Source organism: Ralstonia psammae, from assembly GCF_958405935.1.
Classification (GTDB): domain Bacteria; phylum Pseudomonadota; class Gammaproteobacteria; order Burkholderiales; family Burkholderiaceae; genus Ralstonia; species Ralstonia psammae.
Genome location: NZ_CATZBU010000009.1, coordinates 53,743 through 110,347, shown reverse-complemented (window position 1 = coordinate 110,347; position 56,605 = coordinate 53,743). Strand labels below are relative to the sequence as shown.

Below are 56,605 nucleotides of genomic sequence, written 5' to 3'. Positions count from 1 at the left end.
TTGACGAGCGCAGAGGAGACTGCCTCGTCCACGTATTTGCGCAGCAGTTCGTCGGTGAAATAGCCATAGGCATAGCGGCCGCCGCCGCCAGAGCTGCCCATTTCGCGGCGCCCGTTCTGCTCGGCAATGACGGTGACGGAGATGCGCACCAGCGGGCGCACATCCGCGGCGATCACGCCGTCGCTGCGTGCGACCAGCATCACGTCGTATTCACCGGCCAGGCCGGCCATCACTTGCACCACGCGTGGGTCTTTGGCGCGGGCGAGCTTTTCGATCCGCTCAAGCAGGGCAACCTTTTCGGAGGCGGTCATCGAATCGAGCGGGTCGTTCGGCGCATAGAGCGAGTGGCTGCCCGGGGTGCTCGCCAGGCTGCTGGCGACCTTCACGCGGCCGGCACCGGCTTTGCCGATCGTGCGCGTGGCACCGGCGGCCTGCATCAGCGCGGGCAGGCTGATGTCGTCGGAGTAGGCAAACGCGGTGCGGTCGCCCGAGACGGCGCGCACGCCCACACCCTGGTCGATGCTGAAGCTGCCGGACTTGACGATGCCTTCTTCCAGGCTCCACGCCTCGTTGCGGGTGTACTGGAAGTAGAGGTCGGCATAGTTCACGCGGTGCGTGAAGATGTCGGCCAGCGCGCGCTGCAGGTGCGCTTCATCAAGGCCGTACGGATCGAGCAGCACGCGGCGCGCGATGGACAGATTCTGGATGGCGATGTCGCCTGCGTTCATGGTCGGTTCTCGCAAAAAAATTCGATTGGCTTACATCACGCGGTGCCTGAGCGCTGGCAGGTCCCGGCGCACTTGTGCGATGCGGACGGGGTCCATGTCGCCGATGGCAACGCCTTCGCCCTCGGGCACGGAGGCGATGACCTCGCCCCACGGGTCGACCAGCATGGAATGGCCCCATGTGCGGCGGCCGTTTTCATGGCGCCCGCCCTGAGCGGCGGCGAGCACGTAACACTGGTTCTCGATTGCGCGGGCGCGCAGCAGGATTTCCCAGTGCGCGGCGCCCGTCACGTAGGTGAAGGCCGCCGGCATCAGAATCAAGTTCAGGTTGCCCTGCGACGACAGCGCTCGGTACAGCTCCGGAAAGCGCAGGTCGTAACACACCGACATGCCCACGCGGCCGCACGGCGCATCGAAGGCGACCGGCGTGGCGCCGGGCTCGATGGTACGGGCTTCGTCGTAGCGCTCTTCGCCGCGTACGAAGTTGAACAGGTGGATCTTGTCGTAGCGCGCGACGCGCAACCCTGCCGGGTTGAATGCGAGCGACGTATTGCGCACGCGCTGTTCGTCTTCGGACCACATGGGCAACGTGCCGCCGACAAGCCACAGCTTATGGCGGCGCGCGGCATCGGCGAGGAAGGTCTGGATCGGGCCGTCTGGGTCGCTCTCGCGGATGGCGACTTTGTCGGTGTCCTTGCGGCCCATCATGCAGAAGTACTCAGGCAGCAGCGCGAGTTGCGCGCCTTGGGCGGCCGCTTCGGCAAGCAGGGCGTCGGCGCGCGCCAAGTTGGCGTCCACATCGATGGCCGTGACCGTCTGGATGGCAGCGACGCGAAAAGGTGCATCGAAAGGCGCATCCATGCCGGATGCGACGGGGGCTGGAGCAACGATGGTCGAAGTCATGGGGCCTATTTTGCCGAGGTTTGCGATTGGCTGCCCGAATTGCTGTTGGACGCGACTTTCTCGATCTTCGGATCGGCCCAGCTACCGGTTACGTGGTATTGCGTGACAAATGCCTTCGACAGCTGATCGCCCAGAACCAGCTGCGCGGCGAGCGTCCCCAGCCCGATGGCCGGATTGATGAACGCCGCTGCCAGCGAGGCCGACGTGGCATCCACCTTGGGCGTGACCTTTACGCGCAGGTCTTGCGTTTCATCGAGGATGTTGGCCGAGCCCTGCATGGCCACCTGGAACTGCGGGCCTTTGACGCTGAAATCGTCGGTGTGGGCAACGCCGCTGGCGATGGTGCCGGTGGCGGCCACGTTCTCGAACGGCGTGCCGCGCCCGGTGGCGCTGCGCAAGTCGGTGGCGAAATGCAGCAGCCCCTGCAGGCTCAGCACACCGGCCAGCTTGGCCAAGCCCGGATCGACCGGCAGGAACTGGCCGCGCTCCAGGTTCAGTGCCATGCGGCCGTTGAGCGTTGGGTAGTCGATCGACATGGGCGAGCCGCGCCAGACCACGCGGCCTTCGAGCTTGCCCTTGGCACCGTCGATCACCTTGGCGAAGCCCATCTTCTGCAGCAGGTCACCGGTGTCGCGCAGGTCGAGGTTGAAGTCGAGCAGCGTCCGGCGCTCGGGGTCATCGCCGCCGCCGCGCAGGCGCCGCGGGATGCGCCACGTACCGTGTGCGGTGAGCGTGGCGGCTGGCTGCTCGATCTTCAGCGTTTCGAGCGTCCACACGGGCGCTCCGTCGGTGATCTGGCTGCGCGCCTTGATCTCCAGCTTGCCGAGCGCCTTGCCGCGCAGGTCGAACTTGTCGGCGACGAGGTCGAGCGATGGAATTTCCTGCGAGCTGCTGGCCAGCGATTCGGTGAGTGCGGTCTCTTCCTTCGCGTCTGGGATGCTCATGCGCGACAGGCGCATGGTCAGTTCGCCGAAGGGCACGGCGGCGCTTTCGGCGTGCCAGCGCGCGCTGCCTGCAATTTCGCGCGAATCGATGGTCGATTGCCAGTTGGGGCCATCGCGCGTGGCATCGATGCGCACGGCGTTGAAATCGCGGCCCAGGATGCGCAGCGTTTGCGCACGGGCGCTCAGGCGGCTGGGCAGGTACGCGCTGTGGCTGTCGGAGGCGTTGGCGCCATTGGCCGTATGTTCGGCAGCGATCTGGCCGGCACTCATTTCGGCGGTGGGGGCGGCAAAGACATGGCGCCAGGCATCGATGTCCAACTGATCCAGCGCCAGGCTGGCCTGCACGCCTTCCTGCGGTTGCGGCACCGGCTGCCGAACGCCGATGCCGCCTCGCAGCACCTCGACGCCGTTGCCCGTGCTGCGTTGTTCGTAGCGTGCGCTGACGATATTGCCGATCTGCAAAACGATTTCGTCGATGGCGTTGTTGGAAGCCAGCGGCTGCATCTCGAAACGCACCGGCAACGGCTGCCCGGCGGCCTTGTTGAGCGGTGCCGGCAGACGCACCGTCATCGGCGTGAGGTCGGACTGCACCTGGATGAGGGGGCGATGTTGCTTGACGCTGATCGTTGCGCTGTACGGGGCGCTGCCATCCAGCGAGCGGGCGACCGCTGCCACAGGGCTGCCCTCCGGCGCCGTATCACGCAGCCCTTGCGCCGACGCGGTGCCCGCCACCTGGATGCGGATCGTGCCGTCCGGCGCGGTGCCGCCCGTGGGGCGAATTTCGCCGCCGGCAAAGCGCGCACGCAGGTTGTCGAAACCGATGCCTTTTTGCGTGAAAGTCAGCGCGCCGTTGACATCGGTGAGCGGCGGCGCCTGCGGAACGAGCGTGACGTCATTGCGCAGGAACGTGACGCTGCCCTGGGCGCGCGTCGAATGCATCTCATGTAGCGGCAGGTCCAGCTTGAGCGCCAGCGTGGCGTTGCCCTGGGCGCGCGCGTCCTTGGTGAAGTGCCCGATCCACTGGCCGATGGGGCTGGCCTCGACGTATTGCAGGAAGCTTTGCGTGGCCCCGTCGCCGCGGCCGTCGATGGTGAGCAGCGGGTTGTGATCGCCCATGTCGGGCAGGCTGCCGTTCACGTCTTGCAGATTCACGCCCATCACCTTGGCGTGCGCCACCTTGAACGCGAGGGAGGCCCGATCGAAGATCACCGTGCCGTCGATGTTGGTGAATGCCGGCCAGTCAGCCGGGTGCGTGGGCACTTGGCCCGGCGGGTTGTGTGCGGTTCCGGCCGGCGCCGATTGGTACGTGACGTCCTGGATCGGCACTTCCACGCGGAAGACGCCTTTGTGCGGCGGACGGAACGGGAAGTCGTGCAGATCGCCTGCCAGTGCGAAACCGACGTTATTGGCCGTGCCGGCTTGCAGCGCGCCGCCCAGATAGTCGCGCAGATGCTGCCCGATCGACAGCGGCAGGTAGCGCGGCACCCGCGGAACGTTGGCGCGGTCCAGCGTGCCCTTCAGGTCGATGGTGCCCAGATGGCTGGTGTCTGGCGCGTGACGATAGCTGCCCGTGATGCGCGCCGACAGGTCGTCGTTGGAGAACGCAAGGTTGTCACTTGTGACGACCAGTTCCTGCTTGCGATACGTCCAGTTGAGCGTGCCCTGTAGCCGGTCCAGCGGCACGCGGGCGTCGGCAAAGGTGCCGGGCAGCAGCAGGGCGGTGTCGTTGGACTCGATGCGCAGCGTGCCCTTGTCGTTGGAGAAGACGGCGTTGCCGGAAATGTTTTCAACGCCGGGCACGGCCGGCTCGGGGTGCTGGCCTGGCGGTACCGCGGGCAGCGGGCCGGGGCCGAACGACACCTGGCGCATCGTGGCGCGGCCCGTGAAGTGCACCGGCGCTGGCGTATTCGGTCGCCAGCGGGAGACATCGCGCTGCCAGTTGATGTCGAGATCGTCGATACGGCCGGACGGTTGCTTGGTACGCAGCGGCTCGAGCACACCGGTGGGCAGCGGCAGCGCGGTGGCGATGTTGCGCAGGTCCGCCAGATCCAGTGTCGTGGCTTTGACTTGCAGGCTGCGCAGGGCATCGCGCGCGTCGAGCGCCCACCCCACGGTGACATTGCGCAAGCCGCGGGGCGTGCCCGCGGGGTTGGCCGGCGTCTGAATGCCGGGGCCTGCCAGTTCGGGCACCGACGGCGGTTGGGCGGGCGGGTTCAGCGGTTGCCAGAGCAGCGTGTCGACGCGCAAGGTGTGCTCGCCGCGCGCATTGCGCTGATGCGAGGCCAGCGCCTGGAGGCTGCGCAGTTGCAGCGGGTCCAGATCCTTGCGGACCTGCAGATCAAGCTGCTGCCCCGTCAGCCGTGCCTGGCTGCGCGTGAACACACCGTCGGCAAACTCCACCGAGCCGTCGGACGTGAGCGTGCCGCTTTTGGCGGCGGCCAGCACGGGCACGTAGCGCTGCACAGAAGCCAACTGCAGCGTATCGACCTGCCAGGAGGCTTGGCCATGCCAATGGCGCCAGTCGCCGGGGCGGGCGAGCAGATCGTGACGGAAATCGGCGTGCAGTTTGATGGGGCCGTTGAACAGCGTGGCAGAGGTGCCGCTGGCCTCCAGCCGGTGGCGGGTCGGGCCGCTGCGGAGCTGCACGCGCACGTTGCCCAGCGCCACTTCAGGCAGCTTCTGCTGCTCATCGAGCCAGCGGACGGCGCCTTGCTGGAAATCGATATCGCCCTGGGAGAGCAACTGGTCGAGGAAATCGCTGTCGCCGCCGGTGTCTGGGCCGAGCGGCATGCCGGCGACGAGCAGGGCGCCCTGTGTATCGCGCCGTACCAGCACGTCGGCCTGGCTGGCGTGCAGTGCGGCAAAGGTGATCTGCATGCGCAGCAACGAGCGCCAGGACAGCCGCGCCTGCACGTCCTGTACCGCGAAGGTGCGGTGGCCGGTAGTGTCGTGCGCGTCGATGCGCTGGGCGCGGAAGGCCGGGTGCCAGCCCTCCCAGTAGGTCTCAAGCGAGCCGATGCCGACCGTGGCGTGCAGTGCGCTGGACGCCTCGCGTTCCATCCACGCGCGCGCCAGGCTCGCGCGCGGCCACAGGATGAAGCGCACCGCCAGCATGCCGACGACGGCCAGGACGACCAGCGCCGCCACTGTCTTCCAGAGCACGCGCCACAGCTTGCGCCAGATCGGGGCGCGGACAACTGCCCCGATGCCAGCGCCGACCCGGCTGACGAGTCGTCCCAACCACGCCCAGGCCGTGGGCCGGCCCACCCCGCGTGTGGACAGGGTGCTGGCGTGTCCACCATCGGACTTCGGCGATTCTGGGGGCTGGGACGGGCGAGGCATGATGCGGATTATCCGATATTCAGGAGGCGGCGCCACATTTGGGGGTGGGGCGTCGCACCTGCCCAGCGGCAAACACTGGCAAGCACGCCCAGTGCCCGTGACGTTGGTGATCACGGATTGCCCTGCGTGTGTCGGCACGCATTTCAGCGAGAATGGATGCTTCCGCCAATGCTCGATGGGTTCGCATGACTGATTCTGCCTTGTCCGCACAGCCATTTCTGCAAGCTCCGGCCCGCGCGCCGGAAGCTCCCGCTGCTGCGTTGCCCTTTGCGCTTGCGTATTCGCGCTACCTCCAGCGCCAGGCGCACGCGCGCGAAGGCTGGGCCGAGCGCGTGCAGGCCGGCGCAGGCTGTCCGATTGACGTGGCGTGGCTGTCGGAGCGCTTTACCGAGCTGTTCGACACCAAAGCCGTGGAGGTCGAGGCCGCGCTCAAGCGTGCCTTGCGTCTGCTGCGCAATGAAGTTTTCGGCGCGCTGGCTGAGCGCGACCTGTCTGGCGCCGCGACGCTCGATGAGGTGACGGGCACGATGACCGACCTGGCCGAGTTTGCCGTGCGCACGGCCATTTCCGTGATCGGCCGGGAACTGGGCGCGCTGCACGGCCAGCCGATCGGGCAATCCTCTGGCGAGGTGCAGGAACTGGTGGTGGTCGGCATGGGCAAGCTGGGTGGGCGCGAGCTGAACGTCTCGTCCGACATTGACCTGATCTTCCTTTACGACGATGACGGCGACACCCAGGGTGGCCCGCGACCGCTCTCCAATCATGAATATTTCACGAAGCTTGGCCGGCGGCTGATCAACGCGCTGGCCGATGTGACAGAGGACGGCTACGTCTTCCGCGTCGACATGCGCCTGCGCCCGAACGGTGACGCGGGGCCGCTGGCGTGCAGCCTGGGCATGCTGGAAGAGTACTTCGTTGTGCAGGGCCGCGAGTGGGAGCGCTACGCCTGGATCAAGGGCCGCGTGATCACCGACCCGACCAGCCCGCATGCGACCCGGGTGATTCAACAGTTGGATCGCGTGACGGGTCCGTTCGTCTTCCGGCGCTATCTCGATTACGGCGTGATCTCCGCCATTCGCGCGCTGCATGCGCAGATCCGCAACGAAGCAGCCAAGCGCAGCCACGGTGCCAACCAACAGCGCGACAGCGAGGGCCACGTGCAGGCGCGCTCGCCCAACATCAAGCTCGGGCGCGGCGGCATTCGCGAGATCGAATTCGTCGCGCAGGTGTTTCAACTCATCCGTGGCGGGCAAGATTTCGGGCTGCGCGTGCGGCCCACGCTGGAGGTGCTGCGCGCGGCGTCTGAGCGCGGCCTGATCGAGGCCGAAGCGGTGGCGCGCCTGACCGAGGCCTATCGCTTCCTGCGCCAGCTTGAACACCGCCTTCAGTACATCGAAGACGCGCAGACGCACAACCTGCCGGGCTCGCCGGAAGACCAGCTGCGCGTGGCACGCATGATGGGCTTTGACGATTATGCGGCGCTGGTCACGGCGCTTGAGGCGTATCAGGACGAAGTCGCACAGCATTTCGAGCAGACCTTCTCAGATAAGCAGGACACCCAGCCGCCGTGCGCGGCCGTCTGGCACGCAGACCTGCTCGACGACGAGCACACGGAAACCGCCCGCGTACAGCTCGCCGAACTTGGCTATGCCAACCCCGACAGCGTGCTGGAGCGCCTGCGTGCGACCCGCAATTCGCCGCGTTACCGCGCGTTGTCCGAAGTCAGCCGCCAGCGTTTCGACCTGCTGATCAACCGCGCGATTGACCAGGCATCGCGGCAGAGCGATGCCGATGTCACCATCGCGCGCTTTCTCGATTTCTTTGATGCGATCAGCCGGCGTTCGTCTTACCTGTCGCTGCTGAGCGAATACCCGCAGGCCATGGAGCGCGTGGCCCACACGCTGCATGCGTCGCGCTGGGCGGCGGACTACCTCACGCGCCATCCACAACTGCTCGATGAGCTGCTCGACGTGGAAGCGCTGTCGGCCGAGCCCGATTGGCCCGCGTTCAGGACGCGCGTGCGAGACCGCCTGCAGGCCGCGTCCGACCACGTCGAGATGCAGATGGACATCCTGCGCCAGGAGCACCATGCGGAAACCTTCCGCGTGTTGCTGCAGGACCTGCAGGGCATGCTGAGCGTCGAGCACATCAGTGATCGGCTTTCCGACCTGGCCGATGCCGTGCTGGACCTCACGCTCGAAACCGTCTGGCAGCAGGTCGCCACGCGCCACCGGGAGGTACCGCGCTTTGCCGTGGTTGCCTACGGGCGGCTCGGCGGCAAGGAACTCGGCTATGCGTCGGACCTCGACATCATCTTCCTGTACGACGACGATGACGAACGCGCGCCCGATGTCTACGCGGCATTCGCGCGCAAGCTCATCACGTGGCTGACGAGCCATACCGCAGCGGGCACGCTCTTCGACGTGGATACGCGTTTGCGCCCGAACGGCGCCGCGGGTTTGATGGTCACGCACTTCGAAGCCTTCCGTCGCTATCAGATGCGCGAGGGCGACAACGCTGCGTGGGTGTGGGAGCACCAGGCGCTCACGCGTGCACGCTTTTGCGCGGGCGATGCGGAAATCGGCGAGCGCTTCGAGGCGCTGCGCACCGCCGTGTTGCGCCAGGAGCGCGAACCCGGCCCGCTGCGCGACGAGATCGTGGCGATGCGTGAGCGTGTGGCGGAAGGCCACGCGAACCCGACCGGGCTGTTTGATCTCAAGCACGATCGCGGCGGCATGGTCGATATCGAATTTACCGTGCAGTTCCTGGTGCTCCTGCACAGCGCGGCGCATGCTGAACTGACCCGCAACAAGGGCAACATCGCACTGCTGCACATGGCCGGCGAACTGGGGTTGATTGATGCGACGGCGGCTGCGCAGGTGGCAGATGCCTACCGTGATTTCCGGGCCCGCCAGCACAAGTTGCGGCTCGATGGGCAATCCGCCGCGCGCGTACCGGTGGGCACCTGCGCGCACGAGGCCGCCCACGTGCGCGCGTTGTGGGAGCAGGTCTTCGGGCCCGCGCAATGAGGGCGCAGCGGCACGCGTTGCACACGTGGGGGGCATGCGCGGGTGTGGCGGCGCTGTCGGCGGCGTTTTCGTTCGTGCCGTGGCTATACGCGGTCGGGCTGTATCAACGCGACGCCGTGCGCGCAGGGCAGTGGTGGCGCATCGCTACCGCCATGTGGGTGCATCTGGACACGTGGCATTGGTTGGCGGATGCAATGGCGGCGGCAGGGCTGGTTCTGCTGCTGGCGCGCGTGTTGCGGCCGCAAGCCGTCGTTGGGGCGCTGGTGGTGTGCGGGGTGCTCGTGCAGATCGCCCTGCTCAGTCAGCCGACGGTGCAGTGGTATGGCGGGCTCTCTGGCGCGCTGCATGGCCTGGCGGCATGGGGCGGGCTGCGGCTGCTGAAACCGTCCACGGACGGGGCGGAGGAGCGCTTCTCACGCTGGATCGGCGTGGCGTTGTGCGTGGGCGTGCTGGTGAAGGTGTGGCTCGAACAATCGTGGCTGTCGCCCATCGCCTACGATCCGCACTGGGGGTTCGGCGTGGTACGCATCGCGCATGCTTTTGGCGCGGCGAGCGGATTGCTGATCTGGGTGCTGGGGGAATGGCGCGCCCAAGGCAGGAGACAGGCGCAGGGCTGATCGGCGGAGCAGTCACATGCCGATGCAGTGAAGAACGGACACGCTGGCGGGGCCAGGGTGTCCGTTTTGCGTTTACGTGATTGCGTGATTGCGCGATCAGGCCTTGCGACGGCCGAAGGTGAGCATGCCGCCGGCGAGTAGCAGGCCGGCCAGCCACAGGGGGAGAGCGCCGCCGCCGCCGCTCTGGTTCAGGGAACCCGTGCCGCTGGTGCCACCGCTGAAGGGCAGGGTGCCCGTGCCGGTGCCAGGGGTGGTCGTCGGCGGCGCCGTCACCGTGACGGAAGTCGAGGCCGAGGCCGTGCCGCCCAGATTATTCGTCACCGTGACCGTGAAGCTGTAGGTGCCTGCCGCGCTCGGCGTGAATGTGGCGGTGGTGTTGCCGTTGCTGTCCGGGCCGACCACCGTGGGAGTCACGCCCGGGCCGCTGGTCTGAGCCCACTGGACGCCCCCGCCGGACAGCGTATTGCCAAAGCCCGCGCCAACCACGGCCGTGAGCGTGACAGCGTTGTTGGCCACAATGGTGCTGGCCGAACTCGACACGCTGACCGTTGGCGTGCCGACCGACAGCGCGATGGCGGCTCCGGCATCCAGCATACCGGCCCCACAGATGCCGGGGTTCTGCGTGCAGAACGTACCGGCCGGGAATGCGCGCGCCGATTGGGTCAGGATCGCCTGAATATCGTCCACGCTCAGCGTGGGCTTGTGGGACAGCAACAGCGCAGCAACAGCAGCCACGTGCGGTGTGGCCATCGACGTGCCCATCTTGGTGGTGTAGTAGCTCGTGCCTGTGTCCGGTGTGGTGAGGCTCTGATTGGACAACGACACAATCTGCCTGCTGCTGACGGCACCACCGCTGCCCGTATTGATGATCGCACCCGGGCCGCCTCCGGGGGCGCTGAGCGTCGTACCGGTGCCCACGTTGGCGTAAACGGCGAGGTCGCCGTCGACCGTATGCGCTGTCACTGCAATGACGCCCTTGCAGTTTGCCGGCGAGCCGATCGTATTGAGACCGTCGTTGCCGGTCGCCACCACGATGGTGGCGCCACGGGCACGGGCCGCGCTGATGACGGATTGTTCTGCACTGGAGCATGCGCCTTGGCCGCCCAGACTCATGTTGACCACCTGCGCCATGGGCGAATTCGGCAGCAGGGCCGTGCCGCTCGCCCCAGGTACACCGCTCGCGCCGGTCACCCACGCCAGGGCATCCATGATGTCCGACGTGACACCGCCGCACTTGCCGAGGGCTCGGGCCATCTGAATCGTCACGTTGGGCGCAATGCCGGCAATGCCCACCGAGTTGTGTTGCGCGACGATCTGGCCTGTGACGAAGGTGCCGTGCCAGCTGCTGTCGGAAGCGCTGCCGCAATAGGTTGGATAGTCGGTGGCGTTTTGGCTGGTCACCCAGTCGCCTGGGTCGGTCGGGTTGGTGTCGCGGCCGGCCGGCGTGTCCAGCGGGTCGTTTTCAACAAAGCCCAGCGGCACCGTCTTGTGGCTGGCCGGGTCGGGCATCGCGTTGTAGACATCGTTGCTGATGAAGTCGTAGCCGGGGCGGATATTGGCACCCACGAAGTCCTCGTGATTGGCCAACAGACCCGTATCGATGACGGCGACATTGACCGTACTGGCGCCCTTGGTCGAATCCCACGCGGTTGTGATGTTGGCTCCGCCGACAGCCGGGGTAGCGGGGCCGTTGGCGACAACGGTGCTCGGCCACAGGCTCCACTGGTTCGCGAACATCGGATCATTGGGCACCGAGGTCGGGCGCATGATGCGGTCCGGCGACACGTACTCGAACTGGCCGCTGGCTTCCATCCGCTGGGCCACCGTCTGCGCGTCGGCAACCGACATCGTGCTCGGCAGCGTAACCACGTGTGCGCCGCCTGACATCGCGCGCTTGTAGGTCACCGGCAGTTGTGCGGCGACCGACCATCGTTGCACCGTCGCAACGTCCGCGCGCGCAACAGGCGCTCCGGCCGCAACCGATTGCGTCTTCAGCCCGCCATTTTTCTCTTTGACGATGAGCTGCGTCACCCATTGCAACTGCGGTGCTGGCGTGGCGGTTCTGCCCACCGCCAACGCCGGCACCGCGTGATACGACACCAGCCCGAGCGCTACCAGCGCGCGAGCCACACCCCCTGAGACTGCTGTCTTCATGCGAACTGCCCCGATTGTTTTTGTGATGAATTGAGAAATTTGCCAAGGCATTTTCCTGAAGGATTTCCATGCCGCGACTGTTCGTTGGTTTTAAGTAAAAACCCTAATATCGCTAGCCGAGGCAGGTATGGCGCTGGCAATTTCTGCCGGACGCGGGCGCACGTCGGCGTCGAGCCATAAAAAAACCGCCTCACACGGGAGGCGGTTTCGTGAAGCGCAGACCGGTATCAACGCGAAAGCGGACGCCGTTTCCAGCTGGCCAGCCCGGCAGCCATGAGCATGCCGGCCAGCCACAGCGGAAGCTCGCCGCCGCCGCCGCTGCTGCTATTAGTCGCAGTACTGCTACCCGTGGTCGTACTCGTACCCGAGCCCGATGTTGCGGCCGCCGTGGCAGTCACACTCGCCGTATCGGAGGCCGTAGCGCCCGAGCTGTTCGTCAACGTCACGCTGAAGCTGTACACGCCTGCAACGCCCGGCGTGAACGTGGCCGTGCTGACGCCGTTGGCGTCGGGGCCAGTCGTTGTCAAGGTGACGGGGGTTCCAGCGGTCTGGGCCCAGACGGTGCTGCTGGTCGTCTTGTTGTAGCCGGGGCCGCCTACGGACGTCAGCGTAACTGCCGTGTTGGCGGTCACGGTCGAGGCCGATGCTGCCGCGTGCACGGTCGGCGAACCTTGTGCCTGCGCGACGGCTGCACCGGCGTCCAGCGTCCCCGCTCCGCAAACGCCCGCGTGTGTTGCACAGTAAGTGCCAGCCACGAACGGTCGTGCCGATTGCCTGATGATCGCCGTGATGTTGTCTGGGGTGAGTGCAGGCTGAACCGACAGCATCAGCGCTGCGGTGGCAGCCACATGCGGCGTAGCCATCGACGTGCCGATGTCCTGGGCATAGGCGTCGCCCGTGGGCGAAGCCACCGGCGACATCGTCCCGGTGTTGGACAGCGACACAATTTTGCTGCCGGAGCCGGGAATGACCGTGCCCGAACCACCGCCAGGCGCACTGATCACCGTTTGCGTGCCGACATTGGCGTAGAACGCGTTATCGCCTTCCTGCGAATGGGCTGTCACGGCGATGGTGCCCGTACAGTTGGCGGGCGCATCCACGGGGCCCGCCTCGTTGCCGGTGGCCACCACAATCGTCACGCCCAACGCACGCGCTGCGGTAATGCTGTTCTGCTCCACCGTCGAGCAGCTCCCGGAGCCGCCCAGGCTCATGTTGATGACCTTGACCGGCGTCGGGTTGTTGGTGACGCCCGGCACCGAGCCGCCCGACAGCCACGTCACGGCATCCATGATGTCGGAGGTCGAGCCGCCGCACTTGCCCATCGCCCGCGCCATTTGCACGCGCACGCGCGGGGCAATGCCCGCGATGCCGATGCCGTTGTTGCGCTGCGCCCCGATCTGGCCGGCGACGAAAGTGCCATGCCAGCTGCTGTTTGCCGTGCTGCCGCAGAACGTCGGGTAGGAGGCGGCGTCGCTGCTGGTTACCCAATCGCCCGGGTCGGACGGGTCGGTATTCGTGAGCGTGTTGTTGGCGCCGTTGTTGACGAATCCGGAAGGGATCGTGTTGCCCGTTTTCGGGTCCGAGCTGCCGGTCATGGCGGTGCTGCTGACGAAGTTGCGGCCCGTGCCGAAGTTCAGCCCGGCAAAGTCGGCATGGTCTGCGCGGATGCCGGTATCGACAATGCCAATGCCTACGGTATTGACGCCGGTGGTGGTATCCCACGCGGCCGTCACGTTGGCGCCGCCGGGCGCACTGGCGCTCGGCGGCAGCAGGTTCCATTGCTGACCGAACAGCGGATCGGTGGCCAGCGCCATCGGCCGCATGATGCGGTCGGGCGACACATATTCGAACTCGCCGCTGGCTTCCATGCGCTGCGCGACGGTCTGGGCGTCTTCCAGCGTCATGACGTTGGGCAGCGTCAGTACGTGTGCCCCGCCCGACATCGGGCGCTTGTATATCATCGGCAACTGTGCTGCCGCCGACCAGCGTTGCACGGTTGCCACGTCTGCGCGTGTGGCCGCGCCGTCTGTTGCAACCGTTTGCGTCTTCAATGCCGTGCTTTTCTCTTTCACGACCAGCTGCGTCACCCATTGCAGCTGCGTATTGAACGTGGTGGATTTCTCCACGGCCAGTGCTGGCGCAACGTGATATGACACCAGCCCAAGCGCCACCAGCGCCTGCACTACACCCCCGGGAACCATCGTCTTCATCAGAGCAGTCCTATTTTTTGTAAGGAATTGCAAAGCTTGCGTTTGCATTGTCCAAAAGGATTGAGACAGCGTGGCGTAGATCGTATTAGGTATAAACCCTAGTACCTGCGGCCGGAAGGGGTATGCAAAGGAGCTGGCGCAAATGAAAACCGCCTCCACATGGGAGGCGGTCTTGTTCAAGCCAAAGGCAACTCAATGCGGCAATGCGCGCTTGCGTCGGCATGCGAGCCCCAGCGCCAGCAGCACGGCTGCGCCGGCCAGCGGCACGGCACCACCGCCCCCGCCACCACCGCCGCTGCTGGTACTGCCCGTCGATCCGCCAGACCCCGTCGTGCCACTGCCCGTGCCGGCCGGGGCCGTGTTCTGGGCATAACTGACGGCACCGGCGGTATCCAGCAGGCCCGCGCCGCAGATACCGGTGTTCACGGCGCAAAACGTGCCGCTCGGATGCGGGCGCGCGGTCTGCTTCAGGCCAGCCAATACCTGCGCGTTCGACAACTGTGGTTGCACGCTCAGCATCAGCGCGATGGTGCCGGCTGTTTCCGGCGTCGAGAAGCTCGTACCTGCCACCGACTTGACCGTGGGGTTGCCGACGCTCTGCGTGCCGTCGTTGGAGTCGGCCCGGATAACGGAAACGGGTTCAGCACAAGTCGCCGGACTTGTACTCGTAACGACCTTCGAGTTGCCGCAGCCACCCCCGGGCGCGGACAGCGCCACCTGCGGCCCCACGTTCGCGTAGCTGGCATTCTCGCCGCTGTCGACGTGTGCGGTGACGGCGATGGCGCCTGTGCAATTGGCCGGCGCGTCAACGGTCTGCGCGGCTTCATTGCCGGCGGCCGCCACCACGATGGCGCCGCGTGCGGCCAGTTGGTTCACCGCATCCTGTTCTGCCGCAGAGCACTGCGTTGTGCTGCCCAGGCTCACGTTCACCACACGCGCCGGGTTGGCGTTGGTCGGCACGCCGGATACATTGATGCCGCCCGCCCACAACATGCCGTCTACCGTGTCGGACAGCAACGCGCCGCATTTGCCCGACACGCGTACCGGCACGATGGGCGTGTTCCAGCCGACCCCTGCGATATCGACCGCATTGTTTGTCTGGGCGGCGAGCACGCTGCTGACCTCGGTGCCATGCCAGCTGCTATTGGCGATGTCGCTGCTGGTGCAGCCCGAAATGTTTGCTACATCCGTGCTCGTTACGCCATCGCCCAGGTCATGCGCGTCCGTTCCACGGCCGAAGGAGTTACCCGCACGCGCCGGGTCCGAGATGAAGTTGTATCCCGGCAGGATCTTGCCCGACAGATCGGGGTGATCGGTGTAGCCGGTATCGACCACCGCCACCACGATGTTCGCCGAGCCCTGCGTGATGCTCCACGCCGAGGCCGCGTTGATGCCGCCCGGCACCAGCGCCGGCGCGGCCAGGTTGTTCTGCGTGGCGAACAGCGGATCGTTCGGAATGGTGTTGGGCCGCAGGATGCGATCAGGCACCACATAGGCGACGCGGGCGTCCTGCGCGATCTTGTCCACGGTAGCCTGGATGCTGGCGGCATCGGTCAGGCCGGTGTGCATGAGTTGCGCGTTGGTGCCCAGCGTGCGCTTGACCTGCAGCGTGCTGCCCGCCGCTTGCGCCACCGACAGCAAGCGGTTGCTTGCCTCGCTGGCCGAGAGCGTCTTGCGTGTGCCGCTCGTGTCGTCGCGCCATTTGATGATCAGGTCACCAGTGTATTGCGGCTGCGGCGTGGCAGCTGCGGCGGCTTGGCTGCCCATCACCCAGGCAAGGCAGGCAAGGCCGGCGCCTGCGCGGAGCCAAGACTTCAACCGGAAGAGGGAGGGGGTCATCAGCGCGTGCTCCGTGGTGTCTTGTTGTAATGAGAAACGTCGTCAGGATGTGATCGTTGACAGACCGTTACACAGAACCAAAGGTAGCACGCGACTCGCCCGCCTGATGTGGTGGTGCAGGAAGATCACGTTTGCGAACGGAAAAGCCGCTCTGTGCGCTGCAGCCGAAGCAGCATACGGGCTTGGCGAGGGTAGGTGGCGCCCGAAACCGGACGCCAGACGGCACCCCATCCTTCACAGTGTGGAGTGGTGTTGCGGTCTTTCAGCGTTGGATCTTCATGACGCGATCCGGATCGGCCGAAGCGATGCCCGGGGTGCCGCGCAACGCTGCCACCGCGCCTTCCAGCGTGGCCGATGCATCGCCCGAGCTGGCGCGCACCACCCAGAATCCACCCGACATCGGCCGAACCACCGCGAAGGCCAGGCGCGGCGTCGCGCGGGCGCCTGCAGCATCCAGCACGCCTTGCACGGTGGCGGATGACGTGGTCGGCGTGCTCAGGCCGATGATGACGTCGCCCAGACTGTGCGCAGCCGACACGGACGCCGGCGGCTGGGTGTTGGACGAGGCTGGGTCCATGGCAGGCGGCTTGCCCGGATCAATGGCCGGCACGGACTTGCACGCGGCCAGCAGGCACAGGCCGAGGGCCACCGCCAGCGAAGGCTTGGCGGACGACAGCAGGGATCGGGGGCGGGCAGCCGATTGCGCAATGCGGGCCATGCGGGCCATGAGGTTCTCCTTGGATTCGGTAGGGGGTGTCTGTGGCGCGTGCAGCCGGAACCTTCGTGCCAACCATGGCAGCAATGGTTCCGGTATAGGCGATCACTGTGCCACGCGGCGGGATTTCCGCGCCGAGGATTCCGGTGCCGATTGCGCGCGGCCCGCGGCGAGCATCTCGTCCGCATGGCGGCGCGTGGTGTCGGTGAGCGACGCGCCGCCCAGCATGCGGGCAATCTCATCAACGCGGCCCGTGGCGTCCAGCACCACGAGGTCGGACCGCGTGCTGCCGGCCACCGTCTGCTTGGCGACCTGAATGTGGTGATTGGCGAGCGCGGCCACTTGCGGCAGGTGAGTGACGCACAACACCTGGCGGCGCATGCCGAGTTCTCGCAGGCGTCGGCCCACGACTTCTGCCACCGCACCGCCGATGCCGGAGTCCACTTCGTCGAAGATGAGCGTGGGGGTCGGGCTCGCCTCGCTGGCAATCACCGAGATGGCCAGGCTGATCCGCGCCAGCTCGCCGCCCGAGGCGACTTTCGCCAAAGGCCGCGGCGATACCCCCGCATGCCCGGCGACGAGGAATTCGACTTGCTCCAGCCCCGCTGCGCTGCCGTGTTCCAACGCGTGCAGCGCGATGTCGAAGCGCCCGCCGGCCATCGAGAGGCCTTGCATGGCACCGGTCACAGCGTCGGCCAGCTCGCGCGCGGCCTTGGCGCGGGCGCGCGACAGCGCTTGCGCGACCGTCATGTAGGCGGCGTGGGTTTGCGCTTCCTGCGCCTGCAGCGCATCAAGGTCGGATGCGGCTTGCAGTGCCGCCAATTGCGCCTGGCGTTCAGCCAGTTCGGCAGGCAGCGTTTCGGGGGCCACGCGGTATTTGCGCGCCATGGTGTGCAGCGCCTGCATGCGCGCGTCGACTTCTGCCAGCCGGTCCGGGTCCAGCTCTGCGCGATCGGCGTAGCGGGCGAGCGTGTGCACGGCTTCCTGGATCTGCACCTCGGCCGGCTCCAGCGCGGCCAGCACATCGGCCAGCGCGGGGTCGATCTCGGCCAGTTCACGCAGCGTATGGAGCGTCGCGCCCAGTTGCGTGAGCACCGCGCCTTCCGACTCGGACAGGCCATCCAGCGCCGCGCGCGTGCCCTCGATCAGGCTGGCCGCGTGCGACAGCCGGTGGTGCTCGGCCTGTACCTCTTCCCACTCGCCAGGCTGCGGGCCAAGCTTCTGCAATTCGTTGACCTGCCATTCGATGCGCTCGCGTTCGAGCTGGGCTTCGCGCGATTGCTGCTCGGCGGCTTCGCGCAGCCGCACCACGGCGTGCCATTCCCGGTAGTGTTCGCCGACCACGCGCACGGCACCTTCCAGGCCGGCGTGGGCGTCGAGCAGGCTGCGCTGCGCATCCGTCTTGAGCAGCAATTGATGTGCGTGCTGGCCGTGGATGTCGACCAGCTGCTCGCCCACTTCGCGCAGTTGCGCCAGCGTGACGGCCGCGCCGTTGATGAAGGCTTTGCTGCGGCCGGCCGCATCGACGGTGCGGCGCAGCAGGATCACGCCCTCGTCGTCGTGCAGCTCGTGCGCCTCGAGCCATGCGGACACATGCGGATGCACGTCGAACTCGGCGGTGATGTCGGCGCGCGGCGCGCCTTCACGGACGACGGCGGCATCGGCGCGCTCGCCCAGCGTGAGTGCGAGTGCATCGATCAGGATGGATTTGCCCGCGCCGGTCTCGCCCGTGAACACGGTAAAACCGTCGGCCAGATCGAGATCCAGCGCATGAACGATGACGAAATCGCGGATGGTGAGGCTGCGCAGCATGGAAGAGGTGTTAGAGCCGGTTATCTTCGGTCGGGTACTCGTGCCAGTGCAGCTTCTTGCGCAGCGTGGCGTAGTAGTTGTAGCCGATCGGGTGCAGCAGCTGCACCGTGCGCTCCGAGCGGCGCACCACGATGCGGTCGCCGGGGAGCAAGGACGTGAGCGACTGCATATCGAAGTTGACGCTGGCATCGCGCCCGCTGGTGACCTGGATGACCACCTCCGCGTCTTGCGGAATGACGATCGGCCGGTTCGACAGCGCGTGCGGCGCGATGGGCACCAGCACCAGACCCGAAAGCGCCGGATGCAGGATCGGCCCGCCGGCGGACAGCGCATACGCCGTCGAGCCCGTGGGCGTGGAAACGATCAGGCCGTCCGAACGCTGGTTGTACATGAAGAAGCCGTCGACCGACACGGCCAGTTCCACCATGCCCGAGGTGCCCGAGCGGTTGACCACCACGTCGTTGAAGGCGAGGGCTGAGAAGATGACCTCGTCGTCGCGCACGACCTGGGCCTGCAGCAGCGTGCGGATTTCGGCTTCGTAGCGGCCCGACAACATGTCGGGCAGCACGGTGTGCACGTCGTCGAACGGGATGTCGGTCATGAAGCCGAGCCGCCCGTGGTTGACGCCGATCACAGGGACGCCGGCGCCTGCCAGGTGGCGCCCGATGCCGAGCAGCGTGCCGTCGCCGCCGAGCACGACGGCCACATCGGCGTGGCGCGCCATCTCTTCGGGCGGCAAGGCAGGGTAATCCTGTACGCCGATGTTGAGCGCCGTTTCGCGCTCGAACACAATGTCATGCCCGCGCGCGGCAATGCACGACGCCAGTTCCATGAGCGGGCCGGCGATGTTGGCGGCCGAATACCGGCCGACCAGCGCAACGGTCTTGAAAGGCGAGACAGGCGAGGCGGCGGGAGCTTGCGGGGCCACGGCGGACGGGGGAGTCGACATGCGCGCATTACACCATATCGATATGACCGTCGCCACGTCAGCGCATGTTTAGTGGAGAAACGCCGACATCACCCGTAGATTGGCGCCGATTTTGCGTAAAATTGAAGAATCATGGACAAGCGCGCCACCATCCTCCTCAAGACCTTGATCGAACGGTATATCGCCGAGGGGCAGCCCGTGGGCTCACGCACCTTGTCGAAGTATTCGGGGCTCGATCTGTCGCCGGCCACCATCCGCAATGTGATGTCCGACCTGGAGGAGATGGGCTTCATCGCCAGCCCGCACACCTCAGCCGGGCGCGTGCCGACGCCGCGCGGCTACCGTCTCTTTGTCGATACGATGCTGACGGCCAGCCCGCTGGATGTGCTGAGCACGCAGGACCGCATGGCGCAGCAGATGGTGGGCGCGATTGCCGAGCAGGTGCGCTCGCAACTGGCGTCGCATGGTTCGGAATCGTCGCAGCGGGTGATTGCCGCGGCGGCACAAACCTTGTCCAACCTCTCGCAGTTTGCCGGCATCGTGATGACGCCGCGTCGCACGCATGCGTTCCGGCAGATCGAATTCTTGCGGCTGTCGGAGTCCCGCATCCTGCTGATCGTCGTCACGCCCGAGGGCGACGTGCAGAACCGCATCATCCATACCGATACGCCTTACAGCCCGTCGCAACTGGTGGAAGCGGCCAACTACATCAACGCGCACTACGGCGGTCAGACGTTCGACGCCGTGCGTGAAAGCCTGCGCGGCGAGTTGTCTGCGCTGCAGGCCGACATGACCGCGCTGATGCAGGCGGCCGTGGAGGCGGGCAGCAGTGCTGCGTCGGAAGAAGAACCGGTCGTCATCTCGGGCGAGCGCAAGTTGCTGGATGTGGAGGATCTCTCGTCGTCCATGGATAAGCTGCGCCGGCTCTTTGCCGTGTTCGAGCAGAAGACCGGCCTGCTGCAACTGCTTGACGTATCGAGCCGTGCCGAGGGCGTGCAGATTTTCATCGGCGGCGAAAGCAGCCTCGTGCCACACGAAGACATGGCGGTCATCACCGCGCCGTACGAGGTGGACGGCAAGATCGTCGGCACGCTGGGCGTGATCGGGCCGATGCGCATGGCGTATGAGCGCGTGATTCCGATTGTGGATATCACGGCCAAGCTGCTGTCCAGCACGCTCAGCCAGTATTGAGGCAACGCGGCTGCAGCGGGCAGAGCGGCCCGCCAATATCTCAGGCTGAAAATTCCTCAAATGCCGCGAGCGCATGCGTGGCGTACATCATCGAAGGTCCGCCTCCCATATAGACGGCTGTTCCCAACACGTCTTCCAGTTCGGCACGGGTTGTGCCGAGTTTGACCAGCGCCTGGACATGGAAGCCGATGCAGTCGTCGCAGCGGCTGGCGATGGCGATCCCCAGCGCCACCAGTTCTCGTGTCTTCTTGCTCAGCGCACTGTCTTTTGTGCCGGCTGTCGCAAGTTGGCTGAATGCGGTCATCAATTCCGGTTGCGAAGCGCGCAGGCTGCGCATTTGCGCAGACACATCTTTGACCACGATTTTGAATTCGGGCATGCCGCTCATGACAGTGCTCTCCTGGGCTGGGCGTCGAGTGTGGGAGTGCAGGTCGGGCGTATCAGCGCAAGCGGCCGCGTGCATCCCTTGGAGCATTTTCGTCCGCACGCAGGAGCGAGGTCATGATGTAGCGCAACGACGCGCTTAGAAACTGCCCGTGAACTGATACCGCCCGCCCGGGTGCCACATGGTCGCCACCGAGGCGACCTGGCCCTGCGATAGCGTCTTTCGGCGCAGCATCAGGCAGGGCTCGCGCACGTCCATGTGCAGCATCTCTGCGATCTCGCGCGGCGGCAGGCGCGCCTCGATGCCGTAATCCACGCCCTGCAACGGAGCGGCACGCATGAGGTACGCGTTTGGGGTGGTCTGCGTGAAATCCTGTTCCATGTAGTCGGGCGCCAGCGCGGCATTCACCCAACGGTCTTCCACCTGGATCGGCAGGTCGTTTTCGAAATGCACGATCAGTGAATGGAAGAGCACGCGGCCCGCCGGCACGCCAAACGAAGCCGCCATCGCTTCGTTGGCGCGGGCGCGTTCCAGCTTGTGCAGCTCGGCACGATGCTGATGGCCGCGCGCAGCAATTTCTTCGGCGATGTTGCGGATCGCCACCAGCGTTGCCTGGTACTTCTGCTGCGCGACGAACGTCCCCAGCCCCTGCACGCGCGTGAGGATCTGCTCGGCGGTCAGCTCGCGCAGCGCGCGGTTGACCGTCATGCGCGACACGCCAAAGGTCTGCGCGAGCGTCGTCTCCCCCGGAATCATTTCACCCTCCTGCCATTCGCCGCTGCGGATGCGCGCGAGGATGTCTTCCTTGATGCGCTGGAAAGCGGGGGTGCTTGGGGAGGAGTCGTGTGACATGAGCGTGGCTTGCGGTGCGGTTTTGGTAGCCGATGTGATGCGCGGATGGCGGTCATCATCAGGGTTTGTTCTTAGCTTGTAAAGTTTTCTTGCCTAAGTTGTATATACAACATAAGATGCGCTCCAGGACAAAGGAGTTCGCAGGAGACCTCACATGAATGCCCCGACCAACGCCGCCCACCTGACCAACGATCCGCGCTATGACGCCTCGCGCGAAATCCGCGCCCCGCGCGGTACCGAGCTGCACTGCAAGAGCTGGCTGACCGAAGCGGCTTACCGCATGCTGCAGAACAACCTCGACCCGGATGTGGCCGAGAACCCCAAGCACCTCGTCGTCTACGGCGGCATTGGCCGGGCCGCACGCGACTGGGCCTGCTTCGACAAGATCCTGGAAACGCTGCGCGAGCTGAACGATGACGAATCGCTGCTGGTGCAGTCGGGCAAGCCGGTCGGCGTGTTCAAGACGCACCCGGATGCGCCGCGTGTGCTGATCGCCAACTCGAACCTCGTGCCCAAGTGGGCGAACTGGGAACACTTCAACGAGCTGGATCGCAAGGGCCTGTTCATGTACGGCCAGATGACTGCGGGCAGCTGGATCTACATCGGTAGCCAGGGCATCGTTCAGGGCACCTACGAGACGTTTGCCGAAGCCGGCCGCCAGCATTACGACGGCAAGCTGGCCGGTCGCTGGATCCTGACGGCGGGCCTGGGCGGTATGGGCGGCGCACAGCCGCTGGCCGCCACGCTGGCCGGCGCCGTGTCGCTGAACATCGAGTGCCAGCAATCGAGCATCGACTTCCGCCTGCGTACGCGGTACCTCGACAAGCAGGCCAAGGACATCGACGATGCATTCAACCTGATTCGCCACCATTGCGAGCGCGGCGAGGCAGTGTCCATCGGCCTGCTCGGCAATGCGGCGGAAATCTTGCCGGAGCTGGTCAAGCGTGCCCGCGCCGGTGGCCTGAAGCCGGATCTGGTGACCGACCAGACCTCGGCGCATGATCTGGTCAACGGCTACCTGCCGGTCGGCTGGACGGTCGAGCAATGGCGTGCTGCGCAACGCGATCCGTCGCAGCACGCCCGCCTGACCGACGAGGCTGCCAAGTCGTGCGCCGTGCACGTGCAAGCGATGCTCGACTTCCAAGCCATGGGCATCCCGACCGTCGACTACGGCAACAACATCCGTCAGGTGGCGTTCGACCAGGGCGTGAAGAATGCCTTCGACTTCCCGGGCTTCGTGCCGGCCTACATCCGTCCGCTGTTCTGCGAGGGCAAGGGCCCATTCCGCTGGGTGGCGCTGTCCGGCGATCCGGAAGACATCTACAAGACCGACGCCAAGATCAAGGAACTCTTTCCGCACAACACGCATGTGCATCGCTGGCTCGACATGGCGCGTGAGCGCATCGCATTCCAGGGGCTGCCCGCGCGTATCTGCTGGCTGGGCCTGGGCGAGCGTCACCTGGCTGGGCTGGCCTTCAACGAGATGGTCAAGAACGGCGAACTGAAGGCGCCGATCGTGATCGGCCGCGATCACCTCGACACGGGCTCCGTCGCGAGCCCCAACCGCGAAACCGAAGCCATGCGCGATGGCACCGACGCCGTGTCGGACTGGCCGCTGCTCAACGCGCTGCTGAACACTGCCGGTGGCGCGACGTGGGTGTCGCTGCACCATGGCGGCGGCGTCGGTATGGGCTATTCGCAGCACTCGGGCGTGGTGATCGTCGCTGACGGCACGGACGCCGCGGCCAAGCGTCTTGGTCGTGTGCTGGTCAACGATTCGGGCTCCGGCGTCATGCGCCACGCCGATGCCGGCTACGAGACTGCCATCGCCTGCGCCAAGCGCAATGGCCTGAAGCTGCCGATGATCGGCTAAGTTAAAGACTCAGACGTACGGATTCCTATGAACACCATGACCACGCCCCCCATCCTCACGCTGCAACCCGGCGAGATGACCTTTGACGACCTGCGCCGCGTGTGGCTCGCCCCCACGCCTGTCGCACTGTCCGGTGACTGCGCGGCCGCGATCGAAGCTTCTGCGGCCACCGTGCAGGCGATCGTCGCCAAGGGCGCGCCGGCCTACGGCATCAACACCGGGTTCGGCCTGCTGGCCAAAACGCAAATCGCCACGCACGAGCTGGAGCGCCTGCAACGCAATCTGATCCTGTCGCACGCCGTCGGCACGGGCGAAGACCTGAACGACAGCGTGGCGCGCCTCGTGTTGCTGATGAAAGCGGCCAGCCTCGCACGCGGATACTCGGGCGTGCGCCGGGTCGTGATCGACACGCTACTGGCGCTGCTGAACGCCGGCATCGTGCCGTGCATTCCATCGAAGGGTTCGGTGGGCGCATCGGGCGATCTGGCACCGCTGGCGCACATGACGCTGGCCCTGCTGGGCGAGGGCGATGTGCGGGTGAATGGCGTACGCACTCCGGCACGTGCAGCACTGGCTGCCGCCGGTATCGAGCCGATTGCGCTGGCGGCCAAGGAAGGCCTGGCGCTCATCAACGGCACGCAGGTGTCGACCGCGCTGGCGCTCAACGGCCTGTTCCTGGCCGAGCGCTTGCTGCAAGCCGCCACCGTTGCCGGAGCGTTGTCGGTGGATGCCGCCAAGGGCAGCGATGCGCCGTTCGACCCGCGCGTGCACACCGTGCGTGGCCAGCCAGGGCAGATCGCCACCGCTGCGGTGTACCGCAACCTGCTGGCGGGCAGCGCCATCCGCCAGTCGCACCTCGTGGGCGACAAGCGCGTGCAAGACCCGTACAGCCTGCGCTGCCAGCCGCAAGTCATGGGCGCGTGCTTCGACCTGATCCGTCAGGCCGGCGCCACGTTGCTCACCGAAGCCAACGCGGTGACCGACAACCCGCTGGTCTACGCCGACGCCGGTGAAGTGATCTCGGGCGGTAACTTCCACGCCGAGCCGGTGGCGTTTGCCGCCGACATGCTCGCGTTGGCGATTGCCGAGATCGGCGCGCTGTCCGAGCGCCGCATCGCGCTGCTGATCGACTCCACGCTGTCGGGCCTGCCGCCGTTCCTGGTCGAGCAGCCGGGGCTGAACTCCGGCTTCATGATCGCGCACGTCACTGCCGCCGCGCTGGCCTCGGAAAACAAGACGTTCGCCCACCCGGCCAGCGTCGACAGCCTGCCGACCTCCGCCAACCAGGAAGACCACGTCAGCATGGCGACCTTCGCGGGTCGCCGTCTGCAGGACATGGCAGAGAACACCGCCACCATCGTCGGCATTGAAGCACTGGCGGCAGCGCAGGGCATCGACTTCCACAAGCCGCTGGCGACGTCCGACACGCTGCAGCATGCACATGGTTGCATCCGCACGCGCGTGGCGTACTACGGTGAAGACCGCCTGTTCGCCCCCGACATCGAAGCCGCCCGCCGCCTTGTGCTCGACGGCAGCCTCGGCGATTCGTGCCGCGCCCATGTCAGCGCACTCTCGCTCGGTTGACCATGCTCGCCCAAGCTGAACCGAACGTCTGGCAAGGCCGCGTCGACGCGGAAGAGGGCCCGCTGGGCTTGCGTTGGCACCAGACCGTGCGCCGCATCGATGCATCGACGCCGTTGGCCAACACCGTCGCGTTGGCGGGTTTCGCGTGCGATGCAGGTGTCGCGCGCAACCATGGGCGAACCGGTGCGCAGGCGGGGCCGGCCGCCATCCGCAAGATGCTCGCCAACTTGCCGGCGCGTGCCGGCCGGGTGGTCGTTGACGCGGGCGATGTGACCTGCCATGGCGACGCGCTGGAAGATGCGCAGGGCGCGTTGTCTGGTGTGCTGCACGATCTGCTCGACCGCGGTGCGTTTCCGATCGCGCTCGGCGGCGGGCATGAGATCGCATGGGCATCGTTCGGTGGCTTGGCGCGGCATCTGGCGGCGAAATCCGATCAGCCGCCGCGTATCGGCATTCTCAACCTGGATGCGCATTTCGATTTGCGCGCGGGCGAACGCGGCAGCTCCGGCACACCCTTTCGCCAGATCGCCGAAGAGTGCGCGCGGCGCGGCTGGCCGTTCCACTACGCGTGCCTGGGCGTGAGCACCTACGCCAATACCGAAGCGCTGTTCGCGCGTGCGCGTCAGCTCGGCGTGCGCTGGATGCACGACGATGAAATGGACGTCACGCAGCTCGCCCACGTCCTGAAGGTGGTTGAGGTGTTCTTGAGCCAGGTGGACCACGTCTATTTGACAATGTGCCTGGACGTGCTCCCGGCCGGCGTTGCCCCGGGCGTGAGTGCACCGTCCGCGCGCGGCGTGGCAATGGACGTGATCGAGCCCATCGTCGATCACGTGGTCAGTTCGGGCAAGCTGCGGCTGGCGGATGTGGCGGAGTTGAACCCGTCGCTCGACATTGATCATCACACGGCCCGTGTCGCGGCCCGCCTGGTGGCACGGGTGGCAGACGGCATTGGCCTGCAAGGAACCGCACATGGCTGATCCGGCCAACCCGCACTGGGATGCGCTCTGGACCAACGTCCACCTCGCTACCCTCACCGCCGATGCCGACGGCTACGGCGAGATCCGCGACGGTGCCATCGCCGTCAAGGACGGCCGCATTGCATGGCTTGGCTACCGTGCCGATCTGCCCGCCAATGCCCGCGCCACACGCGAGCACGATGGCGGCGGCACGTGGCTCACACCCGGCCTGATCGATTGCCATACGCACCTCGTCTACGCAGGCAACCGCAGCAATGAATTCGAAGCGCGCCTGAACGGCGTGCCTTATGAAGAGATCGCGCGCGCGGGCGGCGGCATCCTGTCCACCGTGCGCGCCACGCGGGCGGCCAGCGAAGGCGCTTTGGCCGAAGCCAGCCTGCCACGCCTGAACGCGCTGCGCGCCGAAGGCGTCACCACCGTCGAAATCAAATCCGGCTACGGCCTCGATCTGGAAACCGAGCGCCGCATGCTGCGTGTCGCACGCCGCTTGGGCCAGTCGTTGCCGGTGCGGGTGCGCACAACGTTCCTCGGCGCGCACGCCGTGCCGCCAGAATTCGCCAGCCGCGCCGATGACTACATCGATTACCTCTGCGTCGACGTGCTGCCCGCACTGGCTGCAGAAGGTCTGGTCGATGCTGTTGACGCCTTCTGCGAAACCATCGGCTTCACGCCCGCACAAACGGCGCGCATGTTCGACGCCGCGCAGCGCCTGGGGCTGCCGGTCAAGCTGCATGCCGAGCAGCTCTCCGATCAAGGCGGCGCGGCATTGGTCGCGCGCTACGGCGGCCTTTCTGCCGATCACCTCGAATGCCTGACCGAGGCTGGCATTGCAGCCATGGCTCAGGCTGGCACGGTGGCCGTGCTGCTGCCTGGCGCGTTCTACTGCCTGCGCGAAACACGCCTGCCGCCGATGGCCGCCCTGCGTGCCGCCGGTGTGCCGATGGCCGTATCGACCGACTGCAACCCCGGCACGTCGCCCTTGTCGTCGATGCTGCTGGCGATGAACATGGCATGCACGCTGTTCCGCTTGACGCCGCTGGAAGCGCTGACCGGCGCTACGCGTCACGCCGCCGCTGCGCTGGGTCTGTCGGGCACGTGCGGTGTGCTTGCCCCGGGTTGCGCGGCCGACTTCGCGCTCTGGCGCATCGATCGGCCGGCCGATCTGGCTTATGCGATGGGGCTCAACCCGTGTGCTGGTGTGGTTAAGGATGGCACCGTGGTGGCGTAAGGAACGCGCGATGACTCGGCTCGTATAATCGGCCGGGTCTATCGCGAACCTGCGCCCATGTCCTTCTTGCCCGAACCCCTGTTCCAGCACGGCCAGCCCGATCGCACAGCGATCCTGCTCGTCAATCTCGGCACACCCGACGGCACATCGCCGCGCGAGGTGGGCCGCTACCTGCGTCAGTTTCTGTCTGACCCACGCGTGGTGGAGATTCCGCGCGCCGCGTGGTGGTTCATCCTCAACGTGCTGATCCTGCCGCTGCGCTCGCGGGCGTCGGCGCACAAGTACGAAAGCATCTGGCTACGCGAGGCCAACATGACGGGTTCGCCGCTGCTCGTCTACAGCGAGCGCCAGGCGCATGCGCTGCAGCAGTTGCTGAACGCTCAGGGCCACGACGTGGTGGTCGCCTGCGCGATGCGTTATGGCAATCCGTCGATCCCGTCGGTCATGCAGGCGCTGCGCAAGCAGAGCGTCGAGCGCATTCTCGTGTTGCCGATGTATCCGCAGTATTCCGGCACCACCACCGCGACGGCCTTCGATGAGGTCTTCCGCGTGCTGGGCGAAATGCGCAATCAGCCGGAGTTGCGACTGGTCAAGCATTTCCACGATGACCCCGCTTACATCAATGCGCTGCACCAGCAGGTGGGCGCGTATTGGGCGCAGCACGGTGCGCCCGACTTTGCGCATGGCGACAAACTGCTGCTGTCGTTCCATGGCGTGCCGCGACGTACGCTGGAGTTGGGCGATCCGTATCACTGCGAATGCCTGAAGACAGGCCGCTTGCTGGGCGAAGCGCTCGGCCTGCAGCCGGGGCAGTACCTGGTCACGTTCCAGTCGCGCTTTGGCCGCGCCGAATGGCTGCAGCCATATACCGCGCCCACCCTGGAAGAGCTTGGCCGGGTCGGCACCAATCGCGTCGACGTGTTCTGCCCGGGCTTCCCGGCCGATTGCCTGGAGACGCTGGAAGAGATCGCCATGGAAGGGCAGTCCACCTTCCGTGTCGCCGGCGGCAAGGACTTTCATTACATCCCGTGCCTGAACGACAGCGAAGCGTGGATCGCCGGCATTGCCGACATTGCGCTGGCGCATCTGCAGGGCTGGCCGCTTACGCTCGCGCATCCGCATGTGCTGGAAGCCAGCCGCACACGAGCGCAGAGCAAGGGTGCCGCCGCATGAAAGTGAGCACCGACGCCGCCGAGCGCGTGCGCATCGACAAATGGCTGTGGGCGGCGCGCTTCTTCAAGACGCGTTCGCAGGCCACCGATGCGGTGGAGCGCGGTCGCGTGCAGATCAACGATCAGCCGGTTCGCCCCGCGAAGGACGTCAAAATTGGCGACCACGTGCGAGTGCACGCGCATGAACAACAGTGGGAAGTGGAAGTATTGGCGCTCGCAGAAGTGCGCGGCCCCGCCTCGATCGCGCAAACACTCTACGCCGAGACGGACACCAGTCGCTTAAAACGCGAAGAGAGCGCAGACAGACGCCGGCTGTATCGAGAACCCGCCACACAGATTGCGGGCCGGCCGACCAAGCGAGACCGGCGACGCATCGACAAACTCGGCGGAGAATGAAGCATGCCGCGCGAGTGTGTGCTAACTTGATACGCTCAAGCCGCGCGCCATCTGCTGCATCTGCGCAGGCTTGATGATGTAGTGCTTGAAGAAGGCCTTGCCGCTACCGTACTCCGTATAACGCGGCGTGACGGCGCCAGACAGGCAAATGAACGTTGTGGCTGCGGTCAGGGTCAACAGCAGCAGCACGGTCAGAACGGGCAGCTTGTTATGCATGGTACGAACCCTCAAAGAAGCTCGCGCCCCCCAGTATTTTCTTGCATCATAGGCGGCCAATTGGGGCGCCGCAATTGCTGTGCCGTTGCAGTCTGATGAAAGTTGTAACCCCATATTTCGTGATGCACGGCGCACAGTTGCTGCGCATCCGGCGCCCTTGAAAAGCGCGCCAACTGCCCCATAACGGGGACAAATCGTTTGTAAACATCCAGCGGATCGTCTTCAGGCATATGCCGTGCGTCGATCCTCTTTATCCAGCGCTATGAAACACACTCCGGACACCCCCTCGAACTCGGACATGCCAGCGGACACCCAAGCCACCCAGCCGAACCCATCGGCGACGGGCCAGGCGGCCCACGCCTATTCGAGCCAGGCGCAGCGCGCGAGCGCCGACGCCCAGGCTGTCGCCGGTGACGAAGCCGCTGTGGCAGAAGCCGTGGCCGACATGGATGTCGCTGAACTGCGCCGTCAACTGGAAGCCGCTGAAGAAAAGGCACGCCAGAATTACGAAAACTGGGCGCGCGCCACGGCCGAAGGCGAGAACATCCGCCGCCGTGGTCAGGACGATGTGGCTAAGGCCCACAAGTTCGCCATCGAAGGCTTTGCCGAATACCTGCTGCCTGTGATGGACAGCCTGCAGGCCGCCTTGGCTGACACGTCGGGCGACGCCACCAAGCTGCGTGAGGGCGTTGAACTCACGCTCAAGCAGCTCTACGCCGCGTTCGAAAAGGGCCGTGTGACCGAGCTGAACCCGGTGGGTGAAAAGTTCGATCCGCATCGCCATCAAGCCATCTCGATGGTGCCCGCTGATCAAGAAGCCAACACCGTGGTGACAGTGCTCCAGCGCGGCTACACGCTGGCCGATCGCGTGCTGCGCCCGGCCCTCGTGACGGTGGCGGCGCCCAAGTAAGCCCCGCGCCCCATGATCCGGAACACAGCGACTTCGCACGACGCCCAAGGCACGATCCCGGTCGACAAGACCGCGTTCGCGGCGTTCGGCATGCGCGAGGTGAACACCGAGACCTTCGACGCGGCCATTGCGGCAGCGGGCGATGTACTGGTGTGTGTGTTCTTCTGGGGCGTCGATTGCTTCAACTGCGAGATGGCCAAAAAGGCCATGCTCGCGCAACCGGCTGCCGTGCGTGAGCTTGAGCTGAAGTGGCTACATGCCGACGTCTATGCGCACCCGGCGCTGGGCCAGCGCTTTGGTCTGCACGGTATTCCGGTATTCATGTTCTTCCATCGTGGCAAGAAGCTCGGCCGGGCAACCGGCTGGCATGGCCACGCGCAGTTTGCCGCCGCCGTTGCCAATGCGCGCAACAAGCTGGCCGGCAAGCCGCTCGTCTGAAGCGGCATCCATCATGACGTCAATGTCGATGGCCGCGGCCTTCCATCTCGTTTCGCCTTCCCGCGCCGTGCGCTCCAAGCGTGTGGCGCGCCCCGTGCCGCGCGCCGCCCAGGCGATGACCGCGGCCCTTGCGGCCGCCCGGCGGTTGTCCTAGTGCCCTTGCGGCACGTTGCCGCCGGGCTCTCTCTACTCCCACCAGAAGTTTCAGTTTCGTATCACCGCCGGCCGGCCTGTGCGCCCGCTGGTTTTCTTGCCGCTGCGTTGCATTGGCCCGAGAGGCTATCGGCAGCGGCTTTGCGTAATGTTGAACATAGACCTGTAGGAGATTGTCATGTCCAAAGCAGCCGCCATCTATTTGACCGAGCTGGACCTCACCCGCCTGGAAAACGCCGCCGCCCGCGCTGGCAGCAATTCACCGCTGGCCGATCTGGTCGACGACCTCATTGCCCGTGCCAACGTGGTGCCGGGCAACAAGATTCCCGCCGACGTGGTGACCATGAACTCGGTCGTGTGCGTGGTGGATGACGCCGGTGCCGAGCAGGAGTGGACGCTCGTCTACCCGGACGAGGCCAACGTGACGTCGGCCAAGCTGTCGGTGCTCTCACCGATGGGCGCTGCGCTGCTGGGTGCGCGGGCGGGCAAATCGGTCAAATACTCGGCGCCCAATGGTACCGAGCGTTCCTTGCGCATCGATCGCGTTGCTTTCCAGCCCGAGGCCAGCGGCCAGCACACCCTTTAAGCCGGCTGCGTCCTATCGCGAGAGGCTGTACCCGACGCGCAATTGCGAGCCCAGCTTGTGGTTGTAGTCGAGCAGGCTCTCGCCGTAGCCGGTGAAATACTGGATGAACAGGTAGCCGGCCGTGCCGGTGAAGATCCTGCTCATTGGATACGTCAGTTGCGCGTCGACGCTGCCGTAGGCCTTGCGCGTGCCTTTGCGCAGCGTGGCGGCCAATTCCCAGCCGTTGGGCGCGCCGTACGACACGCGAAAATCCCCAAAACCACGGTAGTGCGCGATGTCGGTGTTGCCGGTGCGCGTGAGGTACGCGTACAGCTTGGGCTCGAACTTCCAGTGGTAGTCGCTCAGGTCACCGAAGTGGAACGTTGGGCGGACGAACACGGTGTTGATGGCGCGTGAGGCGTCGCCGTCGCGGCCGTTCGATTCGTGCTCGATGCCGCCAGCGAACGATAGCCGCGTGAGGGCGCCGCCATGTATGCCCGTATCGGGGCGGTAATAGAACACGCTCGGCCGGTAGTTCGTATCGCGGAACGGCGCCGATTCCTTGCCCACATCCCACAGCGAGAACTGCGTATAGCCGAAGTACACGTTATCCAGCGGCGCTGCCGATGCCGGGTTCTCCGGCTGAAAGATCCGAAATTTGAAGCTCAACTGGAACTTGGCGTTCAGGCCCCCGTGTGCGCCCACGGCGGCGAACATGGGTTCGTGGAACGTCAGGCGCGCGGTTTCTTCGGGCGGGCGGGATGCCTCGCCGCTGCCCGCCACTGCCACGGGAATGGGCGGTGTCGTGGTTGCGTCGGCGGCGGGGGCACTCGGGTTGGCGCCCAGCGCGCCTCCGGGGCGGGTGGCTTCGGCGGCGGCGTTGCGGGCGGCCCCGGTGGGAGCGCCGTCCGCGGCAATCTGCGGGGCGTCCGCGCCGCGCACGAGCGTCACCAGAACCGGCGCCGCATCCAGATCCGGCACATCGATCCGGACCGTACCGCGCAGCACCTCGGGCAGCGTGCCAGTGTAGGCGACAGTGCGGACCTGGCCTGGGCGCAAGTGCAGGGTTTCGGCGCCGGCGCTATGTCGATCGAGCATCACTTCCACCGAGCCCTGCAGATCCGCGCTGGCTGTGACGCGCAGTCTGGCGGGCACGGCATAGCTGCGCTGGGCGGCATCGCCCGAAATGACGAGGGTCAGCGTGAAGGGCTCGTTGGCATTGACGCGGCGGGCGGGCTGGAGGAGCGCAACGGCGGCGTCGGCGGAGGGCACGGCGCATGCGGCAAGGAGGGCCGCGCCAAGAATGGATCGAAGAGGGTGCAAACGCATGGGCGCAAAAGCCGGGTTGGCGTCCGGCGAGTGGCAATGCGCGCAAGGGTACCACCCACACCTTTTGTGCCCGATTTGCGGCTCCGGGCGTGCAAAGCGCGCGTTTTTGCCCGGGAGCGCACGTTTTCGGGTGCTTTCCCAAGAAAAACCGGCCAAAATGCTCAACTTTTCAAAATTCGGCCTTGAAAAGCCGGACGGCACTCCCACATCCGATCCAAGTTTGTATTCAGTGCAGTCCTGACACCAGATTCGAGGAGCAAGAACATGGGCAAAATCATCGGTATCGACCTTGGTACCACCAACAGCTGCGTCTCCATCATGGAGGGCAACACCCCCAAGGTGATCGAGAACGCAGAAGGCGCTCGCACCACCCCGTCGATCATCGCCTACATGGAAGACGGCGAAATCCTGGTCGGTGCCCCGGCCAAGCGCCAGGCCGTGACCAACCCCAAGAACACGCTGTACGCCGTCAAGCGCCTGATCGGCCGCAAGTTTGAAGAGAAAGAAGTCCAGAAGGACATCGGGCTGATGCCGTATTCCATCGTCAAGGCCGACAATGGCGACGCCTGGGTGGAAGTGCGCGGCCAGAAGCTGGCACCGCCGCAAATTTCGGCTGAAACCCTGCGCAAGATGAAGAAAACCGCCGAGGACTACCTGGGCGAGGAAGTGACCGAAGCCGTGATCACGGTGCCGGCGTACTTCAACGATTCGCAGCGCCAAGCCACCAAGGATGCCGGCCGCATTGCCGGTCTGGACGTCAAGCGCATCATCAACGAGCCGACTGCGGCTGCGCTGGCATTCGGCCTGGACAAGAACGAGAAGGGCGACCGAAAGATCGCCGTGTATGACCTGGGCGGCGGTACGTTCGACATCTCGATCATCGAGATTGCCGACGTGGACGGCGAGAAGCAGTTCGAAGTGCTGTCGACCAACGGCGATACGTTCCTGGGCGGTGAAGACTTCGACCAGCGCATCATCGATTACATCATCGGCGAGTTCAAGAAGGAGCAGGGCGTTGACCTCTCCAAGGACGTGCTCGCGCTGCAACGCCTGAAGGAAGCCGCTGAAAAGGCCAAGATCGAGCTGTCGAGCACGCAACAGACCGAAATCAACCTGCCGTACATCACGGCCGATGCCTCGGGCCCGAAGCACTTGAACCTGAAGATCACGCGCGCCAAGCTCGAAGCGCTGGTCGAAGACCTGATTGCCCGTACGATCGATCCGTGCCGCACGGCCATCAAGGATGCAGGCGTGAAGGTGTCGGACATCCATGACGTGATCCTGGTCGGCGGCATGACGCGTATGCCGAAGGTGCAGGAGAAGGTGAAGGAGTTCTTCGGCAAGGAAGCGCGCAAGGACGTGAACCCGGACGAGGCCGTTGCCGTGGGCGCCGCCATCCAGGGTCAGGTGCTCGGCGGTGACCGTACCGACGTGCTGCTGCTGGACGTGACGCCGCTGTCGCTGGGCATCGAAACGCTGGGTGGCGTGATGACCAAGATGATTGGCAAGAACACGACCATCCCGACCAAGTTCTCGCAGACCTTCTCGACCGCCGACGACAACCAGCCGGCCGTGACGATCAAGGTTTACCAGGGCGAGCGCGAGATGGCCTCCGGCAACAAGATGCTGGGCGAATTCAACCTCGAGGGCATTCCGCCGGCACCGCGCGGCACGCCGCAGATTGAAGTGTCGTTCGACATCGACGCCAACGGCATCCTGCACGTGGGCGCCAAGGACAAGGCGACCGGCAAGGAAAACAAGATCACGATCAAGGCAAGCTCCGGCCTGTCGGAAGCCGAGATCGAGCGCATGGTGAAGGACGCCGAGGCCAACGCCGAGGAAGACAAGAAGCTGCGCGAACTGGTCGACTCCCGTAACCAGGGTGAAGCGCTGGTGCACTCGACCAAGAAGGCCCTGGGCGAGTACGGCGACAAGCTGGAAGCTGGCGAGAAGGACAAGATCGAAGCCGCGATCAAGGAACTTGAAGAGACCCTGAAGGGGACCGACAAGGCCGCGATCGACGCCAAGACCGAAGCGCTGGCAACCGCCTCGCAGAAGCTGGGCGAGAAGGTCTATGCCGACATGCAAGCCAAGGGTGAGGCCGGTGGTGCTGAACAAGCCGCCGGTGCCCAGGCAGGCGCGCAAGCCGGACAAGGTGCCCCGCACGACGATAACGTCGTCGACGCCGAGTTCAAGGAAGTGAACGACAAGAAGTAAGCCAGATCGTCCGCCAGGCGGACGTGAGGGTACGCCGGGCAGTGGTCATCGGGTTGTGCGGGACGCACCTGATGTCACGCTCGGCTTTTTTGCTATTCGATACGCAGTAAAAACAGGCGACGACTGAAGCCACCATGGCAAAACGTGATTACTACGAAGTGCTCGGGGTGGGTAAGAACGCGAGCGACGACGAGATCAAGAAGGCTTATCGCAAGCTCGCGATGAAGTACCACCCGGATCGCAATCCGGACAGCAAGGAAGCGGAAGACAAGTTCAAGGAGGCCAAAGAGGCCTACGAGATGCTCTCCGATGCTGAGAAGAAGGCGGCCTACGACCAGTACGGCCACGCCGGCGTCGACCCGAATATGGCGGGCGGCTTTGGCGCGGGCGGTGCGGGCTTTGGCGGCGGCTTTGCCGAAGCCTTTGGCGACATCTTTGGCGACATCTTTGGTCAGGCTCAGGGCCAGGGCGGACGTCGCGGGGGTGGCCCGCAGATGTATCGCGGCGCCGACCTGCGCTACAGCATGGAGATCACGCTGGAGCAGGCCGCGCATGGCTACGATACGCAGATTCGCGTGCCGCACTGGGACGAGTGCGACCACTGTCACGGCAAGGGCGCTGAGCCCGGCTCCAGCGTGGAGACTTGCCCAACCTGCCACGGCGCCGGTCAGGTGCGTGTGTCGCAGGGCTTCTTCACGATGCAGCAGACTTGCCCCAAGTGCCACGGCAGCGGCAAGTACATCCCCAAGCCGTGTACCAAGTGCCACGGCCAGGGCAAGCTGAAGAGCCAGAAGACGCTGGAAGTGAAGATTCCGGCCGGCATCGACGAAGGCATGCGCATCCGTTCGTCGGGCAACGGCGAGCCGGGTATCAACGGCGGACCGCCGGGCGACCTGTATGTGGAAATCCACATCAAGCAGCACGCGGTGTTCGAGCGCGACGGCGATGATCTGCATTGCCAGATGCCGATCTCGTTTGCGACGGCAGCCATTGGCGGTGACATCGAAGTGCCGACGCTCGGTGGTCGTGCCTCCTTCACGGTGCCCGAAGGCACGCAGGCAGGCAAGACGTTCCGCCTGCGCGGCAAGGGCATCAAGGGCGTGCGTTCGGGCTATGCGGGCGACCTCTACGTGCATATCAACATCGAGACACCTGTCAAGCTGACGGAGCACCAGAAGGATCTGCTCAAGCAGTTCGACAAGTCCGTGCACGAAGGCGGCTCGCGGCACAGCCCGCAAGAGCAGTCGTGGCTGGACAAGGTGAAGAACTTCTTCTCCTCGTAAGAAGCCGCGTAAAGCTACTGCGCGGCCAGATCTTGGTCCTGCGATACTTGCCGTACTCATGCACGGCTGCGTTTCTCGGGCCAACCTCTGGCCGCTCGCTACGCTTTTCGAGGCTTCTTAAAACACCACTTCTCGACTGAGGAATTCGCCATGCAGCCGCTCCAAGCGCCAGAAACCGGCGCGCCGTTCGCGCTGCTGGACGATGCCACCTCGGGTGGCGCGCCGTGCTCGCGCTGGTACACCGGTTATGCCGGCGAGTTCTTCCGGCCGGCCGGCGTGCTGGATGGGCTGGACGATGATCTTCGCGCCGCTTGGCGCGAGGGTTTGCATGCCTTGCTCGTTGCGCCGTATGAGTTTGGTGGGCCGCTGGTGGGTCTGCCGGCCTCGACTGAAACCTCCGCTTTATTGCCCGGCCACGATGGCCGCCTGCGCGTGCTGCTGTTTCGCACGATGCAGGTGCTGTCGCCGGCCGAGGTCGATACGCTGTTCGATGCGTGGCCCGAAGCGACGGGCGCAGCCGGCCTGTTCGACTGTGCTGCCAGCGTCGATCACGCCACCTATACCGACGCCATCGCGCGCATCCACGACTGGATTGCGGCGGGCGACACCTACGAAGTCAACTACACGTACCGCCTGCGCATGACTGCGTTTGGCGCGCCGGCGGCGTTGTATCGGCGCCTGCGTGCGCGCCAGCCTGTGCCCTACGGCGCATTCATCGGGCTGCCGGAGGGTGGCGCGATTCTGTCGTGCTCGCCGGAGCTGTTCTTCTCGCATCGCGCGGGCCAGCTTGTTGCGCGGCCGATGAAGGGCACCGCGCCTGCCACCGGCGACGTTGAAGTCGACGAAGCCCGCGCCATCGCGCTGGCCGCCGACGAGAAGAACCGCGCCGAGAACCTGATGATCGTCGACCTGCTGCGCAACGATCTGGGCCGTCTCGCCCGTGCGGGCTCGGTGCGCGTGCCGGCGCTGTTTGAGGTGACGCCGTTTGGCAGCGTGCTCCAGATGACCTCGACCGTAGAGGCCGAGATTCCGCCTGCCACAGGCCTTGCCGATTGCCTGCGTGCGTTGTTCCCCTGTGGCTCCATCACCGGCGCGCCCAAGCGGCGGACGATGGAGATCATCGAGGCGCTGGAGCCCGAGCCGCGTGGCCTGTACACCGGCGCCATCGGCTGGATCGATGCGCCTGCCGACGATCGTGCGATGGGCGACGCATGCTTCTCGGTGGCGATCCGCACGCTGGTCCTCGGCGCGCCCCGCACCGATGGCCTGCGCAGCGGTGAACTTGGCATCGGCTCAGGCATCGTGCACGACAGCATCGCAGATGACGAGTATGCAGAGTGCCAATTGAAGGCGCGGTTCGTGACGGCGCTCGATCCAGGGTTGTCGTTGTTCGAGACGATGCGCGCAACGCGCGACGGCGTGGCACTGCTGGATTGGCATCTGGCGCGCCTGGAGCGCTCTGCGGCTGCATTCGGTTTCCCGTTCGACCGCACGACGCTGGCGGATGATGTGGCGCGAGCGTGCGCATCGCTGGAAGGCGAGGGCGCTTATCGCATGCGCCTGTTGCTCACCCCGAACGGTACGGCGAACGTATCGGCCGTGCCCCTGTCGCCGCTGCATGCGACCTGGGATGCACCGGTACGGCTGCTCGTGGCCGCGCAACCGCGCGAGGTCACGCACAGTCTGCCGACGCACAAGACCACCTTGCGTGCAGGCTACGACGCTGCCTGGCAGGCGGCCGAGCGCGAAGGTGCATTCGATACCGTGTTCTTCAACGCCGATGGCACGTTGGCCGAAGGCGGGCGCAGCACGTTGCTGGTCAAGCTCGATGGTGCGTGGTGGACGCCGCCGCTGTCCGCAGGCGTCTTGCCGGGGGTGATGCGTGCCGTGCTGTTGAAAGACGCCTCGCCCTGGCTTGGCGGGCCGCTGCAGGAGCGCTCACTGACGCGCGCCGATGTTGCCCGCGCCGAGGCCATCGCCGTATGCAATGCCCTGCGCGGCGTGGTGCCCGCGCATTTCGAGCCGGCCCTGACCGTCGACGTGCTCTAGCTTCCAGCGGGCCACGCCGGGCAGGTTGATGAGCTCGCGGTCGTGGCAGACCATCAGCAGCGTGCGGCCTTCGGCTGCCAGTTCTCCCACAAGTGCAATGACTTGCTCGCGTGCGGCGCCGTCAAGGTTCGAAGTCGGTTCGTCGAGCAGCAGCACATCCGTGTGCAGCGCGCGAGCACGCGCCAATGCAAGGCGTTGCGTTTCGCCCCCGGACAGGCGTTCGGGCGGCACATCCACCACGTGCTGCAGGCCCGCCCAGCGGAGCGCATCGTCGACACGCTCAGCCAACGCCGCATGTGCCACGCGGTGTGCGCCGGTGGTCAGCCCATAGGCAAGATTCGCGCGCACCGACGTGCGGAACAGATACGGATGCTGGTGCACGTAGGTCAGCCGCGCGCGCAGCTCGGCCGGGTAGGGCGACAGCGGCTGACGCCCCCGGCCCATGTCGACGGTCGCACCATCGGCGGGTGCAAGCCCAGCCAGCATGCGCAGCAGCGTCGTCTTGCCGACGCCGTTTGCACCTGTGATGACAATCGCATGTCCTGCCGATAGCGCCAGGCGCGGAATCTCGAAGAGCGCGCGCGCGCCGTGCTGGCAGCGCAGGCCTTCAAATACCATCGTCGGTTGCGATGTCGTGCTCATGCGGCCACCTCCCGACCCATGTCGATGATTCGGCCTGGATGGGGGCGGTGGCGGGCGACATTCGCGGCCGTTCGCATCCCGGCTACGCGGGGCACCTGCTTACGGCTCATACCGACCCCCGCCGATAGTTGCCGGCCCCTTGCAACCACGCCAGCACAAGGTTGACGAGCAGCGCCAGCGCGATCAGTACGATACCCAGCGCAATGCCCTGGGCGAATTCGCCTTTGCTGGTTTCCAGTGCGATCGCCGTGGTCATGGTGCGCGTGACGCCTTCGATGTTGCCGCCGACCATCAGCGCCGAGCCCACTTCCGCAATGACGCGCCCGAAGCCCGCCACCACCGCTGCCATCAGACCGAAGCGCAGTTCACGGAAGACCGTCAGCAGCAACCGTACGCGTCCGGCGCCGAGCACGCGTGCTGTTTCAGCAAGACGCGGATCTGCGCGCTCGAGCGTCGTCAGTGCAAACGCGACGATCACTGGCAGGCCAAGCACCGCTTGCCCGAGGATCATCCCACCCTGCGTGAACAGCAGCCCGAAGCCGCCCAGCGGCCCCTGCCGCGAAAGCAGCAGATACAGCAGCAGCCCGATCAGCACGGTCGGAAACGACAGCGACGCCTGCGCCAGCACCACGAGCGCACGGCGCCCGATAAAGTGGTGCATGGCGATGACGTACGCGATGAGTAGACCTGGCGGCGCCGCTAGCAGCAGCCCCGCAATCGCCACCTTCAACGACACCCAGACGATCAGCCACAACGCCGCATCGCCGCGGGCAAGCAGGGCGAAGGCGTCGACGGTGGCCGACCAGATTTCCATGCGGGTGCCGCTCAGGCGAAGGTGTGTTCCGGGCCGGGGAACGAGCCGTCCTTGACGGCGGCCACATAGGCGGCGACGGCGCCATCGATGGTGGTCTGCCCATCCATGAAGTTACGTACGAACTTGGGACGATGGCCGGGAAACACGCCCAGCATGTCGTGCATCACGAGCACCTGGCCCGAGCACTCCAACCCCGCGCCGATGCCGATGGTCGGAATAGCCAGCAGACGCGTGACTTCGCCGGCCAGCTCAGCCGGGATGGCTTCCATGACGACGAGCTGCGCGCCGGCATCCTGCACGGCCAGCGCGTCGGCCTTCAGTTGCGCGGCCGCTTCGTCGCCGCGCCCCTGCACTTTGAAGCCGCCAAACGCATGCACCGATTGCGGTGTCAGGCCGATGTGCGCGCACACCGGAATGCTGCGTTCAACGAGGAACTTGATCGTAGGCGCGAGCCACACGCCGCCTTCGAGCTTGACCATCTGCGCGCCGGCCTGCATTAGGCGCACGGCGCTGTGGAAGGCTTGTTCGGGCGTGCCATAGGTGCCAAACGGCAGGTCCGATACGAGCAGCGCTTTGTCGATGCCGCGCGACACGCATTCGGTGTGATAGACGATGTGTTCGAGCGTGACCGGGAGCGTGGTCTTCTGGCCCTGCATCACGTTGCCGAGCGAATCGCCGACGAGCAAGACGTCGGTGCCGTTGCGATCCATCAGGGCGGCGAAGCTGGAGTCGTAGGCTGTCAGCATGGCGATGCGCTCGCCGGCGGCACGCATGGCCTGCAGCGAAGTCACGGTGACGGCCTTGCGGTTCGATTCCTGGAGGTAGCTCATGGACTGAGACTCGTTGGGGCATCGCGAGCGCCCACGCAGACCATGCGGTGCGTTGACTAGCGCGTTGCCAGCTTGATGAATTCCTTGGGCCCGCGCATCGCGTCGATGCGGGCGAGCAAGGTGCGGAAATCGTCGTCGTTGCCTGCGGGGTCGAAGGCGGCGGTGTCGACGATCAGCGTCGGTGCGGCATCGTAATACAGAAACAGCTCGCCGTATGCGGCGCAGATGCGTTCGAGGTATTCGGCGTCGATGCCTGTTTCGTAAGGAACGGCGCGGCGGGTGATGCGCGGCAGCAGGTCTTCGGCGCGTGCTTGCAGGCAGATCACAAGGTCGATGCGCTGTTGCGGCAGGGCCAGCGCATTGGCCATCGCGTCGTACAGCGCGAGTTCATCGACGGGTAGCGTGAGTTGGGCGAACAGGCGGTCGCGCGGCAGGAAGCTGTCAGCGACGATACGTTCACCGGCAAGCGTCGCCTTATGCCACGCCTTCTGGCGCTCGGCGCGCTGCAGCAGGAAGCGCAACTGCACCGGTAGCGCATAGCGCGCGGGGTCTTCGTAGAAGCGGGCGATGAAGGTGTTTTCGCCAGGCGTTTCGAACAGCGTCGACGCCCGCAGATGATCGGCCAGACGCTGGGCCAGTGCAGTCTTGCCCACGCCAATGGGCCCTTCAACAACGATGCGGCGCAGGTGATCCAGTGCCATCGGCTAGTGGTTGTGCGTGTGGGGCGGGGTGATCAGGCGGCAGGCTGCTTGGCGCGCATGCACTGGCACATCGTGGTCTTTTCGATGCGCTGGTCGGCCACGCCGGGCAGCAGTGCTGCCACGGCGCCAATGCCCGGAATCACGAGATCGGGCGCCAGTTCATGCAACGGAAGCAGGGTAAAGGCGCGTTGGCCCACGCGCGGGTGCGGCACTGTCAGCTCGGGTGAGGTGAGGACGTGGTCGCCGTAGAGCAGCAGGTCCAGATCAAGCGTGCGCGGCGCGTTGTGGAACGGGCGCTCGCGGCCGAACTGGTCTTCAATGTGGTGACAGATGCGGAGCAGCTGGTCGGCAGTGAAATGCGTGTCGATGCGCACCACGGCGTTGATGTAGTCGTCGCCGCTGGATTGCACCGGCGCGCTGCGATACAGGCTCGATTTGCCGGTGATGGTGATGCCGACCTGCTGTGCGAGGCAGACCACGGCGTCTTTCACTGCCTGGCGGGCGTCGCCCAGGTTGGCGCCGATGCCGATGTACGCCACTGTCTTCACGTTTCCTCCGAACTTCCCGGATTGACGTCAACGACTGTATCCGATTTTGCCGGACCACGTCGGCGGCGACGGCGCTTGCCCGGGCTGGTCTGGCTGGTCTGGCTGGTCGAACCGGTATTTCCGGAGGAACTCGGGGCGCGCTTGGCTTGTGCCATGAGGGCTTCGCGGGCTTCGCCGTCACCGTTCTGGAAATCGGTCCACCAGTCGGCGAGTTCTTGCGGCAATTCGCCCGAGGCACAGCGCAGTGCGAGGAAGTCGTAACCGGCGCGGAAGCGCGGCGACTCCAGCAGGCGATACGGCATGCGGCCCGAGCGCTTCTCAAAGCGCGGCTGCATGCTCCAGATTTCCTTCATGTCGGAGGTGAAGCGGCGCTGGATGGCAAGTTGCTCGGTCTGGCGGTCGAGCACTTCATCCATGGCGGTGTGCAGAGCAGGGATCAGCGGCTCGCCGGCAGCGCGGCGGCGGTTCCAGTGCTCGACCACGTGATGCCACAGCAGCGAGGCAAATAGGAAGCCCGGCGAGACCGGCTTGCCAGCCTTGACGCGATCGTCGGTGTTGTCGAGCGCGAGCTGCACGAAGCGTTGGCCCATCGGCTGCTCCAGCGCGACGTCCAGCAGCGGCAGCAGGCCGCGGTGCAGGCCGGCCTTGCGCAGTTCCTGCAGCGATGCCCAGGCGTGGCCCGACATCAGCAGCTTCAACATTTCGTCGAACAGGCGGGCGGCCGGCACGTTGTGGATCAGCGGGCCCAGCTCCGCGATCGGAGCGCGCGTGTCGGGGTCGATGTCGAAGCCGGTCTTGGCCGCGAAGCGCACCACGCGCAGCATGCGGACCGGGTCTTCGCGGTAGCGGGTGAGCGGATCGCCGATCATGCGCAGCGTGCGGGCGCGCATGTCTTCCATGCCGTGATGGTAGTCATGCACGGTTTCGTCGGCGGGGTTGTAGTACATCGCGTTGACGGTGAAGTCGCGGCGGGTGGCGTCTTCGGCCTGGGTGCCCCAGACGTTGTCGCGCAGCACACGGCCGCTGGCGTCGACGGCATGCGTGTGGTGGTCCAGCTCGGTGCGCTTGACGCGCTTGCCGGCGGGCACCTGCTCGGCGTCGATCGCGTCGACGAGAGCGCGGAAGGTCGAGACTTCGATGATTTCCTGATCGCGTCCGCCGTAGAACGTGACGTGCACGATCTGAAAACGGCGTCCGATGATGCGCGAGCGGCGGAACAGCGCCTGCACCTGGTCGGGCGTGGCGTTGGTCGCCACATCAAAGTCTTTCGGTTTGATGCCGAGCAGCAGGTCACGCACGGCCCCGCCCACGACGAAGGCGCTATAGCCGGCTTCCTGCAGCGTGGAGGTGACCTTGACCGCGTTGCGCGAGAGCAGCTTGGGATCGATCCCGTGCTCGTCCACGCTCCACACGCGCGCCTGACGCGGCACGCCGCCGGCGGATTTGGTGCGCGCCTTGGCCGTTTTGGGCACCTTGGGCGCGCGGGTCTTCCTGGCCGTGGGTGTTCCCGGTTCAGCGGGAGCGTTGGGCTCTGCGGAGGTCTTGCCCAGCAGGCGATTGATGAGTTTCTTGATCACGCCGCGCCCTGCTTAGAATAGATCCATGATGCGCCAGTTGCGCGCGGCTGCCAGATTGCGCAGCGTGTCGTCCGGGTTGGTGGCGACGGGGTCGGTCACCTCCTCCAGCAGCGGCACGTCGTTGGCCGAATCGCTGTAGAAGGTGCTGCGCTCGAAATCGCTCCAGCCGCGGCCCATGTTGGCCAGCCACGCGTGCACGCGCGCGACCTTGCCTTCGCGGAAGCTCGGTGTGCCGGCCACGTCGCCGGTGAAGGCGCTGTCCGGGCTGCCGTCGGCGGTGGCCGGTTCGGTGGCGATCAGGTGATCGATGCCGAAGGCCTCGGCGATCGGGCGGGTGACGAAGCTGTTGGTGGCGGTCACCACGCAGCACAGATCGCCGGCGTCCAGATGCTTATAGACCAGCGCTTGCGCCTGCGGCGTGATCTTCGGACGGATCACGTCGTGCATGAACTCGGCGTGCCACTGGGCGAGCGTGTCGCGCGAGTGGGCGGCAAGCGGTGCCAGGGCAAAGCGCAGAAACGCATGGATATCCAGCGTGCCGGCTTTGTAGTCGGCATAGAACTGATCGTTCTTGCGTTGGTATTCGGCTTCATCCACCACGCCGCGGCGGATGAGGAAGCGTCCCCACTCGTGGTCGCTGTCAGTGGGGATGAGGGTGTGATCGAGGTCGAAGAGGGCCAGATTCATGGGGCGCGATTTTACCCGAACGTTACATAACCGACCGCGCCGGCCCCCAGATTCACTTGATCAGCGCGAGCATGTCGCGCACGAGCGGCAGGGTGACGGCGCGCTTGCGGGCGAGCGAATAGGTGTCGAGGGCGTCGAGCAGGGCCATCAGGCTCGGCATGTCGCGGTAGGAGTGCGTCACGAGCCACTGCGGCACATCGGCCGAGAGCTGCATGCCGCGTTCGCGGGCGGCCTGGCGCAAGGCTTCAACCTTGTCAGCGTCGGACAGCGGGCGCAGCCAGTAGACCAGGCCCCACCCCAGGCGGGTGCGCAGATCTTCACGCAGCGGCATCGCCATCGGCGCGGCTGCCCCGGAAATGGCGATGGCGGCATGCGGATGCGCGCGCACTTCATTGACGAGGTTGAACACGGCGATCTGCGCCCATTCGTCCAGGCGCTCGGCGTCGTCGATCGTCCACACGGTGATGGTCGGATCGAATTCGAAGGCTTCGGGCGGGGCGTCGGGTTCCAGCGTGCGGACTTCGTAGCCGCCGGCCTCGGTCTGGGCGCAGATGGCCTGCAGCAGGTGGCTGCGGCCGCTGCCTTCCTCGCCCCAGAGGTAGACCAGGCGGTCGGTGGCGGTCCCGTCCACCACTTGCGGAATCAGGGCGCGCAGGCGCAGCACCGCCTCTTCGTTGCCGGTGGCGACGAAGTTGTCGAAGGTCGGGGCGGGTGTCGCACCGAGTTCGAGCGGGAGCTGTTCGGGTGTGGCCATGAAACGTGGAGTGGGGTCGCCGTACTTTTCAGTTGCCTTCAGTGGCTTTCAGTCCTGGTAGAGCCGGCTGTTCAGGTAAAGCCGCCGAATCTGCCGCAAACCGACCAGCAGCACAGCACTCATCGGTAGGGCGAGGAGGATACCGAAAAAACCGAACAATTGGCCAAAAGCCAGCAAGGCAAGGATGACCGCCAGCGGGTGCAGGCCGATGCGTTCGCCCACCAGACGCGGCGTCAGATAGAAGCTTTCCAGGAACTGGCCGATGCCGTACACCACGGCCACCGCCAGCAGGCCGTAGAGGTTGCCGAACTGCAACAGGGCGGCAAGGATAGCCAGCGTGAGCCCCACGCCAAAGCCGATGTACGGAATGAACACCGCCAGCCCCGTGAAGATGCCCACCGGCAGCGCCACGTCAAAGCCGGCCAGCGCCAGCCCCGCCGAGTAGTACACCGCCAGCACCAGCATCACGATGATCTGCCCCCGCAGGTATTGGGACAGCAAGCCGTCGGTTTCAGCGGCCAATTCGCGCGTTTTTGGCAGCCAGCGGCGCGGGACGGCGGTTTCGAGCCGGCGCATGAGCATGTTCCAGTCCATCAGCAGGTAGAACATCACGATCGGCACCAGGAAGAAGATGCCCAGCACCTGGATGGCCGCCGAGCCCGACACGCGCAGATAGGTCAGCACCCGCGCGACCACGTCGTCCGGGCTGGCGGCGAGCTGTTCTGTGAGCAGCGTGCGCAGGCCGGGAAAATCAAGGCTGACGTGCAAGCCCATCTCGGCCAGCTTGGGCGACAGAAACGCGTTGAGCTTGGCGAGCATCCCGGGCAGTTGCTCGCGGATGGCCGGAATCTCCCGCTGCAGCACCGCCAGGATCAGCAGCATCAGCGCCACGCCCACCACCGTCAGCACCAGGATCATCAAAAACACACCCAGCACGCGCGGTACGCGACGACGCTGCAGCCATTCCACGCCCGGGTGCAGGATGTACGACAGGATGAACGCGAAGACGAAGGGTGTGAGCGTGGGCGCCAGCGCCTTGAGCAGGGCCAGAAAGACAAGCGCCACGGCGATCCAGGCGAGCGTGCGCTTGGTTTCCTGCGACAGCACGGGGGCGTTCATGGGGGGCGACGGTTCAGAATGCGGGGTGGATGAGTCGGAAAAGCGGCCATCGGGGTGGCCGCATCCGGTAAAATCGCGATTTTACTGGACCGGCGGGTCCGATTTTTGTGACTTCCCGCTGCCGTCTCGCTTTCTTTCCCAGTTTTTTCAATTCAGACGACTGTATGAGCGCTTCCGACACCCCATCCGCATCGACCGGCCTGTCTTACCGCGACGCGGGCGTCGACATCGAGGCGGGTGACGCCCTTGTCGACCGCATCAAGCCGTTTGCCAAGCGCACCATGCGCGAAGGCGTGCTGGGCGGCATCGGCGGCTTCGGCGCGCTGTTCGAGCTGTCCAAGAAGTATCAGGAGCCGGTGCTTGTGTCCGGCACCGACGGCGTGGGCACCAAGCTCAAGCTGGCTTTTGCGCTGAACCGCCACGACACGGTTGGCCAGGATCTGGTCGCCATGAGCGTGAACGACATCCTCGTGCAGGGCGCCGAGCCGCTGTTCTTCCTGGATTACTTCGCCTGCGGCAAGCTCGACGTCGATACCGCCGCCACCGTGGTCAAGGGCATTGCCCAAGGTTGTGAGCTGGCCGGGTGCGCGCTGATCGGCGGCGAAACCGCCGAAATGCCGAGCATGTACCCGGACGGCGAATACGACCTGGCCGGCTTTGCCGTCGGCGCGGTGGAAAAGCGCAAGATCATCGACGGCACCACCATTGCCGAGGGTGACGTGGTGCTGGGCCTGGCTTCGTCGGGTGCGCACTCCAATGGCTACTCGCTGGTGCGCAAGATCATCGAAGTGTCGCGTCCCGATCTGAACGCCGACTTCCATGGCCAGCGCCTGCAGGACGCCATCATGGCGCCGACGCGCATCTACGTGAAGCCGCTGCTGTCGCTGATCGAGAAGCTGACCGTCAAGGGCATGGCGCACATCACCGGCGGTGGTTTGACCGAAAACGTGCCGCGCGTGCTGCAAGACAACCTGACCGCCGTGCTGCACAAGGACGCCTGGACGCTGCCGCCGCTGTTCCAGTGGCTGCAAAAGGCCGGCAACGTGGCCGATGACGAAATGCACCGCGTGTTCAACTGCGGCATCGGCATGGTGGTGATCGTGTCGGCGGCCGATGCACCGGCCGCCATCGCGCACCTGAAGGACGCAGGTGAGACGGTCTACCAGATTGGCGAGATCCGCGCCCGCCAAGCAGGCGAAGCGCAGACGATCGTGGTCTGACGCGAAGTTCGCACCAAAAAAAAACCGCCGATGTGTTCGGCGGTTTTTTTATGCGCGTCGTTTCGCGGGTGCTTATTTCAGGGGGACGTATTCGCCGCTGGCCGGGTCGTCCTTTTGCAGCGCGCCGGTGGTTGTGTCGATCAGCAGGGTGACGACGCGCGGCGCGGTGTTCGGGTCGCCGCCGCAGGCCGGGGTGTGGTTCTCCCGCACTTCGACGCTGTTGTGGGTGTCATCGGCCCGGTCCACCAGGAACGACAGGCATTCCTGCGGCAGGGTGGTGAGCTTGTACTTCTCGATGGCGGCACGGGTCAGATCGATGGCCTTGGACTGTTCGGCCTCGCTGATGGCGGGCGCGCTGGCCGCCGGGGCATTGCCCGCGCTGGATGCGCCAGGAGCGGAGGCCGCAGGTGCGGCAGCCGGAGCAGGCGCGGCAGGCTTGTGCGCGTCGTCGGAGCGGCCGCAGCCCGCAAGCGCGAGAGCGATGAGCGCGGCTAGCAGCAGGGGTTTGGTCATGATGTGCGAAGCGTGTCTGCGATGATCAGCCCAGGACTTTACCCGGAACGGGCCTATTTTTTCCATGCCGCATACGCCTGTGGCATGCACACCGCGCAGGGTCGGTAGCCGGCGGCACGCGCGTCGGCTTCGTTCAGGAAGAACACGCGGTGGCGCACATAGCCGCCGCGCGCGATGGCCCGGCGTGCGGCCGCGCAATCGAGCCGGCCATAGATGCGTGCACGCCGATGCCCGCCCAGCGTGCCGGGCACAACGCTCTCATAGCGCTGACCATCGGCGCCGATGAGTATCCACGTTCTCACGCGGTTTCATGCGGCGGATTGCGCCTCGCGCTCCAGCAGTGCCAGCTTGCGCTCCACGCCCCAGCGATAGCCCGAGCTGTTGCCGTCTCGGCGGATCACGCGGTGGCACGGGATAGCCACCGCAATGTGATTGGCCGCACAGGCCTGCGCCACCGCGCGCACCGCCTTGGGTGCGCCGATGCGCGCGGCAATCTCGGCGTAGCTGGTGGTGCTGCCCGGCGGCACGTCGCGCAGCGCTTGCCACACGCGCTCCTGGAACGCGGTGCCGCGCACATCCAGCGGCAGCTCCAGCCCGATGGATGGCGCTTCGATCAGCCCCACCACTCGGGCGACGAGGTCTTCAAAGCCCGCGTCCCCGCCGATGAGTTCGGCCTTCCGAAAGGTGTCCTGCAGATCGCGCACGAGGGCGTCGGGGTCGTCGCCCATCAGGATCGCGCAGATGCCGCGATCGCTCTGCGCCACCAGGATCGAACCGAGCGAGCACTCGCCCACGGCAAAGCGGATGGTCGTCTGTGCGCCGCCCGCACGATAGCGGCTGGCCGTCATGCCAAGCACGTTGTCGGACGCCTCGTAGAAGCGGCTGCTGGCGTTGAACCCGGCATCGTAGATGGCCTCGGTGACGGTGCTCCCGCGCCCCAACTGCGCGCGCAGCTTGCGGGCGCGATGCGCATCGGCGTAGGCCTTGGGCGTGAGGCCCGTGACGCTCTTGAACAGGCGATGGAAGTGATACGGGCTCAAGCCGGCGTCTTGCGCGAGCGCGTCAAGCGTGGGTGGTGTGTCGGCGGCCTCGATGCGGCGGCAGGCCTGCGCGACGAGCGCGGTTTGCTGCGCGCGTACGGTGCTTTGATCAGGGGCGGTGCGGCGGCTCGGGCGGTAACCGGCGGCTTCTGCATCGGCGGGCGTGTCGAAGAACTCGACGTTTTCCGGGCGCGGCAGGCGCGACGGGCTGCTCGGCTGGCAATACACGCCGGTGGTCTTCACCGCATAGACGAATTGCCCGTCGGCAGAGGCATCGCGCGCCAGCACGCGAGCCCAGCGCGGGTCGTGTTCGACGAGGGTGGTGTCCGGTACGGTACGGGCGGAGGTTTGCATGGCGTCATCCAGTGGACTGCGATGACTGTACTGTAGGTGCGGCCCCCTGGCGGGGCACTCCGGGTCTTGCGGTCAAATTCGAAGCACTGCTCGCGTCACTTGCCGTCGGGTGTTTTTTGCTGATCGGCGCGCGCGGCGGCCAAGTTGGCGGCCACCTGCCTGGCGCCGGCAGATTCAGGCGGCAGCAGCCGGTACAGGTGCTCCCACTGGGCAATTGCATCGCTCACGTCACCACGCTCCACTGCAGCGGAGGCGGCCAGGGCCAGTGCTTTGGGCTCGTCCGGATCGGCCTTCAGGGCGAGGCGTACCTGTTCCATGGGCGCACCAGCGAGGGCGCCATTCTGCGCGGTGGCGAGTGCATCGGCGTAATCGGCCCGAAGGCTGGCGACGTCGGGGGCAAGGGCCACCGCCCTTGCATAGGCGGCGACGGCATCGGCGGGGCGCTCCATCGTGCTGTAGGACCGGGCGAGCAGTGCCCAGCCGGGCGCGTCGTCAGGCGTGTCACGCAGCCGTTGCGCGAGGCTGTTGACCATTGCTTCGATCTGCGCGTCTCCACCGGTGTGATCGCCGCGGGCGGTGGTCATCACGTCGCCGGGCATCCACAGTGAGATGGGCTTGCCCAGGTGCTGGTAAAGCAGCACGGCGGACGTGGGCAACGCAGCCAGCAGCACTGCGGCGAGCACAACGGGGCGGCGGTCGGGGCGCGCCCGCGAGGTGCTGCCGCTGTCAGCCGTATCGTCCAGAAGCCGTTGGCCAAGCTCTGCGCGTGCGTGCGCGTGGCCCGCGGCATCGATAGCACCGGTGTGCAGGTCGGCATCCAGTTCGCGCAGTTGGTCTTGGTACCAGCGGACCATCTGGCTGCGCGCCGTTGGGCGCTGGAGGTGGGTGTCGCCCATATCGTTGCGCACGCGTCGCAACAACGGCGTCAGCAGAACCGCCATGGTGACGGCCGTGAGCGCGGCCGCCAGCAGCCAGAACAAGGTCATCACGGTCATGGGCGGGGGTCTTCCGGTGGCGTCGACGCAAGCAGGGCAGCGAGACGCGCTTGCGCGTCAGGGTCCATCTCGGCAGGGGCCGGCTTCTGCTGTTTGCGGGACAGCACGATGCCGAACACCACCGCCATCAGCAAGAGCGCCGGGCCAAACCACAGCAGATATGTCAGCGGTTTGACGGGCGGCCGGTACAGGACGAAATCGCCATAGCGCTGGACGAGGTAGTCCTTCACGGCGGCCTCGGTGGCGCCGGCACGCAGTTGTTCGCGAATCTGGCGGCGCAGGTCGACGGCCAAGTCGGCGTTGGAATCGGCGAGGGTCTGGTTCTGGCAGACGAGGCAGCGCAGTTGCTCCGACAGCGCGTGGACGCGGGTATCGAGATCGGCGTCCGACCCTGCGGCACAGGCTGGCATCTGCAACGTGAATGCGGCGACGCACGCGAGAACGAGGGCAGCCAGTCGCCTATGCATGACCACCTTCCTGCTCCAGTTGCTGCAGAAGCGGCACGATCTTGCGTTCCATGGACTCGGCCGTCACCGGGCCGACCTGCCGATAGCGCACCACGCCGGCGCGATCGATGACGAAGGTTTCCGGCACGCCGTAGACACCGTAGTCGATGCCGACCTTGCCGTCTGCGTCGATGAGCGACGCGACATACGGGTTGCCCATTTGTTTGAGCCATGCACGTGCGGCATCGGCGTCGTCCTTGTAGTTCAGCCCGTAGATCGGCACGGGTGATTGTTTGGCGAACGCGTTCAGCACGGCGTGTTCTGCGCGACAGGCGGTGCACCACGATGCCCAGACGTTGAGCATCCAGACCTTGCCGCGCAGGTCTTGGGGCGTGAGCGGGCCGGCAGTCGAGTCCAGCGCCGTCAGCCTGAACGCCGGTGCGGGCTTGCCGACCAGCGGCGAGGGCAGCTCACGCGGATCACGCGACAGCCCGGCCGCCAGCGCAATCACGAGAACAAAGAACGCTGCCAGCGGCAGTACGTAGCGCAGTTTCACCGTGGCTCCTCCGTCGCTGGCATTGCCAACGATGGGCTGCCCAGCGCAGTGTCGGGCGTGGTGTGCGATGCCGTGGCGCGGCGGCGCAGCCGGTAGCGGCGGTCGCACACGGCCAGCAGGCCGCCCAGCACCATCAGCACACAGCCGCCCCAGATCCAGCCGACGAAGGGCTTGATGTAGACGCGCATGGCCCAGCTGTCTTGTCCGAGTGATTCGCCCAGCGCGACATAGAGGTCGCGGGTGATGCCACTGTCGATGGCGACTTCGGTCGTGGGGGTTTCCTGGCTGTGGTACAGGCGCCGCTCGGGCAGCAGCGTGGCCACGGGTTTGCCGTAGCGGCTGACTTCGATGTGGCCGCGCAAGACCTCGTAATTGGGGCCCTGCGCCGGTGTAACACGGGTGAGATGGAACGTGTAGCCGCCCACCTCCACCGTGCCGCCCACGCGCACGGGCAACTCGCGTAGCGTCTCCTGGCTCAGCACCAGCGTGATCCCTGCGATGAACACACCGACTCCGGCGTGCGCCACCAGCATGCCGAAGTAGCTGGGCGGCAATTGCCGCAGTGTTGTCCATCGATTGCCGGGCTGGCGAAGCTTTTCGGCCAGACTGGCCAGCGCGCTTGCAAGACACCATACGGCCAGCGTCAGCCCAAGGCCCGCCAGCGCGGATGTTCGATAAAGCAGCCCCAGTCCGAGCCCGATGACAACACTCGCCACTGCCGCCCAGCGCAGCCGCACGGCCATCGACGGCAGTGCACCATGACGCCAGCGCGCCAATGGCGCCGCACCCATCAGCAGTACCGCAGGAGACATCAGCGGCACAAAGACCTGCTCGAAATACGCCGGCCCGACCGAGATCTTGCCCAGCCGCAGCACATCCAGCACCAGCGGATACAGCGTGCCGAGCAACACCGTGGCGGCCGCCACCGCCAGGAGCACGTTGTTGGCCAGCAGGAACGATTCACGCGCGAACAGCGAGAACGTCGCGCCTTCCGAAGGGCTGCTGGACAATCGCCTTGCGCGCCACGCAAACAGACCCAGCGCACCGCCCGTCACGATGCCCAGCAAGGCCAGGATGAAAAGACCGCGCTTCGGGTCCACCGCGAACGCATGCACCGACGTCAGCACGCCCGAGCGGACGAGGAACGTACCCAGCAGACTGAGCGAGAACGTGAAGATGGCCAGCAGCGCCGTCCATGCGCGGAACACGCCGCGCTTTTCTGTCACCGCCAATGAGTGGATCAGCGCCGTGCCTGCCAGCCACGGCATGAACGACGCGTTTTCGACCGGGTCCCAAAACCACCAGCCGCCCCAGCCGAGTTCGTAATACGCCCACGCGCTGCCGAGCATGATGCCGGTCGTCAGGCACGTCCAGGCGGCGGTCGTCCATGGCCGCGACCAGCGTGCCCAGGTCGCATCGAGCCGACCTGACAGGAGCGCGGCCATCGCAAACGAAAACGCCACCGCAAAGCCCACGTAACCCATGTAGAGCATGGGCGGGTGCGACACCATGCCCGGGTCTTGCAGCAGTGGGTTGAGATCACGCCCTTCCATGGCCGGGGGCAACAGGCGCAGGAACGGGTTGGACGCCAACAGCAGGAAAAGCAGCAGCCCCGTGCTGATGACACCCATCACGCCCAGTACGCGCGCCACCACGGGCAACGGCAGTTGTCGGCTGAACAACGACACGGCCAGCGACCACAGCGCCAGCATCGTCGTCCACAGCAACATCGATCCCTCGTGCCCGCCCCACACGGCGGCCACCCGATAGTGCAGCGGCAGCGCGCTGTTCGAATTGGCGGCGACATAGAGCACGCTGAAATCGTTGCTGACGAATGCCCATGTCAGCGCGCCATACGCCAGCAGCACCAGCGCGCACTGCATGCGCGCAGCGGGACGCGCCACGGCCATCCAACGCGCGTTGTCGCGCGCCGCGCCAAGCAGCGGCAGCACGGATTGCATGACGGCAGTCAGCAGCGCCAGGATCAACGCGAAGTGGCCCAGCTCGGTAATCATCGTGACGCGCTCCGGGCAGATTCCTTCGCCATCTGTTCGTTGACTTGCGCGGCGCGGCGTACGGCATCGGCGGCTTCGGGCGGCATGTAGTTTTCGTCGTGCTTGGCGAGCACCTCATTGGCGAAGAAGACGCCGTCCTCGCCCAGCCGGCCGCGCGCCACCACGCCCTTGCCCTCGCGGAACAGGTCCGGCAGCAAGCCGTGGTAGACGACCGGCACGCCGCGCGCTGTGTCGGTGACGATAAAGCGGATGGTCATGCCGTCACGTTCGCGTTGGATGGAGCCGCGCTCGACCAGGCCGCCCAGGCGGAAGACCTGTGCCACAGGCGCTTCCTTGGCCGCGATCTGGCTCGGGCTGAAGAAGAACACCAGATTGGAGCGGAACGCATTCAGCGTGAGTGCGGTCGCCGCACCCGCGCACACCAGCGCGGCGAGCAGGATGCCCAGGCGGCGTTGTCTGCGTGTCATTGGTCGCCGCCGTCAGGAGGTGAGTGATGGGCGCGATTGGCCGCGCGCCAGCGGCGTGCCAGCAGCAGCAACTCGGCCGCGAGGCAGATGGCGGCCACGGCAAACGCGCCCGCAATATAGTCGATGTGATTGGCGGAGAACTGGCTCATGCCGGCGTGCCCCGGTTGTGGTCGTCGTCGGCACGCTCGCGCATGATGCAGCGAACGCGAATCAACGCCACGCAGATGCTGTACATCCAGCACGCGAGCGTCATCAGCAGCATGCCGAGCAGCATCGTCATCGCCATCGACGGTGCTGCCGTCAGGCTGATGGACGCGCCCTGATGCAGCGTGTTCCACCACTGCACCGAGAAATAGATCACGGGGATGTTGACCACGCCCACCACGGCAAGCACGGCGCAGGCGCGTTCAGCGCGGCGCGGCTCTTCGATGGCGCTCTCCAGCGCGATGAAGCCGAGGTACAGAAACAGCAGCAGCAACTCCGACGTCAGCCGCGCATCCCACACCCACCACGTGCCCCACGTCGGCTTGCCCCACAGCGCGCCTGTCCACAGCGCAATGGCGGTGAACAGCGCGCCCGTGGGTGCCAGCGCCGAGGCCATCATCGACGACAGCCGCGTGCGCAGCACCAGCGCCAGCGCGCAATAGCCGGCCATCACCAGGTAGATGAACATCGACATCCACGCAGCCGGTACGTGCAGGAAGATGATGCGGTAGACCTCGCCCTGTTGCGCATCGGTGGGCGCCACCACAAAGCCAACGTAGAGGCCCGCGATGAGGAACAGGAGTGCCGCCGCGCCAAACCACGGCGCCAGCTTGCGCGCGAGCGGATCAAACCGCGCGGGCGACGCATACGCCAGCCAGTTCCAGCGTCGGGAGGCCGGTTCGCGTGCGGCGGCGATGGGCGGGGTGTGGAGTCCGGATCGGTTCGTCATCGGGTCATTCCACGGCAATGCGCAGCCCGGCGGCGGCGGCCAGCGGGCAGACAAACAATGACAGGGCCAGGCAAGCGCCCAGTAGCGAGAAATGCGGCATGACATCAAGCCCCGCATCGGCGGCCGAGCCCGCGCCTGCGCCAAATACAAGTACGGGCACACACAGCGGCAGGACGAGGATGCACAGCAGTGCCGCCCCGTTGCGCACGCCCAGTGTGAGCGCCGCGCCAACGGCGCCGATCAGCGCAATGGCCGGGGTACCGATCAGCAGCGTGGCTGTCAGCAGCAGCGTTGCGTGCAGCGGCAGGCTGTATTGCTGGGCGAGGACGGGTGTCAGGAGCAGCAACGGCAGGCCGCTCGCGAGCCAGTGTGCGGCAATCTTCGTCAGCACAATCAGGGCAAGCGGGTACGGCGACAGCAGCAATTGATCGAGGCTGCCATCAGCATGTTCCTGCGCAAACAACCGCGAGAGCGAGAGCATCGACGCCAGCAGCGCTGCTACCCACAGGATGCCCGGCGCGAGCATGCGCAACTGCTGGGGGTCTGGGCCGATGGCCAACGGGAACAGGCTCGCCGCAATGACGTAGAACACCACGCCGCCGACGAGATTGCCGCGCCGCCGCCATGACAGCGCCAGATCGTGCCGCAGGATGGCCACCAGCATCGGCCTCATGCGGTGCCCCCAAGCCGAAGCACGCGATTCGCCCCTTCCGGGCGCGCCAGCAACTGGTGCGTGGTCATGATCACCATGCCGCCGGTGCGCAAGTGCGCATCGAGTTGTGCGGTGAAGAGGCCGACTGCGTGGTCGTCGAGCGAGGCGATCGGCTCGTCGAGCAGCCACAGCTCGCGGCGCGCGATCAGCAAACGCGCCAGTGCCACGCGCCGCCGCTGGCCTTGCGACAGCTTGCGCACGGGCGTGGCGGCAAGCGCGCCGAGTTCGAGCGCTTCCAGTGCGCGGTCGATGCCAAACGGCGCGGAAGCCGAATCGCGTAATCCGGCCAGTTGCATGGCCAGACGCAGGCTCTCGGTAACCGTGAGATCCGGGTCGATGCCGTTGGTGTGCCCAACGTAGCAAAGCGCATTGAGGAAGGCGGGCTCGCCGCTGCGCACGGGCACGCCATGCCATGTCAGCGAGCCGCTTGCGGGTGCCAGCAGGCCACAGAGCACACGCAGCAGCGTGGTCTTGCCGCTGCCGTTCGCCCCTGTTACCTGCACCAGCTCGCCCGCCGACACCGAGAGTTCCAGCTCGCGGAAAATTCGGCGGCCGGCGCGCGAAAACGTCAATTGGCTGGCAACAAGCACGGCAGGGGTCTGAGTCGAACGGGGTCTAGCGCTGACGGCACGTTCACGTGCCTCACTCGGTCTTCATCTTCGACATGTCGGGCAGATGGTGCGCTATACCCTTGTGGCAGTCGATACAGGTCTTCTCTTTGCTGCCCAGATACTGAGCGTGCATGGCCGAGGCACGCGGGCTCTGCCGTGTGAAGTCCATCGATTCGTAGTTGTGGCAGTTACGGCATTCCAATGAATCGTTGGCCTTCAGGCGATCCCATTCGTGCTGGGCCAGTTCAAGCCGGTGGGCCTCGAACTTCTCGCGCGTGTCGATGGTGCCGAAAATCTTGCCCCACACTTCCTTGGACGCCTGCATCTTCCGTGCAATCTTGTTCGTCCAGGCGTGCGGGACGTGGCAGTTCGAGCAGATTGCGCGTACGCCGCTGCGGTTGGTGTAGTGGATCGTGCTCTGCAGCTCCTGGTACACGTTGTCGTGCATCTCGTGGCAACCTGTGCAGAACGCCTCGGTGTTGGTCACTTCCATCGCGGTGTTGAACGCACCCCAGAACACCACGCCGGCAACAAAGCCGCCCATCGTCAGAAAGCCCAGGCTGAAATACGCGCTGGGCCGGTTGATGGTGCGCCAGTAGCGCTTGATCAGGTCGAACATGGCTGCACCGCCTCAGTTCTTGCCAACGCTCTTGCCATCAGGCTTGCGTTGGAGCAGTTGATCGACATCGACAAACGTATTGGTGATGAGGGGCTTGGCGTCGGCTTGCGGCACGTGGCATTGCGTGCAGAAGAAGCGGCGCGGAGAAACGTCGGCCAGTTGGTGGCCATCGCGGTCAACGTAGTGCGTGGGGCTGATCGGTATGGCTCGCATCTCTTCGGCCTTCGTACGCGCGTGGCAGGATAGACAACCGTTGTGGTCCCGGTTGATCTGATACATGTACGTGCCGTCGATCTTGTGCGGAATCGTCGGCGGCTGCCCGGTGTAGTTGCGCTCGCGGCGCACGTCCTTGTTCTCGGTGGGATACAGGATCGGCGGGGTCGATTCGGCGGTGATCGGGGTCGGGCCGCGC

Annotated in this window: 53 protein-coding genes (2 of these 53 running past the window's edge); 16 read left to right on the top strand and 37 right to left on the bottom strand. The window is 65.8% G+C overall.

The window, feature by feature from the left end:
- The 3 genes in view from tldD to R2N16_RS17760 are tightly spaced (at most 30 nt apart) and all read right to left on the bottom strand, a layout consistent with a single transcriptional unit that may run on beyond the window.
- On the bottom strand, positions 1-728 hold the 5' end (the start) of the coding sequence (gene tldD / locus R2N16_RS17770; protein WP_316667117.1) for a metalloprotease TldD. 736 nt of this gene lie to the left of the window's left edge; only the first 728 of its 1,464 coding nucleotides appear in the window; it begins with the start codon at positions 726-728; its stop codon lies off the left edge, out of view.
- 30 nt (positions 729-758) lie between these two features.
- Positions 759-1,628, bottom strand: a complete 870-nt coding sequence (locus tag R2N16_RS17765) for a carbon-nitrogen hydrolase family protein (RefSeq protein ID WP_316667115.1) — start codon at positions 1,626-1,628, stop codon at positions 759-761.
- Between the two features lie 5 nt (positions 1,629-1,633).
- Entirely contained in the window at positions 1,634-5,914 is a 4,281-nt protein-coding gene (locus R2N16_RS17760) for a YhdP family protein (RefSeq protein ID WP_316667114.1), read from the bottom strand.
- Positions 5,915-6,099: 185 nt separating this feature from the next.
- On the opposite strand from R2N16_RS17760, the gene glnE reads away from it, so the two are divergent.
- Positions 6,100-8,943, top strand: coding sequence for a bifunctional [glutamate--ammonia ligase]-adenylyl-L-tyrosine phosphorylase/[glutamate--ammonia-ligase] adenylyltransferase (gene glnE, locus R2N16_RS17755; protein ID WP_316667113.1), 2,844 nt, complete (start codon positions 6,100-6,102; stop codon positions 8,941-8,943).
- Positions 8,940-9,560, top strand: a complete 621-nt coding sequence (gene rrtA, locus R2N16_RS17750) for a rhombosortase (protein ID WP_316667112.1) — start codon at positions 8,940-8,942, stop codon at positions 9,558-9,560. The genes glnE and rrtA overlap by 4 nt, the downstream gene beginning before the upstream one ends.
- A 96-nt stretch (positions 9,561-9,656) precedes the next feature.
- Here rrtA and mprA (R2N16_RS17745) read toward each other — a convergent pair whose 3' ends face one another.
- The 6 genes from mprA (R2N16_RS17745) to R2N16_RS17720 form a co-directional block, all read right to left on the bottom strand.
- Complete coding sequence (mprA, locus tag R2N16_RS17745) at positions 9,657-11,714, bottom strand: MprA protease, GlyGly-CTERM protein-sorting domain-containing form (RefSeq protein WP_316667111.1); 2,058 nt, start codon at positions 11,712-11,714, stop codon at positions 9,657-9,659.
- A 227-nt stretch (positions 11,715-11,941) separates the two neighbouring features.
- A complete protein-coding gene (mprA, locus tag R2N16_RS17740; protein ID WP_316667110.1) occupies positions 11,942-13,924 on the bottom strand; it encodes an MprA protease, GlyGly-CTERM protein-sorting domain-containing form in 1,983 nt (660 codons plus the stop codon).
- Between the two features lie 192 nt (positions 13,925-14,116).
- Positions 14,117-15,763 carry an MprA protease, GlyGly-CTERM protein-sorting domain-containing form gene (gene mprA / locus R2N16_RS17735; protein ID WP_316667109.1) on the bottom strand — a complete coding sequence of 549 codons (1,647 nt, stop codon included), beginning with the start codon at positions 15,761-15,763 and terminating at the stop codon, positions 14,117-14,119.
- A 262-nt stretch (positions 15,764-16,025) separates the two neighbouring features.
- Positions 16,026-16,490, bottom strand: a complete 465-nt coding sequence (locus R2N16_RS17730) for a hypothetical protein (protein WP_316667108.1) — start codon at positions 16,488-16,490, stop codon at positions 16,026-16,028.
- A gap of 93 nt (positions 16,491-16,583) precedes the next feature.
- Positions 16,584-18,290: a DNA repair protein RecN gene (recN, locus tag R2N16_RS17725; protein WP_316667107.1), complete on the bottom strand. Its 1,707-nt coding sequence runs from the start codon at positions 18,288-18,290 to the stop codon at positions 16,584-16,586.
- A gap of 10 nt (positions 18,291-18,300) precedes the next feature.
- The gene (locus tag R2N16_RS17720; protein ID WP_316667105.1) at positions 18,301-19,239 is read right to left on the bottom strand and encodes an NAD kinase; all 939 of its coding nucleotides are present in this window, start codon (positions 19,237-19,239) and stop codon (positions 18,301-18,303) included.
- Positions 19,240-19,350: 111 nt separating this feature from the next.
- Between R2N16_RS17720 and hrcA the strand changes: the two genes are divergently transcribed.
- Positions 19,351-20,409: a heat-inducible transcriptional repressor HrcA gene (gene hrcA / locus R2N16_RS17715; RefSeq protein ID WP_316667103.1), complete on the top strand. Its 1,059-nt coding sequence runs from the start codon at positions 19,351-19,353 to the stop codon at positions 20,407-20,409.
- A 40-nt stretch (positions 20,410-20,449) separates the two neighbouring features.
- Here hrcA and R2N16_RS17710 read toward each other — a convergent pair whose 3' ends face one another.
- Together R2N16_RS17710 and hutC are read right to left on the bottom strand one after the other, a co-directional pair.
- Entirely contained in the window at positions 20,450-20,797 is a 348-nt protein-coding gene (locus R2N16_RS17710) for a carboxymuconolactone decarboxylase family protein (RefSeq protein ID WP_316667102.1), read from the bottom strand.
- Between the two features lie 135 nt (positions 20,798-20,932).
- Positions 20,933-21,646: a histidine utilization transcriptional repressor HutC gene (hutC, locus tag R2N16_RS17705; protein ID WP_316667100.1), complete on the bottom strand. Its 714-nt coding sequence runs from the start codon at positions 21,644-21,646 to the stop codon at positions 20,933-20,935.
- Between the two features lie 154 nt (positions 21,647-21,800).
- Between hutC and hutU the strand changes: the two genes are divergently transcribed.
- The 6 genes from hutU to R2N16_RS17675 are packed head-to-tail and all read left to right on the top strand — an operon-like array spanning position 21,801 to position 28,879.
- On the top strand, positions 21,801-23,519 hold the full coding sequence (gene hutU, locus R2N16_RS17700) for a urocanate hydratase (RefSeq protein ID WP_316667099.1): 1,719 nt from the start codon (positions 21,801-21,803) through the stop codon (positions 23,517-23,519).
- A 27-nt stretch (positions 23,520-23,546) separates the two neighbouring features.
- Complete coding sequence (hutH, locus tag R2N16_RS17695) at positions 23,547-25,103, top strand: histidine ammonia-lyase (RefSeq protein WP_316667098.1); 1,557 nt, start codon at positions 23,547-23,549, stop codon at positions 25,101-25,103.
- Positions 25,104-25,105: 2 nt separating this feature from the next.
- A complete protein-coding gene (gene hutG, locus R2N16_RS17690) occupies positions 25,106-26,083 on the top strand; it encodes a formimidoylglutamase (RefSeq protein ID WP_316667097.1) in 978 nt (325 codons plus the stop codon).
- Complete coding sequence (gene hutI, locus R2N16_RS17685) at positions 26,076-27,311, top strand: imidazolonepropionase (protein WP_316667095.1); 1,236 nt, start codon at positions 26,076-26,078, stop codon at positions 27,309-27,311. Before hutG ends, hutI begins: the two co-directional genes overlap by 8 nt.
- Before the next feature lie 57 nt (positions 27,312-27,368).
- Entirely contained in the window at positions 27,369-28,484 is a 1,116-nt protein-coding gene (gene hemH, locus R2N16_RS17680) for a ferrochelatase (RefSeq protein ID WP_316667094.1), read from the top strand.
- Positions 28,481-28,879: an RNA-binding S4 domain-containing protein gene (locus R2N16_RS17675; RefSeq protein ID WP_316667092.1), complete on the top strand. Its 399-nt coding sequence runs from the start codon at positions 28,481-28,483 to the stop codon at positions 28,877-28,879. The genes hemH and R2N16_RS17675 overlap by 4 nt, the downstream gene beginning before the upstream one ends.
- Positions 28,880-28,900: 21 nt before the next feature.
- Here the strand turns inward: R2N16_RS17675 and R2N16_RS17670 are convergent, their stop codons facing one another.
- Positions 28,901-29,095 (bottom strand): hypothetical protein, encoded by a 195-nt coding sequence (locus R2N16_RS17670; protein WP_316667090.1) that lies wholly within the window; start codon positions 29,093-29,095, stop codon positions 28,901-28,903.
- Positions 29,096-29,106: 11 nt separating this feature from the next.
- The gene (locus R2N16_RS17665; protein WP_316667089.1) at positions 29,107-29,325 is read right to left on the bottom strand and encodes a hypothetical protein; all 219 of its coding nucleotides are present in this window, start codon (positions 29,323-29,325) and stop codon (positions 29,107-29,109) included.
- 32 nt (positions 29,326-29,357) lie between these two features.
- Here R2N16_RS17665 and grpE point away from each other — a divergent pair, with 32 nt between their 5' ends.
- The 3 genes from grpE (at position 29,358) to rnk (ending at position 31,182) form a co-directional block, all read left to right on the top strand.
- Positions 29,358-30,005: a nucleotide exchange factor GrpE gene (grpE, locus tag R2N16_RS17660; RefSeq protein WP_316667087.1), complete on the top strand. Its 648-nt coding sequence runs from the start codon at positions 29,358-29,360 to the stop codon at positions 30,003-30,005.
- A 12-nt stretch (positions 30,006-30,017) separates the two neighbouring features.
- Entirely contained in the window at positions 30,018-30,443 is a 426-nt protein-coding gene (locus R2N16_RS17655) for a thioredoxin family protein (RefSeq protein ID WP_316667085.1), read from the top strand.
- Between the two features lie 331 nt (positions 30,444-30,774).
- The gene (rnk, locus tag R2N16_RS17650; RefSeq protein ID WP_316667084.1) at positions 30,775-31,182 is read left to right on the top strand and encodes a nucleoside diphosphate kinase regulator; all 408 of its coding nucleotides are present in this window, start codon (positions 30,775-30,777) and stop codon (positions 31,180-31,182) included.
- A 12-nt stretch (positions 31,183-31,194) separates the two neighbouring features.
- On the opposite strand, the gene R2N16_RS17645 is transcribed toward rnk, so the two are convergent.
- Entirely contained in the window at positions 31,195-32,490 is a 1,296-nt protein-coding gene (locus R2N16_RS17645; RefSeq protein ID WP_316667083.1) for a phospholipase A, read from the bottom strand.
- 264 nt (positions 32,491-32,754) lie between these two features.
- Here R2N16_RS17645 and dnaK point away from each other — a divergent pair, with 264 nt between their 5' ends.
- From dnaK to R2N16_RS17630, 3 genes are all read left to right on the top strand, one after another.
- Positions 32,755-34,707 carry a molecular chaperone DnaK gene (dnaK, locus tag R2N16_RS17640; RefSeq protein WP_316667082.1) on the top strand — a complete coding sequence of 651 codons (1,953 nt, stop codon included), beginning with the start codon at positions 32,755-32,757 and terminating at the stop codon, positions 34,705-34,707.
- Positions 34,708-34,841: 134 nt separating this feature from the next.
- Positions 34,842-35,990 carry a molecular chaperone DnaJ gene (gene dnaJ, locus R2N16_RS17635; RefSeq protein ID WP_004631688.1) on the top strand — a complete coding sequence of 383 codons (1,149 nt, stop codon included), beginning with the start codon at positions 34,842-34,844 and terminating at the stop codon, positions 35,988-35,990.
- A gap of 150 nt (positions 35,991-36,140) precedes the next feature.
- Positions 36,141-38,039 carry a bifunctional chorismate-binding protein/class IV aminotransferase gene (locus R2N16_RS17630; RefSeq protein WP_316667081.1) on the top strand — a complete coding sequence of 633 codons (1,899 nt, stop codon included), beginning with the start codon at positions 36,141-36,143 and terminating at the stop codon, positions 38,037-38,039.
- Here the strand turns inward: R2N16_RS17630 and R2N16_RS17625 are convergent.
- From R2N16_RS17625 to R2N16_RS17585, 9 genes are all read right to left on the bottom strand, one after another.
- Positions 37,929-38,681 (bottom strand): ABC transporter ATP-binding protein, encoded by a 753-nt coding sequence (locus R2N16_RS17625; protein WP_316667080.1) that lies wholly within the window; start codon positions 38,679-38,681, stop codon positions 37,929-37,931. The two genes, R2N16_RS17630 and R2N16_RS17625, sit on opposite strands and share 111 nt — an antisense overlap.
- Before the next feature lie 106 nt (positions 38,682-38,787).
- A complete protein-coding gene (locus R2N16_RS17620) occupies positions 38,788-39,495 on the bottom strand; it encodes an ABC transporter permease (protein WP_316667079.1) in 708 nt (235 codons plus the stop codon).
- Positions 39,496-39,506: 11 nt separating this feature from the next.
- Positions 39,507-40,325, bottom strand: a complete 819-nt coding sequence (gene panB, locus R2N16_RS17615) for a 3-methyl-2-oxobutanoate hydroxymethyltransferase (RefSeq protein WP_316667078.1) — start codon at positions 40,323-40,325, stop codon at positions 39,507-39,509.
- Positions 40,326-40,381: 56 nt separating this feature from the next.
- On the bottom strand, positions 40,382-41,026 hold the full coding sequence (locus R2N16_RS17610) for a deoxynucleoside kinase (RefSeq protein WP_316667077.1): 645 nt from the start codon (positions 41,024-41,026) through the stop codon (positions 40,382-40,384).
- Positions 41,027-41,058: 32 nt separating this feature from the next.
- Positions 41,059-41,574 carry a 2-amino-4-hydroxy-6-hydroxymethyldihydropteridine diphosphokinase gene (gene folK / locus R2N16_RS17605; RefSeq protein WP_316667075.1) on the bottom strand — a complete coding sequence of 172 codons (516 nt, stop codon included), beginning with the start codon at positions 41,572-41,574 and terminating at the stop codon, positions 41,059-41,061.
- Positions 41,571-43,151 carry a polynucleotide adenylyltransferase PcnB gene (gene pcnB, locus R2N16_RS17600; RefSeq protein ID WP_316667074.1) on the bottom strand — a complete coding sequence of 527 codons (1,581 nt, stop codon included), beginning with the start codon at positions 43,149-43,151 and terminating at the stop codon, positions 41,571-41,573. The genes folK and pcnB overlap by 4 nt, the downstream gene beginning before the upstream one ends.
- Positions 43,152-43,163: 12 nt before the next feature.
- On the bottom strand, positions 43,164-43,838 hold the full coding sequence (locus tag R2N16_RS17595) for a histidinol-phosphatase (protein ID WP_316667073.1): 675 nt from the start codon (positions 43,836-43,838) through the stop codon (positions 43,164-43,166).
- Positions 43,839-43,890: 52 nt separating this feature from the next.
- On the bottom strand, positions 43,891-44,592 hold the full coding sequence (gene hda, locus R2N16_RS17590) for a DnaA regulatory inactivator Hda (protein ID WP_316667072.1): 702 nt from the start codon (positions 44,590-44,592) through the stop codon (positions 43,891-43,893).
- Between the two features lie 48 nt (positions 44,593-44,640).
- Positions 44,641-45,711, bottom strand: a complete 1,071-nt coding sequence (locus tag R2N16_RS17585; protein WP_316667071.1) for an AI-2E family transporter — start codon at positions 45,709-45,711, stop codon at positions 44,641-44,643.
- Between the two features lie 164 nt (positions 45,712-45,875).
- On the opposite strand from R2N16_RS17585, the gene purM reads away from it, so the two are divergent.
- The gene (gene purM, locus R2N16_RS17580; protein WP_316667070.1) at positions 45,876-46,931 is read left to right on the top strand and encodes a phosphoribosylformylglycinamidine cyclo-ligase; all 1,056 of its coding nucleotides are present in this window, start codon (positions 45,876-45,878) and stop codon (positions 46,929-46,931) included.
- A 72-nt stretch (positions 46,932-47,003) separates the two neighbouring features.
- Here the strand turns inward: purM and R2N16_RS17575 are convergent, their stop codons facing one another.
- From R2N16_RS17575 to R2N16_RS17510, 14 genes are all read right to left on the bottom strand, one after another.
- Positions 47,004-47,444, bottom strand: a complete 441-nt coding sequence (locus R2N16_RS17575) for a hypothetical protein (protein WP_316667069.1) — start codon at positions 47,442-47,444, stop codon at positions 47,004-47,006.
- Positions 47,445-47,497: 53 nt separating this feature from the next.
- On the bottom strand, positions 47,498-47,746 hold the full coding sequence (locus tag R2N16_RS17570) for an Ada metal-binding domain-containing protein (protein WP_316667068.1): 249 nt from the start codon (positions 47,744-47,746) through the stop codon (positions 47,498-47,500).
- Between the two features lie 6 nt (positions 47,747-47,752).
- Entirely contained in the window at positions 47,753-48,838 is a 1,086-nt protein-coding gene (ada, locus tag R2N16_RS17565; RefSeq protein WP_316667067.1) for a bifunctional DNA-binding transcriptional regulator/O6-methylguanine-DNA methyltransferase Ada, read from the bottom strand.
- A gap of 95 nt (positions 48,839-48,933) precedes the next feature.
- Positions 48,934-49,833, bottom strand: a complete 900-nt coding sequence (gene ccmI, locus R2N16_RS17560; RefSeq protein WP_316667066.1) for a c-type cytochrome biogenesis protein CcmI — start codon at positions 49,831-49,833, stop codon at positions 48,934-48,936.
- A complete protein-coding gene (locus tag R2N16_RS17555) occupies positions 49,830-50,300 on the bottom strand; it encodes a cytochrome c-type biogenesis protein (RefSeq protein ID WP_316667065.1) in 471 nt (156 codons plus the stop codon). The genes ccmI and R2N16_RS17555 overlap by 4 nt, the downstream gene beginning before the upstream one ends.
- Entirely contained in the window at positions 50,293-50,835 is a 543-nt protein-coding gene (locus tag R2N16_RS17550) for a DsbE family thiol:disulfide interchange protein (RefSeq protein WP_316667063.1), read from the bottom strand. Before R2N16_RS17550 ends, R2N16_RS17555 begins: the two co-directional genes overlap by 8 nt.
- Positions 50,832-52,850 carry a heme lyase CcmF/NrfE family subunit gene (locus R2N16_RS17545; protein WP_316667062.1) on the bottom strand — a complete coding sequence of 673 codons (2,019 nt, stop codon included), beginning with the start codon at positions 52,848-52,850 and terminating at the stop codon, positions 50,832-50,834. Before R2N16_RS17545 ends, R2N16_RS17550 begins: the two co-directional genes overlap by 4 nt.
- A complete protein-coding gene (ccmE, locus tag R2N16_RS17540; RefSeq protein WP_316667061.1) occupies positions 52,847-53,317 on the bottom strand; it encodes a cytochrome c maturation protein CcmE in 471 nt (156 codons plus the stop codon). The genes R2N16_RS17545 and ccmE overlap by 4 nt, the downstream gene beginning before the upstream one ends.
- Entirely contained in the window at positions 53,314-53,466 is a 153-nt protein-coding gene (locus R2N16_RS17535) for a hypothetical protein (RefSeq protein WP_316667060.1), read from the bottom strand. Before R2N16_RS17535 ends, ccmE begins: the two co-directional genes overlap by 4 nt.
- Positions 53,463-54,251, bottom strand: coding sequence for a heme ABC transporter permease CcmC (ccmC, locus tag R2N16_RS17530; RefSeq protein WP_316667059.1), 789 nt, complete (start codon positions 54,249-54,251; stop codon positions 53,463-53,465). The genes R2N16_RS17535 and ccmC overlap by 4 nt, the downstream gene beginning before the upstream one ends.
- A 4-nt stretch (positions 54,252-54,255) precedes the next feature.
- Positions 54,256-54,924 carry a heme exporter protein CcmB gene (gene ccmB, locus R2N16_RS17525; protein ID WP_316667058.1) on the bottom strand — a complete coding sequence of 223 codons (669 nt, stop codon included), beginning with the start codon at positions 54,922-54,924 and terminating at the stop codon, positions 54,256-54,258.
- Positions 54,921-55,553: a cytochrome c biogenesis heme-transporting ATPase CcmA gene (gene ccmA / locus R2N16_RS17520; protein WP_316667057.1), complete on the bottom strand. Its 633-nt coding sequence runs from the start codon at positions 55,551-55,553 to the stop codon at positions 54,921-54,923. The genes ccmB and ccmA overlap by 4 nt, the downstream gene beginning before the upstream one ends.
- Positions 55,554-55,605: 52 nt before the next feature.
- Complete coding sequence (locus tag R2N16_RS17515) at positions 55,606-56,193, bottom strand: cytochrome c3 family protein (RefSeq protein WP_316667056.1); 588 nt, start codon at positions 56,191-56,193, stop codon at positions 55,606-55,608.
- A 12-nt stretch (positions 56,194-56,205) separates the two neighbouring features.
- Positions 56,206-56,605, bottom strand: partial view of a nitrate reductase cytochrome c-type subunit gene (locus R2N16_RS17510; RefSeq protein ID WP_316667053.1) — the 3' portion only. Its footprint extends 104 nt past the window's final position; only the last 400 of its 504 coding nucleotides appear in the window; its start codon lies off the right edge, out of view; it ends in the stop codon at positions 56,206-56,208.

Coding starts and splice junctions, on each gene's coding strand:
- R2N16_RS17765 (WP_316667115.1), bottom strand. CDS start 1,628: ATGACTTCGACCATCGTTGCTCCAGCCCCCGTCGCATCCGGCATGGAT.
- R2N16_RS17760 (WP_316667114.1), bottom strand. CDS start 5,914: ATGCCTCGCCCGTCCCAGCCCCCAGAATCGCCGAAGTCCGATGGTGGA.
- glnE (WP_316667113.1), top strand. CDS start 6,100: ATGACTGATTCTGCCTTGTCCGCACAGCCATTTCTGCAAGCTCCGGCC.
- rrtA (WP_316667112.1), top strand. CDS start 8,940: ATGAGGGCGCAGCGGCACGCGTTGCACACGTGGGGGGCATGCGCGGGT.
- mprA (WP_316667111.1), bottom strand. CDS start 11,714: ATGAAGACAGCAGTCTCAGGGGGTGTGGCTCGCGCGCTGGTAGCGCTC.
- mprA (WP_316667110.1), bottom strand. CDS start 13,924: ATGAAGACGATGGTTCCCGGGGGTGTAGTGCAGGCGCTGGTGGCGCTT.
- mprA (WP_316667109.1), bottom strand. CDS start 15,763: ATGACCCCCTCCCTCTTCCGGTTGAAGTCTTGGCTCCGCGCAGGCGCC.
- R2N16_RS17730 (WP_316667108.1), bottom strand. CDS start 16,490: ATGGCCCGCATGGCCCGCATTGCGCAATCGGCTGCCCGCCCCCGATCC.
- recN (WP_316667107.1), bottom strand. CDS start 18,290: ATGCTGCGCAGCCTCACCATCCGCGATTTCGTCATCGTTCATGCGCTG.
- R2N16_RS17720 (WP_316667105.1), bottom strand. CDS start 19,239: ATGTCGACTCCCCCGTCCGCCGTGGCCCCGCAAGCTCCCGCCGCCTCG.
- hrcA (WP_316667103.1), top strand. CDS start 19,351: ATGGACAAGCGCGCCACCATCCTCCTCAAGACCTTGATCGAACGGTAT.
- R2N16_RS17710 (WP_316667102.1), bottom strand. CDS start 20,797: ATGAGCGGCATGCCCGAATTCAAAATCGTGGTCAAAGATGTGTCTGCG.
- hutC (WP_316667100.1), bottom strand. CDS start 21,646: ATGTCACACGACTCCTCCCCAAGCACCCCCGCTTTCCAGCGCATCAAG.
- hutU (WP_316667099.1), top strand. CDS start 21,801: ATGAATGCCCCGACCAACGCCGCCCACCTGACCAACGATCCGCGCTAT.
- hutH (WP_316667098.1), top strand. CDS start 23,547: ATGAACACCATGACCACGCCCCCCATCCTCACGCTGCAACCCGGCGAG.
- hutG (WP_316667097.1), top strand. CDS start 25,106: ATGCTCGCCCAAGCTGAACCGAACGTCTGGCAAGGCCGCGTCGACGCG.
- hutI (WP_316667095.1), top strand. CDS start 26,076: ATGGCTGATCCGGCCAACCCGCACTGGGATGCGCTCTGGACCAACGTC.
- hemH (WP_316667094.1), top strand. CDS start 27,369: ATGTCCTTCTTGCCCGAACCCCTGTTCCAGCACGGCCAGCCCGATCGC.
- R2N16_RS17675 (WP_316667092.1), top strand. CDS start 28,481: ATGAAAGTGAGCACCGACGCCGCCGAGCGCGTGCGCATCGACAAATGG.
- R2N16_RS17670 (WP_316667090.1), bottom strand. CDS start 29,095: ATGCATAACAAGCTGCCCGTTCTGACCGTGCTGCTGCTGTTGACCCTG.
- R2N16_RS17665 (WP_316667089.1), bottom strand. CDS start 29,325: ATGCCTGAAGACGATCCGCTGGATGTTTACAAACGATTTGTCCCCGTT.
- grpE (WP_316667087.1), top strand. CDS start 29,358: ATGAAACACACTCCGGACACCCCCTCGAACTCGGACATGCCAGCGGAC.
- R2N16_RS17655 (WP_316667085.1), top strand. CDS start 30,018: ATGATCCGGAACACAGCGACTTCGCACGACGCCCAAGGCACGATCCCG.
- rnk (WP_316667084.1), top strand. CDS start 30,775: ATGTCCAAAGCAGCCGCCATCTATTTGACCGAGCTGGACCTCACCCGC.
- R2N16_RS17645 (WP_316667083.1), bottom strand. CDS start 32,490: ATGCGTTTGCACCCTCTTCGATCCATTCTTGGCGCGGCCCTCCTTGCC.
- dnaK (WP_316667082.1), top strand. CDS start 32,755: ATGGGCAAAATCATCGGTATCGACCTTGGTACCACCAACAGCTGCGTC.
- dnaJ (WP_004631688.1), top strand. CDS start 34,842: ATGGCAAAACGTGATTACTACGAAGTGCTCGGGGTGGGTAAGAACGCG.
- R2N16_RS17630 (WP_316667081.1), top strand. CDS start 36,141: ATGCAGCCGCTCCAAGCGCCAGAAACCGGCGCGCCGTTCGCGCTGCTG.
- R2N16_RS17625 (WP_316667080.1), bottom strand. CDS start 38,681: ATGAGCACGACATCGCAACCGACGATGGTATTTGAAGGCCTGCGCTGC.
- R2N16_RS17620 (WP_316667079.1), bottom strand. CDS start 39,495: ATGGAAATCTGGTCGGCCACCGTCGACGCCTTCGCCCTGCTTGCCCGC.
- panB (WP_316667078.1), bottom strand. CDS start 40,325: ATGAGCTACCTCCAGGAATCGAACCGCAAGGCCGTCACCGTGACTTCG.
- R2N16_RS17610 (WP_316667077.1), bottom strand. CDS start 41,026: ATGGCACTGGATCACCTGCGCCGCATCGTTGTTGAAGGGCCCATTGGC.
- R2N16_RS17595 (WP_316667073.1), bottom strand. CDS start 43,838: ATGAATCTGGCCCTCTTCGACCTCGATCACACCCTCATCCCCACTGAC.
- hda (WP_316667072.1), bottom strand. CDS start 44,592: ATGGCCACACCCGAACAGCTCCCGCTCGAACTCGGTGCGACACCCGCC.
- R2N16_RS17585 (WP_316667071.1), bottom strand. CDS start 45,711: ATGAACGCCCCCGTGCTGTCGCAGGAAACCAAGCGCACGCTCGCCTGG.
- purM (WP_316667070.1), top strand. CDS start 45,876: ATGAGCGCTTCCGACACCCCATCCGCATCGACCGGCCTGTCTTACCGC.
- R2N16_RS17575 (WP_316667069.1), bottom strand. CDS start 47,444: ATGACCAAACCCCTGCTGCTAGCCGCGCTCATCGCTCTCGCGCTTGCG.
- ada (WP_316667067.1), bottom strand. CDS start 48,838: ATGCAAACCTCCGCCCGTACCGTACCGGACACCACCCTCGTCGAACAC.
- ccmI (WP_316667066.1), bottom strand. CDS start 49,833: ATGACCGTGATGACCTTGTTCTGGCTGCTGGCGGCCGCGCTCACGGCC.
- R2N16_RS17555 (WP_316667065.1), bottom strand. CDS start 50,300: ATGCATAGGCGACTGGCTGCCCTCGTTCTCGCGTGCGTCGCCGCATTC.
- R2N16_RS17545 (WP_316667062.1), bottom strand. CDS start 52,850: ATGATTACCGAGCTGGGCCACTTCGCGTTGATCCTGGCGCTGCTGACT.
- ccmE (WP_316667061.1), bottom strand. CDS start 53,317: ATGACACGCAGACAACGCCGCCTGGGCATCCTGCTCGCCGCGCTGGTG.
- R2N16_RS17535 (WP_316667060.1), bottom strand. CDS start 53,466: ATGAGCCAGTTCTCCGCCAATCACATCGACTATATTGCGGGCGCGTTT.
- ccmC (WP_316667059.1), bottom strand. CDS start 54,251: ATGACGAACCGATCCGGACTCCACACCCCGCCCATCGCCGCCGCACGC.
- ccmB (WP_316667058.1), bottom strand. CDS start 54,924: ATGAGGCCGATGCTGGTGGCCATCCTGCGGCACGATCTGGCGCTGTCA.
- R2N16_RS17515 (WP_316667056.1), bottom strand. CDS start 56,193: ATGTTCGACCTGATCAAGCGCTACTGGCGCACCATCAACCGGCCCAGC.